Raw genomic sequence first — 57,671 nt, 5'->3', positions numbered from 1 at the left:
ATGCAGGTGTAGTTGCTGGTGAAATTGCAGACCCACGTCCAACATGTGAATTGATTCGTCAGTGGAGTACGTTCCACCCTGAATTTGCATTCTTGCCACGTAAGTTCAAAATTGCTGTTTCTGCACTTGAAGAAAAAGATCGTGCAGCAACTGCATTCCACGATATTGGTGTTTATATTGTGCGTAATGAAGCGGGTGAAATCGGCTATAAAATTATGGCTGGTGGTGGTTTAGGCCGTACCCCAATCATCGGTAGCGTTATTCGTGAGTTTTTACCGCGTGAAGATTTAATTGCTTACTTAGAAGCGGTTCTACGTGTTTATAACTTGCATGGCCGTCGTGATAACAAATATAAAGCGCGTATTAAAATTCTAGTTAAAGCGTTAACTCCTGAAGTGTTTGCACAGAAAGTTGAAGCTGAATTTGAACATACACGTGAAGCATTGAAAATTCAGCCAGAAATCTTGAAAAAACTAGATGAAGAGTTCACTCCATTTGATTATCAAGATTTGGCAGATGAAGACTTTACAGCTTTATTTGCTGAGCATCCAAAATTCAAACAGTGGTTCAATATCAACACGCATGCGCATAAAGTGAAGGGCTATCGTATTGTTACGATTTCTCTAAAACGTGCAGGTATCGCACCAGGCGATATGACCACTGAAGAAATGAACTTTATTGCAGATCTTGCTGATAAATATACTTTCGGTGAACTTCGCACGACTCACGAACAAAACATTGCTTTGGCAGATGTGCCTCAAAAAGATTTGTTCGATGTATGGCAAGCGCTTGAACAGCAAAATATGGCACGTGCACATATTGGTTTTATTACCGATATCATTAGTTGCCCAGGTGGTGATTTCTGTTCACTTGCAAATGCGAAATCAATTCCAATTGCTGAAGCGATTACACGTCGTTTCGATGACTTAGATAAAGTTTATGATCTTGGTCATTTAGATCTAAATATTTCTGGTTGTATGAATGCTTGTGGTCATCACCACGTAGGTAACATCGGTATTTTAGGTGTAGATAAGAAAGGCGCTGAATTCTACCAAATTACATTAGGTGGTAATTCTGACCATGATGCATCAATCGGTGACATCTTAGGGCCATCATTTGCAGCAGATGCTGTGCCTGATGTAATTGAGGAAGTATTAAATACTTATCTTGATTTGCGTACGGAAGGTGAGCGTTTTGTTGATACATATCGCCGTGTAGGAATTCAACCATTTAAGGAGCGTGCATATGCTTAATACAGCTCTACCAGTGCTTTATAAAGATGGCACGATTGCAGATAATACCTATCAAATCATTGCTGAAGATGGTGTAGTTCCTCAAGGTGATGTTGTGGTAACAACGGCTCAACTTGACCAATTAGTTAACGTTCAAGGCAAAAAAGCTTTGTATGTGACGGTAAATGATTCACCTGAAGATCATAGTTTTCCATTAAATGAACTTGATTCAATTTTTATTGAGTTTGCCGGTTTTGGTGATGGTCGAGGCTACTCATTTGCAGCACTGTTACGCCGCCAAGGTTTCCAAGGTGAGTTACGTGCAACGGGTGATGTGTTTAAGGATGTTTTAAATTACTTAAAGCGTTCTGGTTTTGATAGCTTTGTCGTAAAAGAAGGCAAAGACGTACAAGAAGCTGCGGCAGGTTTGCAAGACTTTACCAATCCGTATCAAGCTTCAACCGGTGTGCCAGAAGCGAGTTATCAAACAGGTGCTTAATAAATCCTGAAATAAAAAATCCCGCAATTTGCGGGATTTTTTATATTGAAAATTATGTATCAAGTTGGCAGTTGACCATCCACTTTATACCAAATTGATCGGTAAACGCTCCGTATAATGCTCCCCAGAATGTTTTTTCTAGAGGCATTTCAATTTGACCATTTACAGATAGAGCATCAAACAGCTGTTTAGCTTTTTCTTGCTCGTCCTTTTCAAGATTAATTGCGATGTAGTGATTATTGCCTTGGGTAAAAACACTGTTAGGTGCACAGAACTGATCATTTGTATCTGATGCCATAAGTACAGTGTATTCATTAATGGGTAGAGAAACATGAAGAACTAGATTTTTGTTCGCTTCAGATAATGTCACACCTTCTGACGGTGGCATATCACCATAGCGACTCAACATGGCGAACTCGCCACCAAAAACTGATTTATAAAAATTAAAGGCTTGCTCTGCCTGACCTTGGAAATTGAGGTAGTGATTGAGTTGCATTGTTATTGTCCATTGTTGTTTTCGTTTAAGAGAATAAGTTAAAACTTAAAAGTGATTTTGTGGGTCATTTTTTGTAGCTTTTTCATAAAAAAATCCCACTGAAGTGGGATTTTTAAATACTTAATTTTAATTAAATGAGTTCAATTGCAACAGCTGTTGCTTCACCACCGCCAATACAAAGTGCTGCAATACCTTTTTTACCGCCAGTACGTTTCAATGCATGAATAAGCGTAAGAATAATACGAGAACCCGTAGACCCTACTGGATGACCTAGCGCACAAGCACCGCCATTGATATTAACTTTCTCAGCATCAAGCTTGAAATCATCAATTGGGCACATGGTAACCATGGCAAAAGCTTCGTTAATCTCCCAGAGGTCAACATCTTGAGCATTCCAACCCGCTTTTTTAAGTACTTTTTCAATAGCACCAACTGGAGCGATCGTAAATTCTGAAGGATGCTGAGAGTTTGAAGCTGTTGCGATAATTTTCGCAAGTGGCTGTAAACCACGTTGAGCAGCAACTTCACTTGATGTCAGTACTAATGCAGATGCACCATCCGAAATAGAACTTGCGTTTGCTGCGGTTATCGTTCCGTCTTTTGCAAAAGCTGGTTTAAGTGACGGAATTTTATCGATCTTTGCATTTAGAGGTTGTTCATCTTGATCAACCACAACATCACCTTTGCGACTAGGTACGGTAACCGAGACAATTTCGTCTTTGAAATAACCTTCGGTAATTGCCGTTTGAGCACGTTTCAAAGAGCGGATCGCAAAGTCATCCATTTGCTCGCGTGTATAGCCACGAGTATTTGCCATATCTTGAGCAAAAGAACCCATTAAACGACCAGTTTCAGCATCTTCAAGTCCATCAAGAAACATGTGATCTTTAATTTCACCATGGCCCATACGATAGCCAGCACGTGCTTTTGGTAAAACATAAGGTGCATTTGTCATGGACTCCATGCCGCCGGCAACAACAATTTCAGCACTACCAGCTTTAATCATGTCGGTTGCTTGCATCACGGCTTTCATGCCAGAGCCACAAAGCTTATTAATCGTCACAGCACCTGTAGAGTCAGGTAAGCCAGCTTTGCGCATTGCTTGACGAGCAGGACCTTGTTTTAAGCCAGCAGGAAGAACACAACCCATAATGACTTCTTCGACATCAGTAGGTTGTAAACCTGCTCGTTCGATTGCTTCTTTAATCGTTACAGCACCTAATTCAGGCGCTGTAAGTCCTGATAGTGATCCTTGAAAACCACCCATGGCAGTACGAGCACCATTAACAATTACGATATCAGTCATTGTTGTAATCTCCGATTGTTCTTTATCTCAAATTAAGAAAACATTAAAACTTAAGCAGTATATTGCAAAATGGGGGATGGCTTGGATTCTGTATTAGACTGTAGAGTTCTAACAATTTTGAAGTTCTTCTAAGCGTACATGCCCCATTTTGCTAAGAACTAATTTAAAATTTTTAAGCTGATTATAAGAACAATAAGTAAAACTGCCGTTAGACTCACGTGGAAGTCCGGTATCTCCCTGAAATACGATACTATTTAATTTTTTGCCGAATTTTTGAAATTTCAAAGAACCATAATGATGATTAAGTTCAATATTGGTTAATATTTCTTCGTCGCTTTCTCTTTGTAGATTATGATTTGTGTCTACAAAGCTTATAAGGCTTGTATCCCAATTACTATTACACAGCGTTAAGTCAACACTTGGGCAAAGTACGACATTCTTATGTCGTAGAATTGCGTCGTATTTGGCTTTTTGTATATGAATTGTGAGTAGTCGAGGCGTGTTTTTTAATTCTACCGAAGCCATAAATTGGTGGTATAAAGGAACAGCTATAGCGAACATAATCATAAGAATTGCGAGCGTTATAGTGAGTTCCATTAGTGTGAAACCGGGAGATTTAAACATTAAAATTCCTTAATATATAAAGAAATATTTTGATTTTATGCGTTCTATCAATGATTTATATAGCTTTTTATAATGAGGAAACACAAAATTAAATAAAGGTTATCAGGACGCTAGAATACTGGTAAAATCACCCTAAGCGAAACAAAGAAGTTGTTCATATTTGCTAGTTGAGTAAAAAATTACCGAATTACAACGGAAATTGTAAGTAATTTTGTCAATAATTTACTTGATTAAAATTATCAAGCACTTGGAAAGTCTATCAAGTGTTTGTATGATTCAAATGTGAATAGCTTAAAAATAATACTGGGGTAAAAATATCTCAGGGGCCAATAAATTTAGGCTGAGCTTGAACAACAATTGTTATCTCTGGAGGATATCCATGAAATTGAGTCGTATTGCACTTGCTATGCTTGTCGCTGCACCTTTAGCTGCTGCTAATGCTGGCGTAACTGTTACCCCTTTATTGGTAGGTTATACTTGGCAGGATAGTGACCACAACAACGATAAATTAACAAGTCATGCTGAATTACAAGATGATTTATTCGTTGGTGCTGCACTAGGTGTTGAATTAACTCCTTGGTTAGGTTTCGAAGCTGAATATAACCAAGTTAAAGGTGATCTTGATGGTACTGGCGTAGCTGGTGCTGAATATAAACAAAAAACTGTTGCTGGTAACTTCTACGCAACTTCAGATTTGATTACTAAGAACTACGACAGCAAATTTAAGCCGTACGTATTATTAGGTGCTGGTCAAACTAAAACTGAGTTTGATGGTATCTATGAAGACAAGAAAGATACAATCGGTAATGCTGGTGTAGGTGCTTTCTATCGTTTGAATGATGCATTGTCACTTCGTACTGAAGCTCGTGGTACTTATGACTTTGATGAAAAATACTGGCGTTATACAGCTCTTGCTGGTTTAAACGTAGTTCTTGGTGGTCACTTGAAGCCTGCTGCTCCTGTAGTAGAAGTTGCTCCAGTTGAACCAACTCCAGTTGCTCCACAACCACAAGAGCTAACTGAAGACCTTAACATGGAACTTCGTGTGTTCTTTGATACTAACAAATCAAACATCAAAGACCAATACAAGCCAGAAATCGCTAAAGTTGCTGAGAAGTTAACTGAATACCCTAACGCTACTGCACGTATCGAAGGTCACACAGATAACACTGGTCCGCGTAAGTTAAACGAACGTTTATCTTTAGCTCGTGCTAACTCTGTTAAATCAGCTCTTGTAAACGAATACAATGTTGATGCATCTCGTTTGTCTACTCAAGGTTTCGCTTGGGACCAACCGATTGCTGACAACAAAACTAAAGAAGGTCGTGCTATGAACCGTCGTGTATTCGCGACAATCACTGGTAGCCGTACTGTAGTTGTTCAACCTGGTCAAGAAGCGGCAGCTCCTGCAGCAGCTCAATAATTTGAGTTCTTGAACAGTAAAAAAGCGACTCGTTAGAGTCGCTTTTTTTATTGCGATTTTTAAAGTACTTAGTCATTTCTATCTCCCCTTAATAATAATTACTTTCAATCTTGGTCTAAATTATTTACCAAACACCTTTTCTCAATTGCTGTTTAGCATCTTGTCTATCTCTACGATGTTGAGCACGAGGTTTCTCTGTTTCATGCATTCCACCTTTGTGAAGTAAAGGAGATAGAGCCACTTGATTACGGACTTTGATTTTTGACATTTCTTTAATTTTCATGTTTTAACCTTTAATACATAAAACTTGTTTAAGTGTGTGAACAACTTCAATGAGGTCAGCCTGATTTGCCATGACATCATCAATATCTTTATAAGCACTAGGGATTTCATCGACAACGCCACTGTCTTTACGGCATTCAATACCTTGGGTTTGTGCGATTAAATCTTGCTGGTTAAAAAGAGTTTTTGCCTTGCTTCGACTCATCTTGCGACCTGCTCCATGAGAACAGGAACAAAATGACTCAGGGTTTGCTTTACCTCTGACGATATAAGAGCGCGCTCCCATTGAACCTGGAATAATCCCTAATTCATCTAAGCCTGCTCGAATTGCACCTTTTCGGGTAATCAATAAACTTTCACCGAAATGTGTTTCACGGCTTACATAATTATGATGACAATTAATAGCCTCTTTGGTCATTTGAAAAGAGGGTAGAAGTGGACGAATAGCTTCTAAAATTAAACGCATCATTTCTTTGCGATTTTCAAAAGCATATTCTTGGGCCCACTCTACAGCTTCTACATAATCATCAAAGCTGTTTGAGCCTTCAGCAAAATAACTTAAATCTTTATCAGGCACATGACCAAAGCGATGTTGAGCTTCTTTCTTGGCTAACTCAATAAAATAAGTACCAATAACGTTACCCAGACCTCTGCTACCTGAATGTAGCATCACCCATACGTCTTGATTTTCATCAATACATAATTCTATAAAGTGATTACCACCACCTAAAGTACCAAGTTGTTTTTGCCATGTTGCATCAAATTGTCGAAGCATTCGAACAAGTCCAGAATGCTTTTTGATAATGGGCTCTAAGCGTTTTTCAAGCGGAATAATGTTAGATGCCTTTGCTTTAACTTGTTTATGCAAAGCAAATCCGACTGGCACTTTGCGTTCGATTGCATCACGTAAACGACTTAAGTTATCAGGCAATTGTGAGGCCTTTAGGCTTAAGCGAATTGCATTCATTCCACAGCCAATATCTACACCTACAGCAGAAGGAATAATGGCATGTTTAGTTGGAATAACACTGCCTACAGTCGCGCCTTTTCCTACGTGAACATCTGGCATAACAGCAATATGTGAATAGATAAATTGCAGTTGAGCCATTTTCTTGAGTTGTTCGATACTTTCACTGTCTATATCTTGAGTGAAAATTTTAACGGGAACACCGTAAAGTGCTTCCTCGTTTAATATTTTTTGTATGCCCATAATTTTTCTCTTATTTTTGTCCGTGCAGGCATAAAAAAACCTAGCGAATGCTAGGTCTTAAATTTGAGCATTCGGACAAGTGAAGTGAATTTGTACACTTGTCCGTGAGCTGACATCGTGCCAAATTATTTAATCTGTTTTACCTTGTAGTGTTGGCATGATGTCCTCCTTATTAAAAAGCGCCGTTGAAAATCTGAACGGCATTTTACGCTTTTTAAACCAAAGATCAAGCTTTTGATCTTTGGTTTACTTTTAATTACCGATTTTAATCTTGCTCTGGCTTCACATTCATTTGATCGTAAGCGATCAGTTTAGTTTTATTTTTCCACTTATAGCCTAACCAAATAATTAAGAATAATGGCAAACTAATATAAGTTGAAAGTAGGCCTAACCAGTCAATTTTTCCACCTAAAATGGCTTGATAGTTCTGCCCTAAGATGATGATTGAACAGAGAATAAAGGCAAACCAAGGGGCAAATGGGAAAAATTTGGCACGGTAAGCTAAATCTTCTAATTTATACCCTTGAGCAATATAGCCTTTACGGAAACGATAGTGTGAAATCGCAATGCCCAACCAGACAATGAAACCACACATCCCTGACATATTAAGTAGCCAGTTAAAGACTTGTTTTTCACCAATAAACGTTGTCAAGAAACAAAATGCAGCGATAAATGTTGTGGCGTATAGTGCATTCATCGGAACGCCACGACCATCAAGTTTTGCAAACCACTTTGGTGCACGGCCTTCTTGAGCCATTTTAAATAACATACGAGTTGATGAATACATGCCTGAGTTACCTGCTGACAAAATCGCAGTAAGAATGACAGCATTCATTAAACCAGCTGCAAAAGCAAAGCCAACTCTCTCATAGAGCAATGTAAAAGGAGAAAGCGCGATATTTTCAGTGGTGGCAGCTTGTAGTAAGTTTGGGTCATCATAGGCAATCAGAGTGCCGATAATGAAAATACATAAGATATAAAATAATAAGATTCGCCAGAAAATCTGTTTGATTGCAAGTGGAATCGTTTTCTTTGGATCTTTAGATTCACCAGCAGCAACTCCCACCATTTCAGTCCCTTGGAAAGAGAATCCGGCAATCATTGCTACACCGATCATCGCCTGTAAACCACCTACAAAAGGTGCATCTTTATAGGTCCAGTTTCCAAAAGCTGCGACACCTGGAGTTAGCATAATCTTGATGATCATGGCTAAGCCAATGATAATAAAGGCAACAATGGCGATCACTTTTACCATTGAGAACCAGAATTCGCTTTCGCCGAATCCTTTTACGGTCATGGCATTGATTGCAAAAATTACGATGAGGAACAGGGCACTCCAATAGAAACCTGGAATATCAGGGAACCAGAACTTCATAATAAACTGAACTGCAACAAGTTCGAATGCAACCGTAATTGCCCAGTTATACCAGTAGTTCCAGCCTAGAGCGAAACCAAAGCCCTCTTCGACATAACGACTGCCGTATGTAAAAAAAGCACCAGAAGTTGGAGTGTGGGTTGCAAGCTCACCTAAGCTGGTCATTAAGAAATAAATCATAATACCAATGAGAGAGTAGGCGAGCAGCGCTCCACCTGGGCCAGCATTTGCAATGGTTGATCCAGAAGCAAGGAAGAGGCCTGTACCAATGGAACCACCAATGGCGATCATATTCAGATGACGAGCCCCAAGCTTACGCTGGAGTTTTTCAGGAGCATGTGTTTCGCTCATGGAGATTCCTTACATAGATTGTTATGCACAGGCATATAACACCTTAAAGCCTTGAAGATCAGTTTTAATCTGGCACTGACCAAAGTGCTTCTCAATTAAGATCGAATAGTTTAAAAAACGGTTTGCTACAATCCATAGCTCACCTGATGCCTTTAAATGTTTTTTAGCGTTCTGGCAGAGTCCTTCACTTGCATCATAGTTGGTATGAATACCTTGATGGAAAGGGGGATTACTGACAATGGCATCGAGTTCTGTTGGAGCGTCTGCAATACCTATGACAGGCTGCAATCTCAACTGGTCTGAACCTATTCCATTTCGACTAAAAGTCATTTCCGTTGACCGTAAAGCGAAAGCATCAATATCTAGGGCATGAATAATATTACTTGAATTTATTTTTGCCAAATAGCAACTAATAATTCCAGCACCACACCCGAAGTCGGCAATTCTACCTGATTTCACCTGATTAAGATAAGGGAGTAAAACAGCAGTTCCGACATCTAGATGATTTTGGCTAAAAACACCGGGTAGGGCACAAATCGTAAGCTCTTGTTCATTCACCTGAACAGTGTAAGTTTTAAGCCAACTTTCCAGAGGTTTAATTTTTTCGGTCTTTTCTATCTTTAAGTGCCACAATTGACAGTGGCGGGCACTATCAAGTTTTAGTATTTTGCCGAAGCTTTGTAATTGTTTGGCAGCTCTTTCTACGCCACCCTTTTTTTCACCGACTAAAAAAACAGATTGACTGGTTTTAAGATGACTCATTACTACATGCAAAATGTAATTTAAGAGCTCTTTAGATTTTGGAACAAAAATAATTGCTTGATCGTATTCTTGTGAGGGAAACTCAACTGAGAAGTGCGCTTTTGTTCCACTATTTATAAAGCCTTGATAGTCGGCATGGTTCCATGTCCAGACTGATGCATCAGTCCCAGCGGGTAATTGACTAACTAAGGCATCATTGGGCGCATTAATTAACAAGATTCTACCTTTTAAATAATCTTGCTGTCTTAATACCACTTCACTTCTAGGATCCATGTACATCTCTCATGAAGAAGAATGCCCAGTGGGAACTGGGCAGTAATCAAAATTAAAAATTAGTTATTTATGAGTTTCAGGAAGTACAACATTTAGAATTAATGCTGCTATACCACCTGTCGCCACGCCAGAGCTAAAAATATTTTTAAATAATTCTGGCAAGTGCTCTAAAATTTGAGGAACTTGAGCAACACCTAAACCTAATGCAAGTGAGATGGCAATAATTAATAATGCTCGTCGGTCAAGGTGAATAGATGCAAGAATATTAATACCTGATGCAGCTACTGCACCGAACATGACCATAACAGCGCCACCTAATACCGCTTGAGGAACTGCTTGTATAACGCCAGCTACTGCAGGGAATAAACCTAATAAAATGAGTAAAGCAGCAATCCAGATACCTACATAGCGGCTAGCTACCCCAGTGAGTTGAATTACACCATTATTTTGAGCGAAAACAGAACTCGGAAAAGTATTAAATAAGCCAGCTAGTAAAGAGTTTGCACCATTCACTAATACACCACCTTTAATGCGTTCCATCCATACTGGACCATTAACAGGCTGGTTTGAGAGTTTACTGGTTGCTGTCACATCACCAATGGCTTCTAAAGACGTCACCAAATAAATGAATGCCATTGGGATGAATAGTCCCCAAGAGAAGCTCAAACCAAAGTGCATTGGTGTTGGAATTTGTACAAGTGGTGCATCTTTAATACTCGAGAAATCTAGATGTCCCATAAATCCAGCAAGAATGTAACCAATGACTAAGGCGATTAAAATAGCTGAGCTTTTAATCCAAACCACTCGAATACGATTTAGCACAATAATAATAGCAAGTACGCTACATGACATAATAAGGTTGTCTGCACTTGCAAAAGTATGATCTTGCATGGCTTGATAGCCACCACCCATACTAATCAAGCCTTCTTTAATAAGCGTTAAGCCAATTAATAAAACAACAATACCCGTCACCAAAGGCGTAATGAGTCTTTTTACCCATGGAAGAATTTGTGAAACACCCATTTCAATGAAGGAGCCGGCAATGACTACACCAAATATTGCAGCCATAACTTGGTTTACAGGTGTTCCTGCGGCAACCATTGCACTACCAATACCAATAATAGGGCCAATAAAGTTAAAACTTGTGCCTTGAACAATAAGAAGGCCTGCACCAAACGGACCAACTTTTTTACATTGTAGAAATGTAGCAATACCCGAAATAACCAAAGACATCGATAAAATCATGTTAGTTTCGGTGCGTGAAACGCCTAAAGCTAAGCAAATTAAAAGGCCTGGTGTAACAATTGGTACAATAATCGCAAGCAAATGCTGGAAAGCTGCTAAAAAAGCGATCAAAGGTTTTGGTCGATCATTTAAACCATAAACAAGGTCTAAATGGTCTTGAGAGTGTTGATTGGACATGGGTGTAGGTCCGCCGCAATTTTGCAAATTGGCGCTATTCTAATCGAGATAACTATCTTTACAAAACGAAATACAGGCTATTAGAAAATTTTTTTGTCAATGTCAATAAACTGTCACTACTCAAGAGTAGTGTTTTTCTGTATAATTTGCCCTCAAATTTCAGGCGTTTCGAATTTTCATGTCAGATATCAAAAATCTCCGTAATATCGCAATTATTGCGCACGTCGACCACGGGAAAACCACACTTGTCGATAAACTACTTCAGCAATCAGGTGCTCTCGGTGACCGAGCAGGCGAGATTGAGCGTGTCATGGACTCGAACGCGCTTGAAAGTGAACGTGGTATTACTATTCTTGCAAAAAACACTTCTATTACTTGGTTGGATAAACGTACTGATACAACTTACCGTATCAACATCGTTGACACCCCGGGACACGCCGACTTCGGTGGTGAAGTAGAACGTGTTATGTCGATGGTTGACTGCGTATTGCTTTTAGTTGACTCTCAAGAAGGTCCAATGCCACAAACTCGTTTTGTGACACAAAAAGCGTTTGCTCGTGGTTTAAAGCCAATCGTTATTATCAACAAAGTTGACAAGCCAAGCGCACGTCCAGACTGGGTTATCGATCAAGTATTTGATTTATTTGATAACCTTGGCGCAACTGATGAACAGTTGGACTTCCCAGTCGTTTATGCATCAGGTTTACGCGGTGTAGCTGGTCCTTCTCCAGAAGAACTTGCAGAAGATATGACTCCGTTGTTTGAAACGATTGTAGACATCGTTGAACCGCCAGCAGTTGATGCTGAAGGTCCATTCCAAATGCAGATTTCATCACTTGACTATAATAGCTTCGTAGGCGTTATCGGTGTTGGTCGTATTCAACGTGGTTCAGTAAAATTAAATACTCCTGTTACTGTAATTGACAAAGAAGGCAATACACGTAACGGTCGTATCTTAAAAATCATGGGTTACCATGGTTTAGAGCGTATTGATGTTGATTCAGCATCTGCTGGTGATATCGTATGTATTACTGGTATTGATGCGCTTAACATTTCTGACACGATTTGTGATCCGAAAAATGTTGAAGCATTACCAGCTTTATCTGTAGATGAACCTACAGTATCTATGACATTCCAAGTAAACAACTCTCCGTTTGCTGGTAAAGAAGGTAAGTTCGTAACTTCACGTAATATCCGTGAACGTTTAGATCGCGAATTAATTCATAACGTAGCTTTACGTGTTGAAGATACTGACAGTCCAGACCGTTTCAAAGTATCTGGCCGTGGTGAACTTCACCTTTCAGTTTTAATTGAAAATATGCGTCGTGAAGGTTTCGAAATGGGCGTGTCACGTCCACAAGTAATCATGAAAGAAATCGACGGTCAAAAACAAGAGCCTTACGAAAACGTAACTTTTGACGTTGAAGAACAGCATCAAGGTGCTGTTATGGAACAAATGGGCTTCCGTAAAGGTGAAATGACAAATATGGAAGTTGACGGTAAAGGCCGTATCCGTATTGAAGCAACTGTACCTTCACGTGGTTTGATCGGTTTCCGTTCTGAATTCTTGACCATGACTTCTGGTACAGGGATCATGACATCAAGCTTCTCGCATTATGGTCCAGCTAAACAAGGTACTGTTGCGAAACGTCAAAATGGTGTGTTGATTTCAATGGTTCAAGGTACTTGCTTGGGCTATGCATTATTTACACTTCAAGACCGTGGTCGTTTATTTGCTAAGCCACAGTTAGAAGTATATGAAGGCATGATCATCGGTATTAACTCTCGTTCAGATGATATGGTTGTTAACCCAACTAAAGCGAAACAGTTAACTAACGTTCGTGCATCTGGTACTGATGAAGCATTAACTTTAACACCTGCAATGGAATACACGCTTGAACAAGCGCTTGAATTCATTGAAGATGATGAGTTAGTAGAAGTGACTCCAAAGTCAATTCGTATCCGTAAGCGTTACTTAACTGAAAACGAACGTAAACGTAACCGTGATAAATAATTTTTCTTAAATGAAAAAGAAAAAACCGCTAAATTAATTTAGCGGTTTTTTATTAGTTATTATTTAAATTAAAGTAAGCTTAAAAACATATTTTTCTTATCGGAGAATATGTTGTTAAAGTGTGAAATAACTTTCTTTTTTTGATAAAAATATTAAATTATCAATATCATGGCGAGTACTATCTAAATGGATAAGATGCCAATGAAAAAGAAAAATATGACGTGTTTCGACCCCCGACATCTGGAGATGTTTAGATGAGTATTATTCAAGAATTTAAAGAATTTGCCATTAAAGGCAATATGATGGATTTAGCCATTGGTGTGATTATTGGTGGTGCTTTTGGCAAAATCGTGGACTCTTTAGTTAAAGATATCATCATGCCGCTTATCACTGTAATTACTGGTGGTGGTGTTGATTTCTCTCAAAAGTTTATTGTGTTAGGTGCAAACCCTAATAACTTACAATCTTTAGATGCTTTGCAAAAAGCAGGTATTAATGTTTTAACTTATGGTAACTTCCTCACCATTTTAATTAACTTCCTGATTTTAGCTTGGGTTGTATTCTTAATGGTGAAATTATTAAATAGACTTCGCCGTGATAAGAATGAGCCAGAAGCTCCGACTGCAACTCCTGAAGATGTTCAATTATTGCGTGAAATTCGTGATGAGTTGAAAAAACAAGCCTAATAAAGTTTGAAATAAAAAACGGTACCGAGAGTGCCGTTTTTTATTACTTAACATTTCATGCGGGTCTAAAGATATTGATAAAATTGTAAAGCTACTAATAAGTTCAGCTAAGCATATTGAAAACGGGGATAAATAAATGAATCAGCTTTTTGTTTATGGCACTTTATGTCCAAATAAAGCAAATGCTCATATTTTAGAGCAGATTGGCGGTCACTGGAGCAAAGCCAGTGTGCGCGGTGTGATTCATATTTTAGATTGGGGGCCCGACAAAGGCTTAAAAGCAATTGTTTTAGATTCAACAGCCGATTGGGTGGAAGGCTATCTGTTTAGCACAGAAAAACTAGCTGAAAATTGGCAGATGCTTGATGATTTTGAAGGTTTTCAATATCAGCGTGTCATAGCAGATGTAAAACTTGAGTCAGGAGAAATGGCTAAGGCTTGGACTTATCAGATGAATGTACAGGCCCAAGCTTCTGAGAACCATAATTAAAAATAATGGAATTAACGCAAACTGCCCATCCTGAATTTAACTTCTAAAAGATGATAACCGAACTGGCTTTTTATTGGGCCTTGTAGGACACGTTCAGCGGCTGTAAATACCACTTTATCAATCACTGGAACTAGTTGCCCTTTTTTGACTTCGCCAAGTTCTCCGCCACGTTTTGCAGAATTACAAGTTGAATATTGCTTGGCAATTTTGGCAAAGTCAGCGCCATTTTGTAATTTCTTTTTTAGCTGTTCTGCTAAGTCTTTATCTTTGACCAGAATATGTCGAACGATAGCTGTTTGCATTATGATTTCCTCTGAAAGTTAGGGCTTATTGGGCTTTTTGAGGGGTTGGCATTCTGGGCAAAATACGCTGGCACGCTGACCAAGTTTCAAGTTTTCTAATGGGGTTTCACAGTTAACACACATTTCTCCAGCACGACCATAAGCAAGCAATGTTTGCTGAAAATAACCATTTTCTCCTATAGCGTTACTGTAATCACGTAAAGTCGAACCACCTAAATCAATCGCCGATTTTAAAATTCGTTTAATCTCGAGAACCAGTTTCTCAATTTGCTGAAAACTTAAGTCCCCAGCTGGCTGGGCTGGGTGAATTCCGACATTAAACAAACTTTCAGTTGCATAGATATTGCCAACGCCCACCACAACATGATTATCCATAATTGCAATTTTTGTGCCGACCGATTTATTTTTAAGTTTTGAAGCTAAATATTCTGCATTAAATTCAGAACTTAACGGCTCAGGTCCCAAAGTATCAATTAACTTTCCTTGTGTTTCGGAATTTAACCAGAGAATGCAGCCAAAGCGACGTGGGTCATGATAACGTAACTCATGTTCCTCAAACCGAATGATAAAGTGATCATGTTTTCTTAGTTCATCATTTGGTTGGCACAAGCGGAAGCTTCCTGACATTCCCAAATGCCAGAGCATCTGATCTTGTTCAAACTCTGCCAAGATATATTTGGAACGACGATTTAAGTTAATGAGACGTTGCCCAACAAGTTTTTGAACATCAGCAGGTATCGCCCAGCGTAAACTAGGGTTACGTACTTCAACACTTAGAACTTTTTGATTCAATAGAGGAAATAAACTGGTTTTGGTTGTTTCGACTTCGGGTAACTCAGGCATGCCAACTCGCAGAATTAACAGATATACTGGATTAATCAAGTATAACGTGTGGTATGTAATATTTCAGAGATTACTATGTCAGATATTTTACCATTAAGCTGGTTTCAACGTGAAACTTCAGTAGTTGCACATGATTTAATAGGATGTGTATTGTGTAAGCGACAACCTGATGGACAAGTCATCCGGTGTACGATTAGTGAAACAGAAGCTTATTTGGGTGTTCGTGATAAAGCTTGCCATAGCTACAATGATAAACGTACAGCTCGAACAGATGTGATGTATCGACCTGGTGGTACGATTTATGTTTATTTGATTTATGGCATGTATGAAATGCTCAACCTCATTACTCAGACAGAAGGCATCCCTGAAGGGGTAATGATTCGCTCTGCATTTTTAAATGGTGCTTCAACTAAAAAAGAATATAAGCTTTTAGCTGGACCCGGCAAATTAACACGCTATTTAGGTATTGATAGGTCTTTAAAAGGCCAGATTTTAGGTGAAGAATCCGGACTGTGGATTGAAGCAGCTTCAACACAGCCTGAAGTCGTCATGACGCCACGGATTGGAATTGACTATGCCGAAGAGGCAAAAGATTGGCCTGAACGATATTGCTGGAAAGATCATCCATCTTTGAGCCGTTAGTTCAATTGAACGAATCAATTCGTTAAGTTTTAACAAAGACTGTTCCAGATTTACAACAATGCAGATTGAATTCAATATCCAGACAAGTCACTACTTTTTGTTATCATAACTACAATATAAATAAAGGAAATAAGCATGTCCTTATTACGCTTAGACCGACTTCATTACTGTATTTTGATGAGTATGGGCTGCATTTCTAGCCCACTTGTTTGGGCAGAAGACTTAACCCAAGACGTGACTGTATTGCCAACGTTACATGTGGAAGCAACCCGTACCGATACCACCTATTTGCAGACGCCGGCTTCGGTTTTTCGAATAGATGCACCTCAAGTCGATACTTCTTCACAAGTAAATTTAACCGAAGTTGTGAAGGGTATACCGAGTTTACAGCTTCGCAATCGTGAAAATTATGCGCAAGATTTACAGCTATCTATGCGTGGTTTTGGTGCACGTTCTACTTTTGGTGTTCGAGGCATTCGCCTGTATGTGGACGGTATTCCTGCAACAATGCCAGATGGGCAAGGTCAAACATCTAATATCGATTTAAGTAGTCTGGATCATGTTGAAGTTCTAACGGGACCTTTTTCATCGCTATATGGAAACTCATCGGGGGGGACAATTTTAACGTCTACTAAAGAAGGGCAAGGGAAAGATTCAATTGAGCTGAGTTATTCTGGAGGCAGCCACGATAAAAGCCGAGCTGGACTCGTGCTACAAGGTGGGGCAAAGGGTGCGAATGAACCAAGTTATGTTATTAGTTCATCTTACTTCGACACAGATGGTTACCGAGAACATAGCGGTGCAGAAAAAGTACTAAATAATGCAAAACTCAGTTGGAATCTTGATGATGGTAGCAAAATCAACTGGATAACCAACTATGTAAAAATTCATGCAGACGACCCGCAGGGTTTGACCCGTGATCAGTGGAATGCTAATCCAAAGCAACAAGTTCCATTCTTAAAGCAATTTAATGTCCGTAAAGATATTGAACAAACTCAAACGGGTGTGACTTGGTCTAAACCGATTAATGATAAAAATGAACTCTATGCCATGGCATATTTAGGCAATCGTCAGGTCACTCAATATCAATCTATTCCTAAGTCGACACAAGATGCCAGCATCAATCATGCAGGTGGGGTGATCGATTTTGAACGGGATTATTATGGTGCTGATTTCCGTTGGACGGGCAAAGAGTTACTTCCAAATACTACTCTAAGTGTCGGTGTTGCACTTGATGCAATGGATGAAGATCGTAAAGGTTTTGAAAACTTTAACTTAGTAAACGGAAAACCTTCTTATGGCGACAAGGGTAATTTACGCCGTGATGAAGATAATACTTTGTGGAATATCGATCCCTATTTACAAGCGTCATGGCAGTTCTTACCAACTTGGCGTTTAGATACGGGTGTTCGCTATAGCAATGTCCATTACAAATCTAAAGATAACTATTTAAGTAATGGCGACGATAGTGGTAAGACTGATTACAGTAAAGTTTTGCCTTCGGCTGCTTTAAGCTGGCAAATTTTACCTGAACTAATGGCCTATGTGAGTTATGCCAAAGGATTTGAAACGCCAACTTTTACCGAAATGGCATATCGTCCAGATGGTGAAAGTGGTTTTAATTTTGATTTAACCGCATCCACAAGCGATACCTATGAAACAGGCTTAAAATCACAAAACCAATTTGGTGATTTTACTTTGGCAGTTTTTCAAACTAAAACCAAAGATGACATCGTTTCTGCCGGCAACTCAAATGGCCGATCAACGTTTCGTAATGCAGATAAAACCTTACGTGAAGGCGTAGAGGTTGCATGGAATAAAAAGTTGTGGCGAGATTTAACTGCGACTGCTAGCTATACATATTTAGATGCAACTTTTGATGCTGATATTCCAGCTTTAGGAAGTATTGCTCAAATTCCATCGGGTAATGCCATTCCAGGAATTGCTAAAAACCAAGCTTATGCCTCTTTGGCTTGGCAGCCATCACAGGGTTTATATGGTGGTGTAGATGTACAGTATATGGATAAAGTATACGTGAATGATACCAACAATGACGCAGCGCCAAGCTACAGTGTAACCTCAGCTAATGTGGGTTATGCATGGGTAATGGGCGACTGGAAAGTGAATAGCTTTGCCCGTGTTGATAACCTATTTGATAAAAACTATGCAGGTTCAGTGATCGTAAATGATGGTAATGGACGCTACTTTGAACCAGCGGATGGACGTAACTGGAGTGCAGGTTTACGTGTAATTAAGCAATTCTAGGAATTAAAAATGGCAAAATTATTTGAAACGGTTAACTTTGGTTCACTACAACTGGTCAATAGAATTGTAATTGCTCCGATGTGCCAATATTCGGCTACAGATGATGGTGAAATTACTTATTGGCATGAACAGCAATGGGCAAATTATGCATTGTCTGGTGCAGGCCTTTGTATTGTAGAAGCGACTGCTGTACAACCTGAAGGTCGGATTAGCTATGCTGACCTTGGCCTGTGGAATGATCAGCAACGTGACCAAATCAAAGCATTGTTAGCTAAGGTTCATACACTTTCACCGATGCCATTTGGAATTCAGTTAGCACATGCAGGGCGTAAAGCATCTACTGAAAAGCCGTGGTTAGGCAAAGGTCAAATTGCAAAAGATCAACCTCATGGTTGGCAAACGGTTGCTCCAAGTGAAAGTACCTTTTCGGTTCATGACGCCGCACCGCATGCTTTGACCATTGCTGAGATTAAACAGGTTCAACAAGACTTTGCAGCGGCTGCAAAACGTGCGGTTGAAGCTGGGTTTGAGTTGATTGAAGTTCATGCTGCGCATGGTTATTTACTACATCAATTTTTATCGCCAATTGCCAATCAGCGTACTGATGAATATGGTGGTTCTTTAGAAAACCGTATGCGTATGACCCTTGAGGTTCTTCAAGCAATTAAATTGGCTGTACCTGAAGGTTATCCTGTAGGTGTTAGATTATCTGCGACCGATTGGTTAGAAAGTATCGAGCATTGGGATGTTGAATCTACAGTGGGTTTATCAAAAGCTTTAGAGCAATTGGGTGCAGCCTATGTGCATGTGTCTAGTGGTGGTCTACACGAGCATCAATCTATTAAGATTGGGGCAGGCTACCAAGTTCCATTTGCTGAACAAGTCAAAAAGCATGTGTCTATTCCCGTCATTGCTGTAGGGTTAATTACTGAGCCAGAACATGCCGAACAAATTTTGGAAAACCAGCAAGCTGATGCTATTGGTCTTGCTCGTGCAATGTTGTATGACCCAAGATGGCCTTGGCATGCAGCTGCGGCTTTAGGTGCAGAAGTTAAAATTGCGCCTCAGTACTTACGTTGCCAACCTCATGGATTAAAGCAGCTTTTTCACTCTTTTTAATTGTATTGGGCAAAGTTATCTTTGCCCATTTTTCTTTCGCTAAGTGAGGACGGTCAGTGGTTTTTCAGGTTATTTTACCTATCTTGATATTGCTATTGATGGGCTATATTTGTGTCCTCATCAAATTGGTAACGCCTGAACAGATCAGGGCACTTAGCGCATTCGTAATTAAAATTTCTTTACCCGCTTTTTTAATTCATTCATTGGCAAATAAAAATTTACAAGACATTTGGCATCCAGCTTATTTTCTTGCTTATGGCGGTGGGTCTTTAATTTTATTTTTCTTGGCTTTCATTCTTTATCGAAAATATTTTAAAAATAGCTTAACCCATAGCGCCGTTATCTCGATGGGCGCATCTATGTCCAATACTGGATTTATGGGAACTGCTATTTTGACCATGTTGATTGGTAACCATGCAGCAATCTATATTTCTTTAACCCTAATTATTGAAAATTTATTGATTGTGGCACTCATGCTCATTTTGGCTGAAGCGGGATTACATCAACAACAAAATCTTTTACCGCTTTTAAAACAGACTTTTTTAAATTTACTCAAAAATCCTGTCATTATCGCTATTTTGGTTGGCATGGGATGCATCCTTTTCGATGTTAATCTTCCTACAACTCTTGATCAGTCTCTAGAGTTACTCGGGCGCACGGCATCGCCTTTGGCTTTATTTGCTATTGGTGGGAGTTTAGTGGGTATTGGAATCACAACAGTAAATACAGAAAGTATTTTGTTGGCGATATTTAAAGTTATCCTCATGCCATCCTTGATTTTTTCTCTCTTTTTAATAACGCCCGATGTAAGTCGTGAGATGCTTTACGCAGGAACATTAATTGCTGCTTTACCCATGCCGATTGCTTTCGGAATTTTTGGACAAGCCTATGGTTTAAATGAAAAAGCATTAACGCCGCTTATGATTAGTACGATTGTTGGTTTCATTGGCGTTAGCGGACTTATTGCTTTGTGGTGGTAAAAGAAAAGCCCCCATAAGGGGCTAATCATTCACTATTTTTTGGGTGTTGGCTGTACTGGAGCATTAGCAGCCTGTTTACTTTTTTCTGCAATAATCTTATCAACCGAAGCTAAAGATTCTCTAGCGTTGGGAACATTTTGATTGGCAAGTTCAGTAAAGATCTTTTTGGCCTCAGGTAAATTTTGCGGAATGATATTGCCATTCGCCATCATGGTTGCTAAAGCCATCGACGCAGGAGCATAACCTTTCTGCGCAATTGACTGGAGGGCTTCGATGCCTTGGCGTTTCATGAGTGGATTTTTATTCTCCACACCTTGGCTTATATCATAGAGTGCTTTCACCTGAGTAGCAGGATAATTACCCTTTCTAATTAAAGGCGCTAACTTTTGAAGAGCAATTTGATGTGACTGCGGTTTTTTCTGAGCAAATAAAATTGTCGCAATTTTCACAGTTGCATCATCAGAACCTTGAACCGATGCCTTTTGAATATATTGACTGAATTTGTTGCTGTCTTTGGCAACGCCTAATTCACCAGTCTCATAAATTTGTGCAAGCGTGTAACTTGCTTGGGCATAGCCTTTATTAGAGGCATCTTCATAATATTTAATAGCTTTAGAAGAATCTTTTGCTGTACCTTGGCCCATTTGAGTCATATAGCCTAAGTTATAGATGGCTTGGGCATTACCTGTTTGGGCTAGACGTTGCATTTCCTGAAATGCAGCAGAGTAATTTTTTGCTGCGTAGAGTTGTTCAGCCTGTTTGAAAACATCGGCTTTAGCAGCAGTCGCTGTGTTATCAGCTGCAAAAATTGATGCACTTGAAAGGGTGATTAGGCTTGCGATTAGTAATTTCTTCATTTCTTTTTAACCTTTTACTTCGTAGCTACATCATTCCATTGATGCATTAAATAGTTTCAATTTCTCATCATAGATATTGATTGCTGAAAGTAAACAGCCGATTTGTATATAAAGCGCTGCACTTTGGGCAAATTATGGAGAAAAAATACCCACTCATGTCAATAAACCAGAGTGGGTAATATTCTTATTTTGCTGAATTGAGTAATGCTTCAATTTGCTTAGCATCACTTGGTACACCCGAGAGTCTTTGACCATTTTGTAAGAACAAAGTCGGTGTTCCATCAATATTTAACTTATTGCCTAAAGCGATATTTTTCTGAATTGGGCTTGAGCAACTTTTGCTATTAGTCGGTAATTTGCGGTTAAGCATATAGTTCGTCCAAGCTTCTGCCGGATTTTTTGAGCACCAGATTTGATTAGATACTTTTTCGGCGTTTGGATGCAAACTAGTGAGAGGATAAAGGAACACATATACCGTTACGTTATCAACACCAACCATATTTTGTTCTAGGTGCTGGCAATATGGGCAATCTGGGTCACTAAAGATATAGATCGTACGTTCGCCTTTACCTTTTACATATTTAATCGCTTGATTGAGCGGTAAGCTTTTAACATCAATCTTACCCAATTCGGCAATTCGTTCATCTGTCATATTTTTTTGTTGTTTGATGTCGACTAAGTTACCAACAAAAAAGTATTTGGCATCTTGGTTGGTATAGACAATGCGGCCGCTTGTATACACTTCATAAATGCCTTGTACAGGCGATTGATATACACCTTTTACAGGCAAGTCTGGATAATTCGTCTTAAGATTTTGTTCAAGTGTTTTAACATCAGCATGAGCAGAACCGAAAATAGCCAAACTCAACATGAGTGTAGCAAGTTTAGATTTCATCTTTTTTCTCTTTAATTTCAACAGGGATAATGATGGCATATAAAACTTAAAAAATTGACGTTCTAATCTAATGAATTCATTAGTATTTTGTATCTATAAAAAAGCCCACAAACTTAGAAGTGGGCATTTCGAACTAACAAAAATTATTATTGTGGTCTTGCAACATCGCCACTTAAAGCTTCTGGTAACTCAAGAACTTGAAGACCTAGCTCTTGTAAAGCAGCAGGTTTAGCCACCACTAAAGCCAGATAGCCATCATCATTTGCAATACTATTAACGACTTCAACATCATTATGTAATTGAGTTGCTGCGGCAGGTGTTTCACCTGTACCTTGTACGACATGTAACCAATGTTTTGGTTTTGCTTTAAACCAAAGACGCGCCACAATCTCCTGACCTAGGTAACAACCTTTATCGTAATTGACACCTTCACGTTGATGTAAACGCAATTCTTGTGGCTGGAATTCATGTTCAGTTGCCTGTGTGATCCACGCTTGGCCAGTCATAATGGCTTGTTTTTGCCAGTCAGATATATCGGTTTCTTGTGTAGAGAACTCAGTTTGATGACTTGCAATTTTTGGAAATACAGTGCCTTGTTCAGTTAAGGTCATTTTTGAAAATGCACCATATTTTTTAATATGTTTAGCAAATTCTTCTGCTTGATCTTGAGTAACTACAATTTCAAAACTTTCAGCATTAATCTTTTTTAGCCAGAGTCCAAAGTGAATACGACCTTTTAGGTCACAAATGGCTGTATAGCGAGTTTCATTTTCAGTTAAACGTTCAGTATCTACAGTAACTTGGCCTTGTAAAAACTTCTGTGCATCTACACCGTTTAAAGCATATGAGGAGAAAGCGAGTAGACTCATGATTAATCTCAAATTCAATATGTTTCTTTATGATTGCTGACTATTTTGCTCCATTTTTAGTAAAAAATCAGCCATAGTTTTCGTAATTTGATTTTGTCAGAAAAACTATTTTGTTTAAAAAAAACCAAAAATATACGTTTGGATAAATCTGAAGGTTTAAGCTAATAAGTATAATTTCGATAATTTAAAAGAAATTAAAATAAGGAGAATATGATGGCAACAGGAACAGTAAAATTTCATCGCGTGTTTAAGGCGCCAGCCGAGCGAGTTTACCGTGCATTTTTAGATCCAGACGCTTTAGTAAAATGGTTGCCGCCCCACGGTTTTACTGCAAAGGTCCATAGTTTTGATGCAAATGTGGGTGGCTCATATAAAATGAGTTTTACCAATTTTTCAACAGGTTCAACACACGATTTTGGGGGAACATATGTTGAATTAGTTCCAAACGAGTTAATTCGCTATAACGATCAATTCGATGATCCAAATTTACCGGGAACTATGCAAGTCACCATTACTTTAAAAACTGTAATGGTGGGTACGGAAGTACATATTACACAAGAAGGAATACCTGAAGTTATTCCTGTAGAAGCCTGCTATTTGGGATGGCAAGAATCCTTATCTTTACTGACATTGTTAATCGAAGCAGATATTCCTGACCAATAAAGTCACTCTGCTTTTCTTATAAAAAGAGTAGGTCGCTCGACCTACTCTTAACATAGTTCTAATTGGTTTTGTTGTTCCAATATTTTGATTACTGCTGAAAAATCGACTTGTTGTGCATCGGGTTTGGAAACTTGATTAAATTGTTGCTGAATAAGACTAAAAGCTGGAAGTTCCAAATTATTTTGAGTAACGAGATTTAGTGCAATTCCAATATCCTTTTGTAATAAATCTAAAGCAAAAGTTTTTTCAAATTTGCGGTTTAAAACACGTTGCATCATGATGTGTTCTGAAACATTACTTTTGCCACTAGAGTAGTTAATACAGTTCATTGCGGAATGTAAATTTACGCCTTGAGATTTAAGGATGATCAACCCCTCTGCCAGCGCCCAAAGATGTGTTGCCATTAAGGTATTGTTGATGGCTTTCACTGCAAATGCAGCACCACTTCCACCGACATATTCAACTAAATTAGCAAATGCTTGAATGATTGGTTTTGCTCTTTTAAAAGCAGACTCGTCACCTCCGACCATTACTGTGAGAGTTCCTCGTTCAGCTCCAATCGTTTGACCTGAAACTGGTGCATCTAAATAATCAACTCCATTTAATTTGAGCTGTTGGCTGAGTCTTCTTGCAGTCTCTGGAACACCGCTTGTGCAGTCTACCCAAATGCAGCCTTGTTTTAGTTGAGAATCCGCAATTAAATTTTCTACATCTTGGCTAGTAGGTAGGCATGAAAAAATAATATCTGCTTGCAGAGCTTGTGTCAGGTCTACAGCTTGAGTACCAAAGGTTTGTTCATGTTGCTTTGCTTTAGCGAAAGTACGATTCCAAACATAGACTTGACTACATACTTGGGTTAAATGGGAAGCCATATGCCATCCCATTGCACCTAAACCGATAAATGAAACACTTTGAATCAAGGAATTTCTCCAGAATTAGAGATGTGGGACAGAATTAAGCGGTTCTACTGATTTTTCAATAGATTGGCTTTGGAATTTTTCCGTTCTGTTGAGTAATAGGTTAAGAATAATTGCTGCAAGTGTTGCAGTTCCAATACCTCCTAAGTCAAGTGGACCAATATGTAGACTTAAATTACCAGCACCCATAATCAGGCTGACTGCTGCAATAATTAAAGTACTATTTTTAGTGAAATCAACTTTGTTATCGATCCAAATTTTTGCTCCAGCAACAGTAATTAAGCCAAAGACAACAATGGACGCACCGCCTAATAAAGCAACAGGAATGGTACTAATAATTGCTCCAAATTTAGGAGAGAGGCCGAGTAGAATTGCAAATAGTCCCGCAACCACAAAAATAGTCGTTGAATAGACTTTAGTTACCGCCATCACACCAATATTTTCAGCATACGTCGTCATTCCTGTGCCACCAACAGAAGCTGATAAACTTGTACAAATTCCATCGGCAAAAAAAGCACGCCCCATATATGGAGATAAATTACGTTCTGTCATGGCAGAAACAGCTTTAAAATGTCCTAAGTTTTCAGCGATTAAAATAAGCGCAACAGGTGCAATCAATAAAATAGCTTTGGCATTAAAAACAGGTGAGTGAAAAGTTGGTAGGCCAAACCATGCAGCTTGACTGATCACATTAAAATCGATGGGTTTGCCTAACCCTAAAATATTGGTGAGTAGAAAATAAATAAAATAAGCATTGATCAGCCCGATGAGTAATAGAAGGCGGCGAATCATACCTCTTGTAAAAACGGCAACGGCACTAATGCACAAAATGGTAATTACTGCCATCCATGTATCAAAGCTATTTGTCGAAACGCTTTTAATTGTTACAGGTGCAAGGTTTAAACCAATAATCATGACAATTGCACCAGTGACCACGGGTGGCATGAGTTTTTCAATCCATGCAGTTCCAGTTTTCATGACAATTAAACCGATGCATGCATAAATCAAACCGCAAATGATTGTACCGCCAAGCGCCACAGCTAAATTTGGATTTGATCCAACCCCTGCATAGCCTGTGGCTGCGGCGACTGCGCCAATAAAGGCGAAGCTTGATCCGAGATAGCTAGGCATACGCCCACCAGTAATTAAAAAGAACAAGATGGTGCCAATACCAGTAATAAAAATGGTGAGGTTCGGATCAAAGCCCATGAGTAATGGAGCTAAAACAGTCGCTCCGAACATAGCAAAAGCATGTTGTAACCCCAAAACAATACTTTTACCAGGAGGAAGATATTCATCAATTTTTACGGGAGTTTCTAAATTACCTGTGTGCGGCTTAAATTTAGGAAACCAAGATTCTTTTGTTCGCATAACAGATCCTCTTTTTCATTTTTTATCTGCATTAGCATGCTGTTTGTAATTCGCAATAACTGCGGTTGAAGTACATAAGTGCATTAAGTCCACTTTGGTGTTTCATTGCTTTGATTGCACAAAACAAGACATCATGACTACCGATGCTCATGCTTTGCACAATTTCACAATCAAATGACACCAACGCTTCATCTAAAATCGGTGAGCCAGTGATTAGCTTGCTCCATTCCCCATGAGCAAAGCGTTCTGGCATTGGCGTTTTCCCGCCGAATATTGTAGATAGCGTACTTTGATGAGCAGCTAATGTATTGACGCAAAGCACCTCGTTTTGTTTGAAAGTATTAAAAACTGATGCTGAGCGGTTTAGACAAACCAACAGTGTCGGTGGTGTATCGGTTACGCTGCATACAGCGGATGCTGTGAAACCTGCTCGTCCTGCAGGCCCATCCGTCGTGATGACATTCACTGCTGCACCAAGATTTGACATGCCTTGTCTAAAAGTATGCTGATCTACTTCTAAATGTGTTGAACATGTTTGAGCCTGCTGAACAGTAGATGGAATTAAAACCTGTTTCTCTTCTCTTTTTTGCATGATTGCTCTCCAACCTCAATGCATGATCATTACAATGAATCGAGGCTAAAACATCACATCAGTTATGATGCTGAAAGGTTTTTATCAGTGACATCGTTTATCCCACATGGGCAATCGATGCAATCTCAATTAAGGCATCGGGTTTCACCAAGCCGCACTGGATACAAAAGCGAGCAGGTTTGTCACCCGGAAAATATTCTGCATATACCGTATTCACTGCGGTATAGTCCGCCCAATCTTTAATGAAAATGGAATTGAAAGTTACGTCATCCATAGTGCCACCCGCAGTTTCAATCACTTTTTTGATCGTTTCTAAAATATGGCGAGTTTGTCCTGCAGCATCACCAATACAGACCACATTATTATTTTCATCAAAAGCCAATGTGCCTGAGACATACACAATATTGTCTGCTTTGGTTGCAGGAACATAGGGTGCAAGTGGTGCCGATGTTCCTTTAGGGATAACAACTTGTTTAGACATAAGATGCTCCAAATCAAAAAATTTAGATAAAATTAAATGTATCAATTAGGCAGATTGCTGTAGCAATGTTGATGCCGAACTAAAGGTTTCAATAAAACTATTGGTGTCAGATACCCAGCCAAAAAAAGTTTTAATGTTATATAGGGCTGCGTCATGAGCCTCTTGAGGTCCGGCTTGATAGCAAGCATCTTTAAGTGCAACACCGAAATATTCCAAAAAGAAACCATCACGTAAGGTCGACTCGACACATACATTGGTGGCAATACCAACGAAGACTAAATTACGAATGCCACGGGCACGTAAAATGCTGTCGAGCGCCGTGTTAAAGAAACCGCTATAACGTGGCTTTTCAATAATGATGTCTTGTGGAAGAGGTTGTAACTCATCAATTAAAGCAAAGTCCCAACCGCCTTTAGATAAAAGTTGGCCTTGTAATTCGGGACATTTACGCATGGTTTTTAAGGCATTGGATTTATGAAAATTTGGTGAGCCTAAACCACCAGCTTCGACATAGTTTTTATCCCAACCATTTTGGAAATAGATGACCTGAATCCCTGTACTATGTGCAGCATCGATCGCCTTTTTAATATTTTCGACTACAGGTTTAGTCTTTGATACATCAAAACCTGCTAAATCTAAATACCCACCTAAAGAGGTGTAGGCATTTTGCATATCAATGACAATAAGCGCAGTTTGTTCTGCGGCTAATTGAATATGTTCAGGTTCGGCTTTCAACACTTTGCCTGTACCAATCTGTGCCGTGAATTCTGCACATACAATATTAGACATTTCATTCATGCACTTTTCTCCAAAACAGTTAGTTCGGCTTGCTCTGTCAGTTCGGTAACGACACTTTCACGACATTTCATGAGCGGTTGAATGCGTTGACCAAAATCTTCTACGCCTTGTAAAAAGTCATCAAAGGTCAACAAAATTCCCTCTGTCCCTTTAATCTCGGAAATTTGATCAAGCATTTTTGCGACATTTTTAAAAGAGCCAACAATGGTGCCCATATTGATATTGACGGGAGAAACGCTAGAGGCCATGTGGCGAATATTGGTGTCAGTGCCAGACACTTTATCTTTTGCACCTTGGTCTTGTAGCCAACGAATAGCTTCCATGTCTGCACCATCGTTATAGTGTTGCCACTTCTGCATTGCAGCTTCATCTGTTTCGGCAGCAATTACCATAAACAACACATAGGTCTGTACATTGCGTCCAGTTTTGTCGGTTTGAACTTTTAAGCGATCATTAATTTCGGCATAGGCTGTCGGTGTGTTTAAACCTTTTCCGAAAACAAAGTTGTAGTCAGCATATTTTGCGGAAAAAGCTAAACCAGCATCTGATTGTCCTGCACAGATAATTTTCATATCAGCTTGAGGCTGTGGTTTTACCTGACAATCATTCATCTGGAAGAACTCGCCTTTTAGGTCTGATTTTCCGGTTGCCCAAAGTTCACGCAAAACTTCGACATACTCAGATAAGTAGTCATAGCGCTTAGCAAAATATTCATCGCCGGGCCACATACCCATTTGGGAATATTCAGGCATTTGCCATCCAGTCACGACGTTTAATCCAAAGCGACCGTTGGAAATCGAATCTATGGTCGATGCCATACGTGCCACAATTGCAGGAGGCATGACTAGTGTTGCAGCGGTTGCATAAATTTGGATTTTACTGGTGACAGCAGCGAGACCTGCCATGAGGGTAAATGTTTCAAGGTTATAGTCCCAAAACTCAGTTTTTCCGCCAAAACCACGTAACTTAATCATGGAAAGGGCAAAGTCAAAACCGTAGTGTTCAGCACGCTGTACAATTTGTTTGTTTAATTCAAAGGTAGGTTTATATTGCGGCGCATTTTCTGAAAGCAGCCAGCCATTATTTCCAATTGGACAAAAAATGCCGATCTTCATCTTGATTCCCCATCGTGAGTTTAGGAAGTCGAACTGAAAGCTATAAACGATATAATTTTCATTGTTTGTTTGTATATTTAATAATGCATAGTGCGTGCCAACTTTTATATTTATATGTTTATCAATGCATTGTATTTATTGTTTGGTATAGTTTTTATCAAATGGTAAAAAATAATGCAATTATGCACCAAGGAGAAACTAACTTGCTTCATTGTGCTTCATTTGATCAATTTTACTTTTGGAGTGTGTATGACATCCAATGTTTTAAAACAGCAGAACAAAAAAGGCGACATTGAAGTCGCCGTGTAGAACTAAAGTATTTCTCTTTTGAGATTGAAGAGGGTGTTATGGACTTAACTCATTCCACCCGACAAGCCTCTTCAAAATTTAAACGGGGAAGGCGTGTATAAACTTTCTGAGGGTCGCCATAGCCGATGTTAATGATGAGATTAATATGATGATTTGTCCCTGCAAAAAATAGCTCATCAACTTGTTTCGCATCAAAACCAGACATTGGACCCGTATCTAAACCTAAACTACGGCATGCCATAATTAAATATGCAGCTTGCAATGAACTATTACGAAAGGCTGTTTCATGTGCTACGGCTTCACTTGATGTAAACCATGATTTTGCATCAGCATACGGAAATAGTTCTGGTAGTTTGTCATAAAATCTTGCATCGGTTGCAACCAAAACAGTGACAGGAGCTGTGATCGTCTTTTCTACATTGCCAGACGACAATGCTGGCTTGAGTTTTTGTTTAGCTTCAGGTGTTGTTAAAAATACAAAACGAGCAGGACTACAGTTGGCAGAAGTCGGTGCCATTTTGACCAGATCATAAATTTGTTGAATTTGCTCGGGGCTGACGGCTTTATCTAACCACGTGCTGTGGGTTCTAGCTTCTAAAAAGAGTTGATCTACAATGTTTAATGTTTTTGCATTCATGATAAGGCCTTAATGCTATGGAAAAATTGAATGAAAGTTTGATTTAGTTGTTGAGATTCGGTCACTGTGGAAGCATGGGCACCAGAAGGTAAAATGCAGAGTTGACCATGACCGAGTTTGGTAAAAAGATCTTGTGATTTATGTACTGGAACTAAAAAATCATCTTGATTGGCAATGATATGAATTGCAGTGTCTTGTAGTGCCTGTACGTGCTCTGCCTGCAATTGAAAATTCATTAATGCCTTGAGTCGGGCAAAGACATTTGTCTTGGGCGGAAAACCTTGGAGTTGAATATCTTCAGTACTTTTAATGTGGCTATGATTCTGAGAAATCCATGCTTGAGGATACAAAAATAATGCCTGTGCACGCACATAGGCTTCAGCACCTGCCGATGCTAACAATGTGATACGGGCATCAAAACATTTTTGCGTATGGATATCTAGCATATCCCAAGCATTAATCAGTGTCAGGCTGAGCATGGTAATTGAGCTGGATTGTAGTTGCTTTGCGAGTTCCATTCCGATGATGCCGCCCAAAGCATGCCCGATCATATGGAACTCATGAATTTGAAGATGTTCTAATAAGTGTAGTACTTGATTTGCCATATCACACATATGGTAATGTGAAGGTAATAAAGCACTGTCTTGATGACAACCTTCTTGGTCATAAGTCACGACGTTGAAATGTGCACTTAATAATTCGAGTTGTGGACTCCAAAAACTAGCATGACCACCTAACCCAGATGACATAATCAGATATGGGGCATCTTCCTGAGATGAACATGGATAAATATAATATTTCATTTTTTACCATTTGATAAAATAATAACGAATTCAAAAGCAATTTATATGCCTGAATTAATAAATAATGGCAAATTGAGACAATATTTAGCGCAAAAGATTTAGATTGTAGAGGAAGACAAATCAATGTGATGATTAAGCCAATGATATTTAGATTAAGCTGAGTAGGTGTCAGAAATGGATATCCAAATTATAAGAATTTATGAAACTGCTGACCCGAGTGACGGTAAGCGAATTTTGGTTGACCGTTTATGGAGTAGGGAAATTAGTAAGGAAAATGCTCATTTGGATTTGTGGTTAAAAGAAGTGGCGCCTTCAATTAAACTTAGAAAGTGGTTCCATGCAGTAACTCCTGATCATTGGCAAGAATTTAAGCAGCGTTATTTAAAAGAACTTGAAACAAACCCCGCAGTTGAAGAGCTACAACACATCGCAGCAGAACATACAGTTACGCTTTTATATTCAGCAAAAGATGTAGAGAATAACCATGCAATTATTTTGAAAGAATATTTATTAAGTAAAAACTCAAAGTAAATATATAAATTTTTTTTTGGTAAAAGTGTTTTATTTAAAACTTTAAAAAATGAGTCATATCTCGCATAATATACTTTTTGAGATTTTTTTCATGTCTTTGCCAAATTGCCCAAAATGCCAATCAGAATATACTTACCAAGATGGCGACTTATTAATCTGTCCTGAATGCTCAAATGAGTGGAAAGAAGGGGAAGCATCGCTTACCGAAGAACAAGAAATTATTAAAGATGCTAATGGAAATGTATTAGCTGATGGCGATAGCGTCACTGTCATTAAAGACTTAAAAATTAAAGGTTCATCTTCAGTTGTGAAAGTAGGTACAAAAGTAAAAACCATTCGCTTAGTTCCAGATGCGAGCGATGGTCACAATATCGATTGTAAAATTGATGGCATTGGTCAGATGAAATTAAAATCTGAATTTGTAAAAAAAGCTTAAATTGTTAATTTTCATTACATTTCAGTAGAGATATGCACTTATATCTCTACTTTTTAAATTTCTAACATCATTCTAATTTTATTACGAAAAAGTATAAAAAATGGGCTATTCAAAGAATGATAGCCCATTTATATTGTCATAAATAACAAATAACTTTCGTCCAGAATAATAACGAAAGTCATACCCACACCAACAAAAAAATGAGGTTTTTATGGCAGGATGGTACGAAATTTCACTAGCGAGTGATGGACAATACCGCTTTATTTTAAAAGCAGGAAATGGTGAACCTATTTTAAATAGTGAGCTATATAAGGCTAAAGCTTCTGCGGTAAATGGTATTGAATCAATTCAGAAAAATAGTGGTGATGACGCACGATATGAGCGTTTAACTGCAAAGAATGGGAAACCTTATTTCAATTTAAAAGCTGCAAATCATCAAATTATTGGCACGAGTCAGTTCTATGCAAGTGAAGCTTCACGAGATAAAGGAATTGAGTCTGTTAAAACAAATGGTTCATCAACCAATATCAAGGACTTAACGGTTCAGGCATAAATTTTATATGGCGATGAAAAAACTGTTTCTTTTGAGAGGCAGTTTTTTTATTTAAGTACAATAATATGAAATTTACTATTGTGATGGCGGCATGGATGCCGCTTGTATGGCTGCGGTAGCATGGACGTACCGTCAGTCATACAAATGGTTTTGTTACTTTTGCCAAAACAAAAGTAAGGTATTGCTTATATAAATAACATTTGCATGTCACTACCATTTGAGGCAGTGACATGGATGTAATTAACGCGCTAACTTAGCTAAAAGTTCTTCTTTCGTTAAATTGCTCGCTTCAGCATCGCGACGGCCTTTATATTCAAAAGTACCAGCATCAAGACCTTTTTCACCAATCACAATACGGTGTGGAATACCCATCAATTCAAGGTCAGAGAACTTAACACCTGGACGTTCGTTACGATCATCAAGCAACACATCAAAACCTTGAGCTTGAAGTTCTGCATAAAGTGCTTCTGCTGCTTCAAGAGTGCGTGGTGATTTGTGTGCATTCATTGGAACAATGGCAATTTCAAAAGGTGCAATGGCTTGTGGCCAGATAATACCTTTGTCATCGTAGTTTTGTTCAATTGCAGCTGCAACAACACGTGTTACACCAATACCGTAGCATCCCATAGTTACTGTAAATGGTTTGCCATCTTCGCCTAGAACTTTACAGCCTAAAGCTTCAGAATATTTAGTACCAAGCTGGAAAATATGACCTACTTCAATACCACGTTTAATTTGTAGTGTGCCTTTGCCATCTGGAGATGGGTCGCCTTCAACCACATTACGTAAGTCAAAAACTTCGCTAATTTGTGCATCACGTTCCCAGTTTACGCCAACCGCATGTTTGTCAGCTTCATTTGCACCAGCAATGAAGTCAGAAAGAACAGATGCAGCACGGTCAATAATTACGGTTAAGCCTTTTTCGACTAAACCTTGTGGACCAGTAAACCCAGCCGTTAAACCAAATGCTTGAAGTTGCTCTTCAGTTGCAAAAGTAAGAGGTGCAGCAACTAAAGGATGTTTCTCAGCTTTAATCTCATTTAGTTCGTGGTCGCCACGTACAAATAGAGCAACGACAGGAACATGACCTTTTTCGTCTGCAACACCTTGGACCAATAATGCTTTAACCGATTGCTTTGGATCAGCATTTAAGAATTGGCATACATCATCAATTGTTTTTTGGTTTGGTGTTTCAACCAATTTTAGTTCTTGTGTAGGTGCTGCGCGTTCACCCACTAAAACAGCCTCAGCCATTTCAACGTTTGCTGCATAATCAGATTCAGTTGAAAATGCGATGTCATCTTCACCACTCGCAGCCAATACATGGAATTCGTGTGAAGCTGAACCACCAATAGAACCTGTGTCGGCTTGTACTGGGCGGAAGTCTAGACCTAAGCGAGTGAAAATGCGGCTATAGGTGTCGTACATCACGTCATAAGTTTCTTGTAATGACTCTTGAGTTGCATGGAAAGAATAAGCATCTTTCATGATGAACTCACGTGAACGCATTACACCAAAACGTGGACGAATTTCATCACGGAATTTGGTTTGAATTTGATAGAAATTTACAGGAAGCTGCTTATAACTTTTAAGTTCGTTACGCGCCATGTCTGTAATAACTTCTTCATGCGTTGGCCCAAGTACAAATGGGTTCGTATGACGATCTTTAAAGCGTAATAATTCAGGACCATATTGTTCATATCGACCCGATTCTTCCCAAAGACTTGCGGGTTGAGTCACGGGCATGAATACTTCCATTGCACCTGAGCAGTTCATTTCTTCACGAACAATCGCATCTACTTTTTTAAGCACACGTGTTCCCATCGGCAGCCATGTATATAAACCAGATGCCAATTTACGAATCATCCCCGCACGTAACATGAGCTGGTGTGAAATCACTTCAGCATCATTTGGGGTTTCTCTCAACGTTGCAAATAAAAAGCGGCTTGCGCGCATGGAAAAAGTCCTAAAAGTTAAGCGTTATAAAAACGCAGATTATACGATAATCGCTGCATTATGACATGAATCGTCGAGTTTGACGCAGCATAAAGTTTTTCAAGTCATCTAGATAAGTGAAAATGACGGGTACAACCACAAGAGTCAATAGGGTAGAGGTAATTACTCCCCCAATCACAGCGTGAGCCATTGGTGCGCTTTGCTCACCGCCTTCGCCAAGACCTAAAGCTAAAGGAACCATACCCATGACCATGGCACTTGTCGTCATTAAAATTGGACGTAAACGTGTTTTGCCTGCTTGTAAAATAGCATCGTAACGGCTTGTCCCCTGATCCATTGCTTTCTTAATAAAATCGATCAGCAAAATCGCATTTTTGGTGACTAGCCCCATCAACATGATAATGCCAATAATTGAAAATAGGTTCAGGGTGCTGTTGAATAAGAATAGGGCAAGAAAAACGCCAATGAGTGACAATGGTAAAGAGGTCATAATGGCAGCTGGATGAATAAAGCTATTAAACTGAGAACCTAAAACAATATAGATAAATACAATCGATAGGGTGATGGCTGTTAATGCATATCCAGCAGATTCAGCCATGTCAGCATTTGCCCCTTGAGTATCAAATGTATATCCAGCAGGTAGTTTAAATGCCTTTTGCATTTTATCGATGTCTTGACCAATGTCGCCACTAGGTCGTCCTGAGGTATTTGCCTCAATTAATACTTCACGCTCAAGATCACGTCGGTTAATTTGTGAAGCGCCGAGTTTTTCTTCGGTTGTTGCAACTGCGCTAAGTGGAACTAATATCTTTTGCCCAGTCGCATTGGTCTTATTGGAATTGAGATATAGGTTCTGCACATCTTGCGGAAGCATACGTTTATTTTCATTTAAACGTACATTCACATCATAATTTTCCCCATCGCGATCTTCCCAAGTCGTTACGTTATCGCCAGCAATTAATGGGCGAATCGCGTTGGCAATCTGAGAAACAGATAAACCCAAATCACTTGCCAGTACACGATTAATATGAACACCCAGAGTCGGTTTCGGTTCTTTCAATGAACTTTCTAAATCAACTACACCTTTAATTTTTTCCATTTCAGCAATAAAACGATCTGAAATTTTTTGTAGTTCATTTAGGTCAGATCCTTTAATAGAGATCATGATTGGCTTTTGTCCGCCAGAGACAGAATCTTGTGCTGCTGCAACAGAAGTCACTCGAATACCCGCTACACTTTGCAAACGATCGCGGAACTCATTATTGAGTGTATTCAGATCTGAGCTACGTTCTTGTTTTGGCTTTAAGGTCACACCTAACCCTGCATGGTTTTTACCAGAGTCTACTTCACTGTTGACCACGCCATAAGTGGAAACCACATCAGGAAATTGTCTAATAATTTTATCTACTTGATGTAATTTCGCTTGGGTATATTCCAAAGATGCATCTACAGGGGTTTCAAATTGAATGCGGACTTCACCTTTGTCTGGGGTAGGTACAAATTCGGTCCCGATGAGTTTAGACAGTCCTAGTGCCGCAAATAATGAAGCAATTGCAATAATGACTGTGATCAAACGGAAACGTAAAGCCAGCTTTAAGAGATTTTCATAAACATGAGTAAGCCGATCTAACAAATTAGAAATATGGTTAAAAAAGCGTTGTAGCAAATTATCTTTTTTCTTAACCGGATCTTTCCAATGAGCAGACAACATTGGATCAAGCGTAAAACTAATAAACATTGAAATTAAAACAGCTGTACTGACCGTTACGCCAAACTGATAAAAGAAACGTCCAATCAGTCCGCCCATAAAGGCAACAGGTAAAAATACCGCTACGATGGTCAGCGTGGTTGCGAGTACGGCTAAACCAATTTCTTTCGTGCCATCAAGGGCTGCAGTCACATGATCTTTGCCAAGTTCAGTATGTCTTACGATGTTTTCCCGAACTACAATCGCATCATCAATTAAAAGACCAATACTGAGCGATAGGGCTAATAGCGTCATCATATTAATGCTAAAACCAAAAGCCCAAATGAACGTTAGGGTTCCTAGCAGAGTAATTGGTAAGGTTAAGCCTGTAATGACGGTAGAGCGGAAAGAGCCTAAAAATAATAGAACAATTAAAACGGCTAAGGCGGCACCTTCAATAATGGTGCGGGTTACATCTTTAATTGAAGCACGAATTCCTTTCGAGCTATCGGCTACGACTTTGTAGTTTAAACCCGCAGGCATTTGTGTTTTTAATTTCTCTAAAGTTTGGTAGGTTTTATCGACAACCTGAATCACATTGGCATCGGAACTTTTTAAGATATCGACAGAGACCGCAGTTCTTCCATTATAAAAGGCACTCGATTGTAGTTCAGCTTGTGTGTCCTCAACAGTTGCTACTTGCTTTAAAAAAATGGGTGAACCATTTTTATTGGCAATCACCAAATCGCCAAATGCAAGCGGATGAATGACCCTTGATTGAATCTGTACAACCAGTTCAGAATTCTTTTGTTGTAGGGTGCCCGCGGGAACTTCAATATTTTCATTTTTTAGCGTATTGATGACTTGATCAATCCCAATGCCGTAACTTTGTAGTTGCTCAGGAAGAATTTTTATTCGTATTTGCCGTTTGGCATCCCCCAATAAATTCACATTACCGACACCAGACACGGTTTTAAGCTGGGGCACGATACGTTTATCTACATATGAACTTAATTGAGCCAAACTCATGCTATTTGATTCAAATACAACTGACATGATTGGGCTAGAAGAGGGATCGTAGCGTTGTACAATCGGTGTATCAATTTCATCACGAAATTGGGCGGTGACAGGTGCAATTTTGTCACGAACATCTTGTGCTGCAAGGGCTGATGAGGTATCGAGATTAAACTCAGCCACAATCATCGAAAAGCCTTCACTTGAGCGTGAAGTGATTTGTTTAATCCCTGAAATTGTATTGATCTGATCTTCGAGTTTTTTTGTAATATCTGACTCAACTGCTTCGGGTGAAGCACCAGCATATTGCGTAGTCACTACTACGAATGGGAAATCGACGTTTGGAAACTCTTCAACCGTCATACGTTTCCAAGAAGCTAACCCGAGTACCATTAAGCTGATCATCATCATAATGGTAAAAACGGGATATTTCACACTGATTCGAGTAAACCACATACGCTATTTGCTACCTTATTTATTTTTGTCGGTTGTAACCGTCACTTTTTTATTAATGTCGGAATCTTCAAATTGAATACGGCTCACTAGATCTGTGCGTTGTAAACCATCAACTAGAGCAATATTGTCGTTATAGCGCTGTTCAATCACACGAATTTTAACTTTTTGAATGGTGTGATTACGTACCACCCATACAAAAGGATCATGTTGTATATTTTGAATGCTATCTAAAGGAATCGTTTGGCCTTGCTGAGTGTCATTACGGAGAATATTTCCATTAATGAAAGCCCCAATACTTAACGAATCAATTTTTTCTTTAGGAACTGCAAAAAACTCGATTTGACGGCTATCTTGATCTGCAACAGGTGAAATACGTGTAAGCGTCGCATTTAACTGTTTAGAATTTCCCTGAATCTGATATTGAATACTGCTACCTACTTTAAGAGCAGACTGTTGTTCAATTGGTAACTTGGCCTGTATTTCAAGTTGGTCTGGATTTACGATTTCAAATAATGTTTGGCCAACTGATACAGTCTGACCAGGTTCGACTTGTCGTTTAGTAATGACACCTGAAATTGGGCTAGTAATAATGCCATCTTGATCAGCCTTACGAGCAATATCAACATTTGCTTGCTGGGCTTTTACACTTTCAAGTTGGCCTTTATAGTCAACCTGACTCTGTTCAAACTCGACACGAGCAATGAATCCTTGGTTAAACAATCTTTGCTTTCGGTTCATTAAATTACGTGCAAGTTCCGCTTGAGATTGAGCTGAAGCAAGGTTAGCGCGTGCTTGTGCTAATCGTGCAACATTGTCCTGATTATTTAATCTGACTAAAACTTGGCCTTTTTGTACCTGCTGGCCAACATTTGCAGTTACAGTGGTCGCTGTGGCGCTCACTTGAGCCTGAATTGAACTTTGCTGAACTGCTCGAATTGTTCCTGTAAATGCGGTTTGAGAGTCAAGTGCTCCCTCTTTAACTGCAATCAGGTCTTGAGGAATGAGTTCAATTTTTGAGGGAGCTGATGCTGTAGTTTTGGGAGTTTCTTGCTGATTACATGCAGCTAAAATCAAACATAAACTAATAATACTCAATTTAAAAACAGTAGAAGGGGTGAGATGCATTTTATGCATACAGCATCATCCTATAATTCAAATTTTATTTTGCCCCTATTCTTGATAAACCTTTACAGTTATTCAAGCTTTTTTAAACGTTCGATAATATTTTCATACTCGCTATTGGTACGGCGGTAGGTCTTGGAAAGAGTTTCAAGTGTTTGTTTAACCCGATTAATATTATTTAGATTGTTTTCAATCAAAGTCTTATGACGTTCAGGAACTGTTTCTCCTTTTCTGAAATACTCCATTTCTTGACGTTTAAATAAAATTTTATCTTGTTGTAACTGGTTGAGTTGTTCTTGTTGATAGTTAATTTGCTTTTTTATTGCAAGTAATGCTTGATCTCTTTTAATCAAAGCGGTCTTACTATTGCTATACGCTTTTTTTAATTTGATATCTTGTTCTCTATGCCGTGCCGATAATGCTCGTTGACTTGATTGATTTAAATCAGCCTCTGCATTATATGAATGATTTCTTTTAATCACTTGCATATTTCGATCTAGCACTTCATAACCGTAACGTATATGAGCAGGAGTGACTGAAGTACTGATATTGGCCGTACCGTGTTGATCATAATAACGATACCAGACCACTTTAGATGTATCTGCTATAGCAGAGGTTGTTGAGAAACAGAGCGAACCGAAGGAAATAATGCCTATAGATACAGACAAGCAGTTCCTATAAAAGGCATATTTCATCCGATCATTCATTGAAAATCCCCAAAAAAGATAGCTAAATCGCTTATTTTTAAATAATTAATCTTTATTATATTAGTTATTATTTAGCTGAATAAAAATATAGTCATTATAAAAAAAATGATAATTTTAATTAAAGTGTGATGAGGTTAAAAGTTATTGTTTATAAATGAGAAAGTAGACAAAAATGTCTCATTGAAAATAGACCTTGAGATATGTTAAAAATGCTTATAAATGTGTAAAAACAAATTTAAGTTAAATTGCATTTATATTTTATATTTATGGGGATGGAAGATTAAATGGAAGATGCATTCCAAAATCTGAAAGTAATGGTGATTGATGACTCAAAAACCATTCGCCGTACAGCAGAAACCTTATTACAGCGAGAAGGCTGTGAAGTGATTACCGCTGTGGATGGATTTGAAGCTTTGTCCAAAATTGCAGAAGCAAATCCGGATATTGTTTTTGTCGATATCATGATGCCTCGTTTAGATGGTTATCAAACTTGTGCTTTGATTAAAAACTCTCAAAATTATCAGAACATTCCCGTTATCATGCTCTCTAGTAAAGATGGTTTATTTGATCAGGCAAAAGGGCGTGTGGTAGGTTCAGATGAATACTTGACGAAACCCTTTAGCAAAGATGAATTGTTAAACGCGATTCGTAATCATGTAAGTTCATAGCAAGTAATTTGAGGGCAAAAAAATGGCACGTATTCTCATTGTAGATGATTCACCAACAGAAACTTTTCGTTTTAAAGAAATCCTAACCAAACATGGTTACGACGTGCTTGAAGCATCAAACGGTGCGGATGGTGTAACTCTTGCAAAAGCAGAGCAACCAGACCTTGTATTAATGGATGTGGTCATGCCTGGTGTAAACGGTTTTCAGGCAACACGCCAGATTAGTCGTGGGGAAGACACTAAGCATATTCCGGTGGTAATTGTGAGTACTAAAGATCAGGCAACTGACCGAGTATGGGGTAAACGTCAAGGTGCAATCGATTATCTGATTAAACCTATTGAAGAAAAGCAATTGATTGATGTAATTAAACAATTTCTAAATTAACTCATCCATCCATAAAAACATAAATAACGGGATTATGTGCCCGTTTTATAGGATCGAGTATGGCAGCGAACGGATTTATCGAGTTACTTCGTTTGTCTAAACGGGGTAATAAGAATTACGCTTCAGTTCAAAATGAAGCACAGCGATGGTCAGGGATTGCTTTTGAAATGAGAGGGCAATACTTCGTCGCACCACTTGGGGAAGTGTCAGAAGTTATCTATCCACCAAAATATACGCCTGTTCCAAATACCCAAAGTTGGGTAAAAGGATTGGCTAATATTCGGGGAAGATTAATTTCTGTGTCTGATCTGGCACATTTTATTTTAGGGCAACGAAGTTCATTTTCGTCAACTCAAAAAGTATTATGCATTAGCCATCGCGACCAGTATGTGGGGTTGGTCGTAGATCAGGTTTTGGGGATTCAGCACTTTAATAAAAAAAGCTTTTTTTCTCAAAGCTTAGACTTAGAGGAAAACTTAAAAGAGTATTGCCAAGGTTATTTTCACCAACATAACCAGCACTGGCATGTCTTTTTATTTAGTCGGTTATTGCAAAACCCACATTACATGAATGCATCGACAAAATTTATAAACTAATTTTTACGCTGTGAAAAACAGCGTATTTTTCTGGGGAAAAGCTATGGGCTTTAAGCTTAAAAAGAAAGGCGGCAATCGTGTTGCGTCCGAAAAATCGGGTGTCAATTTTATTGCAACAATCCAGTCAAGAATTGAGCAATTTGCCAGTTTATTTGGGGAAAGTGAAAAGTCCAAGCCTATCCTGTATGCAGCACTTGTATGTTTTGCTCTTGCGCTAGTTTCTCTCGCCTACCTGTTTTATAACGTTCCACGTCATAACCAGTTAATCCGAAGCCTCGGTGAATTACGTTTGTTATCTCAAACGATTTCTAAACAAGCAACAGAGGCAACAGAGTCGGGTTCTCAAGAAGCGATCACAAAGTTACAGCAGTCTCAAAAAGACTTTGATGAAAACTTACTTGAGATTGAAAATATTCATGGTAAGTCGACTGATGAATATCAAAAAGTTGAAGTCATGTGGACTGGTGTTTCAAAAAATATTGATTTGATTTCATCTCACCAGAAAGTTCTTAACCAGTTATATGACACTAACATCTCAATTAGTGAAACGGTTCCTGAAATTCAGGCCGAATATAACTTGATGGTTGACCAAATGGCTCGTCAAGGTTTGCCAAGTAGTCAGGTAATTATTGCTAAAAACCAGGTTTTTATTGCTGAACGTATTTTACGTTCTATTAACTCGGTATTAAGTGGTACAGATGGAAACATATCGACTAGTGATTTTAGTGTAGATATTGAAACATTTGGTACATATTTAAATGCTGAACTTAATGGTAATGCTGAATTGGGGGTAGATCGTATTGCAGATCCGGCTTTACGTGAATCATTAGAAAGTATTAAAAATGAATATGACAAAGTATTAAAATCTGCTGCTGCCACGGTATTAAAAAATGGTAACCAGATTGTCAATGTTCGTCAGGCATCTTCTCAGATTTTTTCTAAATCTGATGTCCTGTTAGATAACTTGGGGCATTTATCTGACGTAGCAAGAAAGAACTGGCTTACTTTATTGTTAGGTGCAGTGCTGATCAGTTCTTTAGCAGGCTTAATCTTCTCTGTATTTAAATTAATTACATTACGTAGTGTGATGGATAAGCAACGTGTTACTCGATTACAAGACGAGTATGACCGTAACCAAAACGCGATTTTACGTTTACTCGATGAAATCGCCGATCTTGCAGATGGTGACTTACGTTCATATGCAACTGTATCTGAGGATTTTACGGGAGCAATTGCCGACTCGATTAACTTCGCGATTGACCAATTACGTGACCTTGTATCCCGAATTCATGAAACTTCTCAGGAAGTTGCCCGCTATACGCAAGATACTCAAAATATTACTAACCAGTTGGCAGAAGCATCAGAGCATCAGGCACAAGAAATCGCTGGTGCATCAACCGCAATGAATGAAATGGCGCAATCAATTGACCAAGTATCTTCAAATGCATCTGAATCTGCCGAAGTAGCGGAACGTTCGGTACAAATTGCTTCTAATGGAGCACAAGTGGTAAATCGTTCAATTGAAGGTATGGACACAATTCGTGAACAGATTCAGGAAACTTCCAAACGTATTAAACGTTTGGGCGAGTCTTCACAAGAAATTGGTAACATCGTATCGTTAATTAACGACATTGCTGACCAAACAAACATTCTTGCATTAAACGCAGCAATTCAAGCATCTATGGCAGGTGAAGCAGGACGTGGTTTTGCCGTGGTTGCAGATGAAGTACAACGTCTTGCGGAACGCTCTGCATCAGCAACTAAACAGATCGAAACGCTAGTTAAAACAATTCAGACCGATACTAACGAAGCTGTTATTTCAATGGAACAAACAACAACTGAAGTTGTGCGTGGAGCGAATTTGGCAAAAGACGCAGGTATTGCCTTGGATGAAATTCAAAAAGTATCTGGTGATTTGGCAAGCTTGATGGCTAGCATCTCTGACGCAGCAAAACTTCAGTCTGCATCTGCGAGTCACATTGCTACCACCATGACCGTAGTACAAGAAATTACTTCGCAAACCACAACTGCAACATTCGATACAGCGCGTTCTGTTTCTGAATTGGCCAATATGGCAGAGTCATTACGTGAATCGGTAACGGACTTTAAATTACCTGATTAAATTGGGGATGAAGATAGCTGTTTCTATAATAGCTATTCTTCTAAAAAGTATTAACAACACCAGATAAATATTGGGGGTACAGCTATTTATCTGGTGTTGACTCTGTCGTTTTTCTCCATCTAGGAGACAAGCAAAAGAAGCCTTTGCTATGAAAGAAATATTAAAAACTTTAACTGAAGCAATGATGCTACCGGAAGATAGCTATTCTCAACAAGATGCAGAATTCCTTGATATCTTTGTTGAAGAAATTGAAGAGATTTTTGTTGAATTACAATCTTTGATTCATGAGTGGATGCAATCTAAAAATGTTGCTACGCTGACTGAAATCCGTCGCCATTTTCATACCTTAAAAGGTTCTGGACGAATGATTGGAGCGAAATCTTCTGCAGAGCTTGCTTGGACTGTAGAAGATACACTAAATCGGATAATCAATGAGAGCCTCAGATTAACTCCTAACATCCAACAATATGTTCAGTTGGTATTTAAGTTCTATTTCTTTAAATTAGTAGACGATTTTAAATCTAAAAAGCAACATACCTTAGATTTTAGACCTCTTATTTTATTGGGACAACAATTACAACAACAGCAAAGTTTAGAGCCTGCTTTAGACGAACTTTTATTATTGTCGGATACGCTTACTGCTGAAACTAAGACTGGTTTAGAGGTGAATGATTTAGAACACGAATCAGATAATTTAACTCTAGAAACCACCATAGAAAGTGAACATAACCTTGCTGAAACCTTAATTTTATTTATGGAAGAAGCGGAAGAGCACTTAGCGACCATCGATCAGTTTTTAGAACAAGAAATACATCAGCACGAGAGTTACAATGCGCTAATCCGTGCATTACATACGTTGCGCGGTAGCTCAGCAATGGCTCACATAGAAGCAATTTTTGATGCCAGTACCAAGGTTGAGCATTTATTCAAAATCTTATTACAAGAAGAGCTTTCTTCTCATTCAGAAGAAATTTTGCTACTCCGTGATTACCGTCATTTTATTCGAAATTGTTTAGATTTATTGGCAGGGCATAGCTCTGATGAGCAATTAGGCTCTAATCTGAAACAATTCAATGAGATTTGGGATGCTTATATGGAGCAGCATGGTGAGCATTCAAGCCCGCTCATGCCTCCGCATGGTCTAGTTTCTCAGTTATTACAGCTAGATGTTTCCGAATTACTTGATGCAGAGTTAGATTTTGAGAAAGGGGTTCGTACCGAGTTTCCTCATTATCTTGAACGTTTAAGTGAACAAGCTGATTTGTTATTGCAACACACTCAGTCACAAGCAATGATTGGTTTATATGAATATACGAATCAGCTTAAATATAGCTATGATGTATTGCTTTTTCGACCTGATTTATTGCAATCAGATTATATTTTTGAAATTTATCAAAAAGCACATCAACAATTAATTCAGTTATTTGATGCGTTAGCTGCTGGACAACGAGTAAGTATTATTGAGCAACACCAAAATGTTTTGGAAGAGCTAAAACTATATACCCAACATATTCCAAGCCTTAATAATGAACCATTAGAAAATTCTCAGGAAATTGTTGATTTACTATTTAGTATTGATCTAGAACACGTAGAAAAAGAGCCTCTGGCATCTACCGAAAATGTATTAACTGATCATGTTGCAATGAGTCAGAGTGTACATTTAGATCGCCAGTTTATGTCTACTGAGCACGTAAACCGTTACTTTGATCCAGAGCTGTTAGATATTTTCCTTGAAGAAGCCGATGAGTTGCTTGAGGGAATGGATACAGATCTTAATATTTGGGTTAATGATCAACATAACTTTGCTGCTCTTAATAATCTGATGCGCTATTTGCATACCTTAAAAGGTGGGGCAAATATGATTCAGGCAAATTATATTGGTTTAATTGCACATGAATTAGAAAGTATTTATGAGCGCCTAATACAAAGACAGTTAATTACTTCATCTGCGCTCATTGATTTTATTCGTCTGGTCCAAGATGATTTAGCTGATCGTCTACAAATCGTGCGTGAGCAGCACCTAGATTATGCGGCTGCTCATACTGTTCAAGCACTTAAGAATGCAGGTAAGGTATATGATTCACTTGAGCCTGCTGTTAAAGAGATACAAGCAGAGTCTGAAATAGATGTTATATCAGAATTAAATTTTGAAGTATTACAACAAGAAGCTATACACAATACTGCGCTAAATCCTGATGAGTTAACTTCTAATTTTGAGCAAATTGTTGAGCCTAATATTAGACGTGTTGAACACACAGAATTACAGGCTTTTGATGCAGAAGGTTGTACAGACAGTATCGAAGATCAGGATATTGATTCTGTTGTCGAGCAGACATTTATGGAGGAAGCGGCCGAGCTGTTAGAGATGGCCGATCACTTATTAAAGCAGTGGTTTGAGCAGCGTACTAATCGTAGTATCTTGCTTCAGTTACAAAGAGCAGTGCACAGCTTGAAAGGTGGTTCCCGTATGGTGGGACTTGAAACCGTACAAGCGATAGCTTATCAACTCGAAAACGCATTTGAAAAATTTGCGCTTCATCATTTTAGCTCAAATATTTATGACAATTTATTAGAGAGTGCGATTGTTTGGTTAAAAGAGGCAATTTTCAAGCAAAATTATCAACATTTCGATGGATTACAACAAAGTTTAGAAAATATCCAGTTTATTGAAACTGCAATACAAATTCCTAGTAAGTTGACTAGAACTGATCTATTTAGTACCGAACCTGTCATGAGCTTCGTGCAAGGTGATGGGGCAGAACCACCACCAATGATGGGAGCGTGGGAACAAACGCAGCATCTTGAACAAAACAATGAGATGATCCGAGTTTCGGCAGATTTAATTGAGAAAATGATTGATTTGTCTGGCGAAAATTCGATTAATCGTTCACGAATTGAAATGGATCTAAGTCAATTTGGTCATACGCTAGTGGAAATGGAATTAGCCATTCAACGACTTGCAGACCAGTTGCGTCGAATGGAAGGTGAATTAGAAACTCAGATTATTGCAAAACATGGTATTGAGCACTCTCGTTATACAGAATTTGATCCTCTAGAAATGGACCAATATTCTTCATTGAATCAATTATCGAAATCACTTGCTGAATCTGCATCGGATTTGGTGGATTTCAAAAATACATTATCCGAAAAAATCAGAGATACCGAAAGTTTATTGGTACAGCAATCGCGTATTCAGGCCGAAATTCAAGAAGGGCTAATGCGGACACGTCTAGTGCCATTCTCTCGATTGCTACCTCGTTTACAAAGAATTGTGAGGCAGACTTCTAGTGCGTTAGATCGACCAGCAGAGCTTTTTGTTAATAATACTGAAGGTGAGCTAGATCGGACAATGTTAGAGCGTTTGGTTACACCACTTGAGCACATGCTTCGAAATGCAATTGACCATGGTCTAGAAGATCGTGTGCAACGTGAACAAGCGCAAAAACCAGAAACTGGACGTATTGAACTGAATATTCACCGTCAAGGTACGGATGTGGTTGTTACGTTTAAAGATGATGGTCGAGGTATTGATATTGAGAAGGTCCGTCAAAAGGCCCTCTTATCTGGTTTGATTAATTCTGAACAAGTATTAGAACATCAAGATATTTTACAGTTGATTTTCCATCCAGGGTTAAGTACAGCCGATCAAGTCACTCAGATCTCAGGTCGTGGTGTAGGGCTTGATGTTGTACAAAGTGATATTAAAGCTTTGGGCGGGCATGTGAGTGTCGACTCTGTTTATGGACAAGGTACAATCTTTACAATACGTGTTCCAACCACAGTAGCTGTTAGTGATGCATTAATGGTTAAAGTTGCCGATCAACAATTTGCAATTCCGTTGGCTCAAATTGATCGAATTGTTCGAGTTTCACCAACATCATTAGAACAGTATTTTGGAAGTACACAAGAGTTCTTTGAATTTGAAAATAAACGCTATCCATTACGCTATTTATCTGAGTTTGTTGGTAATCAACCGATTCCACGTTTAAGTGGGATGATGTATTCACTACCAGTATTAATGATTAAGGCCAATAATGGACAAACCATTGCATTATTGGTTGATCAGCTTATTGGTTCACGTGCACAGATTGTAGTTAAGCCAATCGGGCAGCAGTTCTCTACTATTGGTGCGATTGCCGGCGCAACTATTTTAGGCGATGGTCAAGTTTGTCTAATTTTAGATGGACAAAATATTGCTCGCCAAATTCAGTCTACTCGCCGACATAAGCCGCTTAATGAAGCTGTTTATAGACAACGTGAGGCTGACGAACGCCGTCTTATTATGATTGTGGATGACTCTGTCACCGTCCGTAAGGTAACGACTCGTTTACTTGAACGTCAGGGCTATGATGTAGTCACTGCGAAAGATGGTATTGATGCAATTGAGCAGTTAGAAAATATTAAACCAGATCTGATGCTGCTTGATATCGAAATGCCGCGAATGGATGGCTTTGAAGTACTTAATCTGGTGCGACATCATGATCTACATCAAGATATGCCAGTCATTATGATTACATCAAGAACTGGAGAAAAACATCGTGAACGAGCATTTGCTTTAGGGGTTAATCAATACATGGGTAAACCTTTCCAAGAAGAAGATTTACTTCACAATATTGATGCCTTTTTCATGACATCTGAAGGGGAACTCGCCTAATGAAAACCCATATAAGTACATCTTTAATTAATGAAATGGATCAGCAAGAACTTCAACATTTAATTACTGTTTCAACTGGTTTTATAGATGCATATGTTATTGAATGTGATCAGCAAGTGCCGATGCTATTGCCACAAAACATCGTGTTATCGGCTATGGATGTTAAAAATGGCATTAAGTATATTGAATGGCATGACGTAAAACTTCCTGTCTATTCAGTGCACAATGAGGTTGATTCGCGAGCGGTGGCATTAGTTATTGAAAGTGAAGATATTAGCCAACGTTTTGCACTCATCTGTAAATCGATGCCAGTTTCGGTTCGTTTACGTATTTCTGAAGTCGTAGATGAAAATGAAGATATACAAGACGCTTTGCAGCACCCAACTATATTTAAATATGTGCGAATGGAGGATCAACGCTACCACGTTCCTAATTTGCAATATATCGAAAATTCGCTTCATGTATAAAAAAAGGAACTCATTTTGAGTTCTTTTTTTATACAAACTAAATAAAGAATTAAGAAATTAAAAGATATATTGCGACTTTGAAAAATAGCTAAATATTATTGTATAAATCCAATTTCTTACTCGTAACTTCATAAATCAAAAATATTAAAAAATTTAGGAAAAAAGGGGAAGAAAAACATTGAATAATATATTTTATTTACATAATATGTGTTTTTATAATTTAATGTAAATATAGTTATTATGGATATTGCTTCAATTAAAAATTTCATCCAAAAAAATAAAGTAAGACATTTATCAAATAAAGTTCTACATACCCATCCTTCACCTAAAATGTGGAAAACAGATTTAAAAGAAGAAGAAAATAATTACTTTTTATTAAATACAGATGCTCAATATAAGTCTATAAATTTATATTTAGGTATTCCATATTGTATTCCTACTGATCCACCTCATTGTGGATTTTGCCTTTTCCCTACACAAGATTATAAAGGTAAGCGGGAAATGGACTATTATCTGGATTTTTTAAATAGGGAAGCCCAGTTATATAAAGAATTTTATCAAGGAGCTAAACTTGAAAGTTTGTATGTAGGAGGAGGTACGCCTAATTTACTTCAACCTAATGACTATATGAAACTGACTAACATTGTATCTTCTCTTTTTCCCGATACTGGTATATCTAAACCTATAGAAATGACATTAGAAGGTATCCCTCAACTTTTTAATGAAGATAAAATAAGAGCAATTAAAGATGCAGGTTTTAACCGTGTCAGTATGGGAGTACAACAGGTTAATGATGAGTTAATCGCGACAAGTGGTAGAAAACAAACGAGAAAGCAGGTTTTTGATGCAATTGAGTTGTTTCATAAGTACTCTTTATCTTGTAACGTCGATTTGATCTATGGCTGGCCAAATCAAACGGTTGAGGCAATGCTAGTAGACTTGGAAAGTATTGTTCAATCAGGAATAAAACATATTACTCATTATGAGCTTAATATCGCTGGTCGTTCTGACTTTGCGACAAAACAAAAGCAAAATACGCCTTCTATTGAGAAAAAAATTGAGATGTATAACATTGCTAAACAATTCTTAATAAGTAAAGGTTATAAACAAAAAACAGTATATGATTGGGAAAAAGAAGATAATAACCAATTAATTTCAGAGAAATATTTATATGAAGATAACCTTAGAGACTGCTTAGATGCCAATGGGCAAAGTAAAATGACCACAATGAGTGGATTGGGTTATGCAGCCGTTAATATGCGATTGCAACCTAACTTATCAGAAACGAAGTCTGTTTCAGCAATGAATCATCGAAACCTAACTGAATACTACAATGCAATATCTTTAAATAAACTTCCTATTGAACGTATGTTTGTTCATGATACTGAAGACGTAAAGTTGATTTGGATCTTTCAAGCATTACAAGAAATGAAAATTAATACCAAAAAATATGAGAAAATTTTTAATAGTGATATTAAAGTCGATTATAAGCCTATTTGGGATGCATTAGCCGAAGAGGGTTGGGTAGAGCATAGCGATGAATATATTAAGCTTATTAATGAAGGCGAGTTTTATACACCACTCATTCAGGCATTATTAAGTCAACCTAGAATAAAATTTTTGCAACAGTAGAAAATAAATGTCAATTTATAAAGAGCTGCATATTTTAAAAACAGATGACCATGGTGAGTTTGCTTTATGGGAAATTGCTAAAAGCGAGAACACTCTGATAAAAAAAGAAGCAATTTTCTTATCTCATGGTGCATTTTCAGACAAAACTGTTTGTATGGGTATTGCAGATTATTTGGCAAATCAGGGTTACATCTGTTTTATTTTAGAATGGCGTGGGCACGGCACAAGCCCAAAAACAGATATTCCATTTAACTTTGAAACTGTTGCGCTATATGAATATAAGGCCGCATTTCACTATATTTATCATCATTTTAATATAGCCTCTTTACACTGTGTGACTCATAGTGGGGGAGGTTTATGCCTAACTATGTTCTTAATTAATTATCCAGAATATTTAAAGAATATCCAAAGTATTACTTTTATAGCTTGCCAAGCATTTGGAGCCATAAACAACACATTTGATTTTATTAAACTCTTTTCTGCAAAACTCGTTGTTAAAGGTCTAGGCCAGATACCCGCTAATAAATTTAAGTTAGGTCGAGTAAATGAAAGTTACTACACTATGCGACCATGGTTTAACTGGAATTTAAAGCAAAATTTTATTAGTGAATTTAAAAATATTGATTATAAAAAACATATGAGCTCTATTCGAGTTCCAATATATTCTATCAGCGGAACTGGTGATAAATTTATAGCACCAGTTAAAGGGTGCCATAAATATTTAGAGGCCTTTGAAAATGAAAGTAATATATTCCGTGAGTTTGGACTTTCTAATAATAATCTAGAAAATTATTCTCATAGTAGAATCGCACTTAGTCAAAATGCTGCTAAGGAAATCTGGCCCACTATATTGCAGTGGATAGATAAGCATTCAGAAAATGCTCTTTAAGTACTTTGTATAAAGCTAACTATCTGGATTAGGGAATACGAATCACTTTCTAAGACTCTCAAAGAATGGATTAACTTTAAGATAAGAAAAAGCACCCTAAAGTGGATGCTTTTTTATTCATTGAGCTTTAATATTTTAAGCTAATAAATTTTCTAAAATTTGTTCATAAATATCAGTCAGGGGATCGAGATCATGCACGTCAACATGTTCATTAATTTGATGAATTGTTGCGTTAAGAACCCCTAATTCCAATACCTGTGCGCCTGTTGGAGCAATAAAACGTCCGTCAGAAGTACCGCCACTTGTTGAAAGCTCAGTTTCATTGCTAGTTACATTTAAAATAGCAGTTTGAGCAGCATTAACGAGTTCACCGACTGGGGTCAGGAAAGGTAAACCAGACAAATTCCAAACGATTTCATATTTTAAACCGTGTTTATCTAAAATCTCATGAACACGTTGTTTAAGCTGTTCAGCTGTCACTTCTGTTGAATAACGGAAGTTAAAAGTAACATCTAAAGTACCCGGAATGACATTGGTTGCACCAGTTCCAGCATGAATATTTGAAATTTGAAATGATGTTGCTGGAAAATATTCATTTCCATTATCCCAAACGGTTTGGCATAGCTCTGTTAAAGCAGGTGATGCTTCATGAATTGGGTTTAGTGCTAAATGTGGATAAGCCACATGGCCTTGTTTACCTTGGACCTTTAATACTGCATTGAGTGAACCACGACGCCCATTTTTAACAATATCACCTAATTTATGAGTACTTGAAGGTTCACCTACCAAACACCATTTAATTTTTTCATTACGTTCTTCAAGAGTCTCAATAACCTTGACCGTACCGTTAACAGCAGGACCTTCTTCATCAGAAGTAATTAGAAATGCGATAGATCCTTTATGGTTGGGATGTTTTGCTACAAAACGCTCAGATGCGACAACCATAGCTGCCAAAGCTGTTTTCATATCTGCCGAACCGCGACCATATAATTTTCCATCGCGAATTTCGGGTGCAAATGGGTCTGAATTCCACGCTTCTAATTTACCTGTCGGGACGACATCCGTATGACCTGCAAAACAAAATACAGGCTCTTCAGTTCCGCGACGCGCCCAAAGATTATCTACATCACCAAAACGCATTGGTTCAATATGAAAACCAACTTTGCTTAAACGGTCCGCCATGATGGTTTGGCAGGTGTGATCAATGGGAGTAACAGAAGGTTGTTGTAAAAGTTCTAGGCTAAGCGAGAGAGTATCTGAATGGTTCATACCGGAAATTGCGTGCTGATCAGGTGAAATATAGTCCGATATAATAGGCGAATCTCTACGTGATGGGTACGTAAAAATAAAAAAACCCTATCGGAACGATAAGGTTTTTTTAGTGACAACTCTAACTTACATTTTATCTTGTGTTTTTTCAGCAGTATTTGTTACAGCATCACCTGCTTTAGAAACGTCTTTACCAAAACCCTTAAACGTATTACAGCCTGTTAAAACAACAGCAATCATGACAGAAGCAGCTAAAACTTTTTTCATCATTTTCTCCGTTTAAATTTAATAATGAAGTAAATTTAGATTAAAAAACAAACGGAAAAAGAAACATGACTGTTTAATAGTAAAAACGTTATAAAATGTTTCTAGAATCTTAAATTTATTGTTAATTATTTAAATTTCTGCATGTTGGACTTAAATTTTAAGTGTGAAGGATGTCTAAACATATAAAACAGTATCTCTTCACTATTTTTGCAATATAAACCTTCTGTCCACCAATGTGCTGAATCCGAACTAGGTTGCTTATTTGGACACAGCCATTCTTGCCTTTCTAATCGATAAAAAGAAGATTGAGGAATTGTAGTGCCCCAATATCCCAAACGACGCTTTAAATTTATCCAGTCAGGTAGGGACTGCTGAAAATTTAAATCTAAAGAAAGATAAAGTTGTCCCTTTAAAACTGCAAAACGGTTTTGAATTTCGAAGTTCAATGCTTCAGAAAACTGAAATTGTTTGTTCGTAAAGTGATAAAGCTTTTTGCTTAAAGTATCTTGACGGTTCAGGCCGATCCATTGTTCTAAATTTAAATCTGCCTCACCCAAATAATATTTTAAGGCTACTTCCCAATGTTCAATTTTTTGAGATGCTTTATTTAAAATTAAAAAATCCAGCTCGCCTAAAGTTTTTGCTCCCTCAATCTTTTGAATACTATGTCCTAATAATTGATAGGGATGATACTGATCTTCTTGTAACCAAAACCAGAGGAGATGTTCAAAACGTAAACCTAAGCGTGTACTTTTAAGCCGAGATAAAAACTGAATTAAAGGTTCTGGTGACTGATCAAGCTCTTCCAAGCGTGGTAAATAATTTTGAAAATGAACTTCCCAAAATTCACTTGAATGTAGCTTAAAGGGATGTTGTATAGATAGATTTTTCGGTAGTTGGCAAAGTAAATTTGGACTAGCAATACAAAACGCGAGCTGTCGAACTATAGGATGTTGAAATTGAAGCCATGGCTCGAAATAGGAGATTTTAATTGAGGCAATATTCATATATTTAATACTCGAAGAATTCATCCTAATTTCATAACGGATCAACAAAAAATAGTAGAAAAACACTTTATACTAACGCTAACAGCAGGTTAAGGTTTATATATGCGAACATTGTTCTGGCGCTCTTTAGTTGTGATTTTTATCACGCTAGGCATTATTGGAGCAATTTTACCAGGTATGCCGACAACAGTGTTTTTGATTCTGGCTGCTTGGGCTGCGTCAAAAGGCTGGCCACAAATGGATAATTGGTTGTTAAATCATCCTAAATATGGTCCAACACTACGTGATTGGCGAGCCAATGGCACAGTGCCTCGTAAAGCGAAGTGGATTGCAAGCATCATGATGGCGATTAGCGGAATTATCATGCTATTTACTTCAGCGCCACTTTTGGTTAAGGCTTTTACTGATATTACTATGTTCATCGTTGCAGTTTGGTTATGGCTACGGCCTGAGCCAAAAATAGAAGATTGATAATCTTTTATTTTTGGCGCAAGACAAGCAGTGAAACTGCGCGTAGGTATAAAAAGATTGATAATCTTTTATTTCAGTGCAAGAGAAGTCCTTACAATAATTTTTTAGTTAAACTCAAAATATTTGAGTTGATATATAAGAGAATAAGTCCAATGTCTCAATTTAAACTCGAAGATGCTGATGTTCTTATCGATTTAGAAAACCAAACATTAACTTTGCCTAAACATAATAAGTTTTATGTCATTTCTACAGGAAAAAATGGAATTGGTGAGCAGGAAAACACGGGGAGAACACCCCGTGGATGGCATAGAGTGGCAAAGAAAATTGGTGCCGATTCTCCTCAAAATGCAGTTTTTATTGCACGTAAGCCAACTGGGGAAGTCTATAGCACTGAGTTAGCTGCCCAATACCCTGAACGAGACTGGATACTTTCTCGTATTCTTTGGTTAGATGGGTTAGAAGAAGGTTTTAACAAAGGCGAAGACCACGACACCATGCAGCGTTACATTTACATTCATGGAACTCCAGACACGCAACCAATGGGGGTGCCAATGTCGCATGGGTGCGTCCGAATGCGTAATGAAGAAATCATTGAGCTATTTGATTTAGTGGCTGAAGATGCATTAGTTTATTTATCTGAACAATCTTTAACCTGAGAGCGAGTTTTATCTAATCTTGATGAGCTGTGTAAAGGTGGTAAATATTGAAATAAGTGTTTAAATAAAATACAAAAAATTGTTTTTTACTTAATAATGACTTATTTTTAATCATTCATTCGCATTTTTTTAAAAAGAAGTCGAAAAGCGTTTGACACCTGTTAAAGATTCTCTATAATGCACCTCACAAACGATGAAGACGTTAAGGGCGCTTAGCTCAGTTGGTAGAGCGTCTGCCTTACAAGCAGAATGTCGGCGGTTCGATCCCGTCAGCGCCCACCAAGCCTTTACGTTAAGCTCTCAAGTGCAGCGGTAGTTCAGTTGGTTAGAATACCGGCCTGTCACGCCGGGGGTCGCGGGTTCGAGCCCCGTCCGCTGCGCCACTTAAGACTTAACATCGTTTACCCCACAATTTCGATATTGTGAAAGTGCAGCGGTAGTTCAGTTGGTTAGAATACCGGCCTGTCACGCCGGGGGTCGCGGGTTCGAGCCCCGTCCGCTGCGCCACTTTTCAGTTTGGGTTGTGTTTGGAAGATGATTTAAGATGTGACAATCTTATATCGAAAAATTAATAAATTATTAATTTTTTCTTCTTGGGGCGCTTAGCTCAGTTGGTAGAGCGTCTGCCTTACAAGCAGAATGTCGGCGGTTCGATCCCGTCAGCGCCCACCATATATGTGACCATACTTTATTTTAAAGTATTGTAGTGCAGCGGTAGTTCAGTTGGTTAGAATACCGGCCTGTCACGCCGGGGGTCGCGGGTTCGAGCCCCGTCCGCTGCGCCATTCTCTTGATTCCCTTGTCTTGAGAATGTAGAGTATAAAGATACATTCGTTATCTTTTCTCATTAAGGGCGCTTAGCTCAGTTGGTAGAGCGTCTGCCTTACAAGCAGAATGTCGGCGGTTCGATCCCGTCAGCGCCCACCATAATTTCTCTCAGAAATTTAAGTTCTTCAAATTCTCAAATCGCTTATTTATCTTATATTTTACTTTTCATATAAATTATTTGTTATGTGAATAATTTTCCTATTGTGAAATTAAAGTGTCTATATATTCAAATTATTATTTTTATTAGTCATTGTCTTGTCTTTATATGCTTGAACGACTTGAATTATCTAATAGCGTAATGAGTTATTTTGACTAATTTATTAAGCGTTATAGTGTGGGTGTTAAATTAAAAATATTTTTCAAAAAATTTACTAAGAAATTTATTCATTCTAGAGACAATAGGCGCTTTATTCTCATTAGGCTTATCTTCTTAGAGTCTGTATATAAGCCTTTATATTTATCTCATTGCTTGTAATCATCAAATTTATTTGTAGCAAGAGCTAATATTTTCGCAAATAAAAAAACTGCTATTTTTTTGAATAGCAGTTTTTCGATTAAAGTACTTTTAATATTCTTTTAGAATCCATCCACTCGCATATGCAAAATATTCACGTAACCATGCATTGTAGCGAGTAGCTAATGGGGTTTCGGCCGCTACCCCATAAACTTGAGTATAGCCCTGTTTTTTTGCAATTGCTTCTGCTCTAGGGATATGAAAATCACTTGTCACAATAGCAATTGGTTGGTTTAAGTTAATGTGCTGCTGTGCTAAGAGTGGTTTACTATTTTTTAAATTAAGTTCAGTACTGGTACTTTTATCTTCAAGAGTCATTCGTTCTTTTGCAATATGATACTTTTGCTCAAGATAACGAGACATAACTAAGGCTTCACTTTCTTTTTCTGAAAAATCAAGACCGCCTGTTAAAACAATCTGTGTTTGCGGTTGTTTAAGTGCTAAAGGGGCGGCTGTATCTAAACGTTTTGCAAGAATTGTGGATGGTTGACCATTTTCGACACCGCTTCCTAAGACGATAATTGCTTTTACTGGAGGAGTATTATCTGAAGTATCTTTATTTTCTTTAATAAAGCTAAAAAAATAGCCTAAGCCTATTAGCCATATCCAGAAGCATAACCACCCAAAACGCCAAAGCGTGTGTAAGCGATAGTGATAGAAGAAAAAGCGCTCTAAGTGATAATAAAATAAAGAATAGAGGCAGAAGAAAGCCCCCAAAATGAAAGGAATAATTGTGCCTACATTAATTTTATTGAGACAAATTAAAACTAATCCATCTAGAAATAAAATTGAACCAATGATTGCTAGGAAAATACGGATCCACTTACTGACTTGCATTGTGCTTAGAGTTGCAATTTAAATTGCTGACAGTGTATGCAAAATCATTCTGAATGCAATAAAAAACCGAGTAAAGCATTTGTGCTATTACTCGGTTTTTTAAATTTATTGACCTTTAATAAACATCACGGCGGTAACGACCTTGTTGTCTTAACTCATCTAGCTGTTCATCACCTAGAATTTCGATAAGTGCTTGGTCGACTCCGCTGGCCATCCCATCAATACTACCGCATACATAAAGAACAGCGCCACGTTCTATCCAGCTTACTAATTCTGCTGCATTCTGACGGATGATATCCTGAACATACACATGTTTTTCTTGATCTCTGGAAAATGCTAAATCAAGGCGTTTTAACATTCCAGTTGTTTGCCATGCCTCAATAGTTGATGCATAGAAGAAATCACATGCTCTTTGACGCTCACCAAAAATTAACCAGTTTTCAGTGTAGTTGTGACGAGTGCGTGTATGTAATAGGCTCATTAAGCCTGCGATACCAGTTCCGTTACCAATACAAATAATAGGACGGTTATCATCAATAAGATGGAATGATTCATTGGTACGAATACGCAAAGCAACTTCATCATTCACTTGCGTGTGTTGAGTCAGCCATCCAGAACCTAAACCTAAGTTACCAGACGTATCATATTGTTGACGGACTACCAAACGAAGGATTTGCTGAGAAGGTATGCTAGCAATCGAATATTCACGTGTTGGCAGAGTCGGGAGTTGTTCTAATAGATGATCTACATTAGCAAATGGTTCAATTTCACCGGTTAAATCTTTATTCCAAAGTGCTTTCTCAATCGAAATCTGTAATGAATCAACTTTTGCATTTTTAAGAATATGATGCTTCTGCAAAAAATCATGAATGCGTTCTGGGCTATTCCCAGGCTGTATTTCAGCAATATCACCCGCTTGCCATATCGCTTCGTGCTTTGCATTAAGCTCAATATTATAAGCAGGTTGACCTAAGCTATTTGGATTGAGTAAGTCACGTTGTTGCAGTACCCACGTATCAAAGACTTTTTCTAGATTTACAGCAT

The 57,671-nt window shown here is 38.3% G+C and carries 54 protein-coding genes, 6 tRNA genes and 1 pseudogene (2 of these 61 running past the window's edge); 30 read left to right on the top strand and 31 right to left on the bottom strand.

Annotation, left to right across the window (positions count from 1 at the left end):
• Together ACINWC141_RS06980 and ACINWC141_RS06975 are read left to right on the top strand one after the other, a co-directional pair.
• A protein-coding gene (locus ACINWC141_RS06980) for a nitrite/sulfite reductase (protein WP_004789205.1) crosses the window boundary here: on the top strand, window positions 1-1,253 show its 3' portion. Its footprint begins 391 nt before the window's first position; 1,253 of the gene's 1,644 nt are visible here — the last part of the coding sequence; its start codon lies beyond the left edge, outside the window; the stop codon is at window positions 1,251-1,253.
• The gene (locus ACINWC141_RS06975) at window positions 1,246-1,731 is read left to right on the top strand and encodes a DUF934 domain-containing protein (RefSeq protein WP_009389607.1); all 486 of its coding nucleotides are present in this window, start codon (window positions 1,246-1,248) and stop codon (window positions 1,729-1,731) included. Before ACINWC141_RS06980 ends, ACINWC141_RS06975 begins: the two co-directional genes overlap by 8 nt.
• A 52-nt stretch (window positions 1,732-1,783) precedes the next feature.
• Here the strand turns inward: ACINWC141_RS06975 and ACINWC141_RS06970 are convergent, their stop codons facing one another.
• From ACINWC141_RS06970 to ACINWC141_RS06960, 3 genes are all read right to left on the bottom strand, one after another.
• A complete protein-coding gene (locus ACINWC141_RS06970) occupies window positions 1,784-2,227 on the bottom strand; it encodes a VOC family protein (protein ID WP_009389331.1) in 444 nt (147 codons plus the stop codon).
• Between the two features lie 130 nt (window positions 2,228-2,357).
• Window positions 2,358-3,533, bottom strand: coding sequence for a thiolase family protein (locus tag ACINWC141_RS06965; RefSeq protein WP_009389703.1), 1,176 nt, complete (start codon window positions 3,531-3,533; stop codon window positions 2,358-2,360).
• Window positions 3,534-3,641: 108 nt separating this feature from the next.
• Entirely contained in the window at window positions 3,642-4,157 is a 516-nt protein-coding gene (locus ACINWC141_RS06960) for a GspH/FimT family pseudopilin (RefSeq protein ID WP_009389457.1), read from the bottom strand.
• 379 nt (window positions 4,158-4,536) lie between these two features.
• Between ACINWC141_RS06960 and omp38 the strand changes: the two genes are divergently transcribed.
• Window positions 4,537-5,580, top strand: coding sequence for an outer membrane protein Omp38 (omp38, locus tag ACINWC141_RS06955; protein WP_009389439.1), 1,044 nt, complete (start codon window positions 4,537-4,539; stop codon window positions 5,578-5,580).
• A gap of 124 nt (window positions 5,581-5,704) precedes the next feature.
• Here omp38 and ACINWC141_RS20290 read toward each other — a convergent pair whose 3' ends face one another.
• The 5 genes from ACINWC141_RS20290 to ACINWC141_RS06935 all read right to left on the bottom strand — a co-directional run bounded on the left by ACINWC141_RS20290 (window position 5,705) and on the right by ACINWC141_RS06935 (window position 11,255).
• Window positions 5,705-5,863: a hypothetical protein gene (locus ACINWC141_RS20290; RefSeq protein ID WP_009389611.1), complete on the bottom strand. Its 159-nt coding sequence runs from the start codon at window positions 5,861-5,863 to the stop codon at window positions 5,705-5,707.
• Window positions 5,864-5,866: 3 nt separating this feature from the next.
• A complete protein-coding gene (locus tag ACINWC141_RS06950; RefSeq protein ID WP_009389414.1) occupies window positions 5,867-7,072 on the bottom strand; it encodes an RtcB family protein in 1,206 nt (401 codons plus the stop codon).
• 265 nt (window positions 7,073-7,337) lie between these two features.
• Window positions 7,338-8,798, bottom strand: coding sequence for an amino acid permease (locus tag ACINWC141_RS06945; protein WP_009389671.1), 1,461 nt, complete (start codon window positions 8,796-8,798; stop codon window positions 7,338-7,340).
• Between the two features lie 21 nt (window positions 8,799-8,819).
• Complete coding sequence (locus tag ACINWC141_RS06940; protein ID WP_009389606.1) at window positions 8,820-9,833, bottom strand: methyltransferase; 1,014 nt, start codon at window positions 9,831-9,833, stop codon at window positions 8,820-8,822.
• 63 nt (window positions 9,834-9,896) lie between these two features.
• Window positions 9,897-11,255 carry a uracil-xanthine permease family protein gene (locus ACINWC141_RS06935; protein ID WP_009389690.1) on the bottom strand — a complete coding sequence of 453 codons (1,359 nt, stop codon included), beginning with the start codon at window positions 11,253-11,255 and terminating at the stop codon, window positions 9,897-9,899.
• 178 nt (window positions 11,256-11,433) lie between these two features.
• On the opposite strand from ACINWC141_RS06935, the gene typA reads away from it, so the two are divergent.
• The 3 genes from typA to ACINWC141_RS06920 all read left to right on the top strand — a co-directional run bounded on the left by typA (window position 11,434) and on the right by ACINWC141_RS06920 (window position 14,445).
• Window positions 11,434-13,269, top strand: a complete 1,836-nt coding sequence (typA, locus tag ACINWC141_RS06930; protein WP_009389420.1) for a translational GTPase TypA — start codon at window positions 11,434-11,436, stop codon at window positions 13,267-13,269.
• A 254-nt stretch (window positions 13,270-13,523) separates the two neighbouring features.
• Window positions 13,524-13,955, top strand: coding sequence for a large conductance mechanosensitive channel protein MscL (gene mscL / locus ACINWC141_RS06925; protein ID WP_009389723.1), 432 nt, complete (start codon window positions 13,524-13,526; stop codon window positions 13,953-13,955).
• A 136-nt stretch (window positions 13,956-14,091) separates the two neighbouring features.
• On the top strand, window positions 14,092-14,445 hold the full coding sequence (locus tag ACINWC141_RS06920) for a gamma-glutamylcyclotransferase family protein (protein ID WP_009389707.1): 354 nt from the start codon (window positions 14,092-14,094) through the stop codon (window positions 14,443-14,445).
• A gap of 11 nt (window positions 14,446-14,456) precedes the next feature.
• Here ACINWC141_RS06920 and ACINWC141_RS06915 read toward each other — a convergent pair whose 3' ends face one another.
• Both ACINWC141_RS06915 and mutM read right to left on the bottom strand, forming a co-directional pair.
• Window positions 14,457-14,747: a peptidylprolyl isomerase gene (locus tag ACINWC141_RS06915; RefSeq protein WP_005309756.1), complete on the bottom strand. Its 291-nt coding sequence runs from the start codon at window positions 14,745-14,747 to the stop codon at window positions 14,457-14,459.
• Between the two features lie 18 nt (window positions 14,748-14,765).
• Complete coding sequence (mutM, locus tag ACINWC141_RS06910) at window positions 14,766-15,590, bottom strand: bifunctional DNA-formamidopyrimidine glycosylase/DNA-(apurinic or apyrimidinic site) lyase (RefSeq protein ID WP_009389649.1); 825 nt, start codon at window positions 15,588-15,590, stop codon at window positions 14,766-14,768.
• 75 nt (window positions 15,591-15,665) lie between these two features.
• Between mutM and ACINWC141_RS06905 the strand changes: the two genes are divergently transcribed.
• The 4 genes from ACINWC141_RS06905 (at window position 15,666) to ACINWC141_RS06890 (ending at window position 20,596) form a co-directional block, all read left to right on the top strand.
• Window positions 15,666-16,232, top strand: a complete 567-nt coding sequence (locus ACINWC141_RS06905) for a DNA-3-methyladenine glycosylase (RefSeq protein ID WP_009389584.1) — start codon at window positions 15,666-15,668, stop codon at window positions 16,230-16,232.
• A 135-nt stretch (window positions 16,233-16,367) separates the two neighbouring features.
• Window positions 16,368-18,497 carry a TonB-dependent receptor family protein gene (locus tag ACINWC141_RS06900; protein ID WP_009389692.1) on the top strand — a complete coding sequence of 710 codons (2,130 nt, stop codon included), beginning with the start codon at window positions 16,368-16,370 and terminating at the stop codon, window positions 18,495-18,497.
• A gap of 9 nt (window positions 18,498-18,506) precedes the next feature.
• Window positions 18,507-19,616, top strand: coding sequence for an NADH:flavin oxidoreductase/NADH oxidase (locus ACINWC141_RS06895; protein WP_009389651.1), 1,110 nt, complete (start codon window positions 18,507-18,509; stop codon window positions 19,614-19,616).
• A 56-nt stretch (window positions 19,617-19,672) separates the two neighbouring features.
• Entirely contained in the window at window positions 19,673-20,596 is a 924-nt protein-coding gene (locus ACINWC141_RS06890; RefSeq protein WP_009389356.1) for an AEC family transporter, read from the top strand.
• Between the two features lie 32 nt (window positions 20,597-20,628).
• Here ACINWC141_RS06890 and ACINWC141_RS06885 read toward each other — a convergent pair whose 3' ends face one another.
• The 4 genes and pseudogenes from ACINWC141_RS06885 to ACINWC141_RS20050 all read right to left on the bottom strand — a co-directional run bounded on the left by ACINWC141_RS06885 (window position 20,629) and on the right by ACINWC141_RS20050 (window position 23,389).
• The gene (locus tag ACINWC141_RS06885; protein WP_009389488.1) at window positions 20,629-21,453 is read right to left on the bottom strand and encodes a tetratricopeptide repeat protein; all 825 of its coding nucleotides are present in this window, start codon (window positions 21,451-21,453) and stop codon (window positions 20,629-20,631) included.
• Between the two features lie 184 nt (window positions 21,454-21,637).
• Window positions 21,638-22,348, bottom strand: a complete 711-nt coding sequence (locus tag ACINWC141_RS06880) for a DsbC family protein (RefSeq protein WP_009389633.1) — start codon at window positions 22,346-22,348, stop codon at window positions 21,638-21,640.
• 146 nt (window positions 22,349-22,494) lie between these two features.
• The gene (gene ygfZ, locus ACINWC141_RS06875) at window positions 22,495-23,217 is read right to left on the bottom strand and encodes a CAF17-like 4Fe-4S cluster assembly/insertion protein YgfZ (protein ID WP_009389383.1); all 723 of its coding nucleotides are present in this window, start codon (window positions 23,215-23,217) and stop codon (window positions 22,495-22,497) included.
• 56 nt (window positions 23,218-23,273) lie between these two features.
• Window positions 23,274-23,389: pseudogene (locus ACINWC141_RS20050) on the bottom strand (hypothetical protein).
• A 38-nt stretch (window positions 23,390-23,427) separates the two neighbouring features.
• Between ACINWC141_RS20050 and ACINWC141_RS06870 the strand changes: the two are divergent.
• Window positions 23,428-23,880 carry an SRPBCC family protein gene (locus tag ACINWC141_RS06870; protein ID WP_081400044.1) on the top strand — a complete coding sequence of 151 codons (453 nt, stop codon included), beginning with the start codon at window positions 23,428-23,430 and terminating at the stop codon, window positions 23,878-23,880.
• Window positions 23,881-23,927: 47 nt separating this feature from the next.
• On the opposite strand, the gene ACINWC141_RS06865 is transcribed toward ACINWC141_RS06870, so the two are convergent.
• The 8 genes from ACINWC141_RS06865 to rutD form a co-directional block, all read right to left on the bottom strand.
• The gene (locus ACINWC141_RS06865; RefSeq protein ID WP_009389700.1) at window positions 23,928-24,800 is read right to left on the bottom strand and encodes an NAD(P)-dependent oxidoreductase; all 873 of its coding nucleotides are present in this window, start codon (window positions 24,798-24,800) and stop codon (window positions 23,928-23,930) included.
• Window positions 24,801-24,815: 15 nt separating this feature from the next.
• Window positions 24,816-26,168, bottom strand: coding sequence for a pyrimidine utilization transport protein G (gene rutG, locus ACINWC141_RS06860; protein WP_009389480.1), 1,353 nt, complete (start codon window positions 26,166-26,168; stop codon window positions 24,816-24,818).
• 31 nt (window positions 26,169-26,199) lie between these two features.
• A complete protein-coding gene (gene rutF / locus ACINWC141_RS06855; RefSeq protein WP_009389491.1) occupies window positions 26,200-26,760 on the bottom strand; it encodes an NADH-dependent FMN reductase RutF in 561 nt (186 codons plus the stop codon).
• A 97-nt stretch (window positions 26,761-26,857) separates the two neighbouring features.
• Window positions 26,858-27,241: a pyrimidine utilization protein C gene (gene rutC / locus ACINWC141_RS06850; protein WP_009389486.1), complete on the bottom strand. Its 384-nt coding sequence runs from the start codon at window positions 27,239-27,241 to the stop codon at window positions 26,858-26,860.
• Window positions 27,242-27,286: 45 nt separating this feature from the next.
• The gene (gene rutB, locus ACINWC141_RS06845) at window positions 27,287-28,039 is read right to left on the bottom strand and encodes a pyrimidine utilization protein B (protein WP_009389718.1); all 753 of its coding nucleotides are present in this window, start codon (window positions 28,037-28,039) and stop codon (window positions 27,287-27,289) included.
• Window positions 28,036-29,154 carry a pyrimidine utilization protein A gene (rutA, locus tag ACINWC141_RS06840; protein ID WP_009389665.1) on the bottom strand — a complete coding sequence of 373 codons (1,119 nt, stop codon included), beginning with the start codon at window positions 29,152-29,154 and terminating at the stop codon, window positions 28,036-28,038. Before rutA ends, rutB begins: the two co-directional genes overlap by 4 nt.
• 358 nt (window positions 29,155-29,512) lie before the next feature.
• Window positions 29,513-30,100 (bottom strand): malonic semialdehyde reductase, encoded by a 588-nt coding sequence (locus ACINWC141_RS06835; RefSeq protein ID WP_009389423.1) that lies wholly within the window; start codon window positions 30,098-30,100, stop codon window positions 29,513-29,515.
• Complete coding sequence (gene rutD, locus ACINWC141_RS06830) at window positions 30,097-30,903, bottom strand: pyrimidine utilization protein D (protein ID WP_009389626.1); 807 nt, start codon at window positions 30,901-30,903, stop codon at window positions 30,097-30,099. The genes ACINWC141_RS06835 and rutD overlap by 4 nt, the downstream gene beginning before the upstream one ends.
• A 174-nt stretch (window positions 30,904-31,077) precedes the next feature.
• On the opposite strand from rutD, the gene ACINWC141_RS06825 reads away from it, so the two are divergent.
• The 3 genes from ACINWC141_RS06825 (at window position 31,078) to ACINWC141_RS06815 (ending at window position 32,423) form a co-directional block, all read left to right on the top strand.
• Window positions 31,078-31,434, top strand: a complete 357-nt coding sequence (locus ACINWC141_RS06825; protein WP_009389701.1) for a DUF488 domain-containing protein — start codon at window positions 31,078-31,080, stop codon at window positions 31,432-31,434.
• A 91-nt stretch (window positions 31,435-31,525) separates the two neighbouring features.
• Window positions 31,526-31,870 carry a zinc ribbon domain-containing protein YjdM gene (locus tag ACINWC141_RS06820; protein WP_009389494.1) on the top strand — a complete coding sequence of 115 codons (345 nt, stop codon included), beginning with the start codon at window positions 31,526-31,528 and terminating at the stop codon, window positions 31,868-31,870.
• A 211-nt stretch (window positions 31,871-32,081) separates the two neighbouring features.
• Window positions 32,082-32,423, top strand: coding sequence for a YegP family protein (locus tag ACINWC141_RS06815; protein WP_009389333.1), 342 nt, complete (start codon window positions 32,082-32,084; stop codon window positions 32,421-32,423).
• 240 nt (window positions 32,424-32,663) lie between these two features.
• On the opposite strand, the gene ACINWC141_RS06810 is transcribed toward ACINWC141_RS06815, so the two are convergent.
• The 4 genes from ACINWC141_RS06810 to ACINWC141_RS06795 form a co-directional block, all read right to left on the bottom strand.
• Entirely contained in the window at window positions 32,664-34,379 is a 1,716-nt protein-coding gene (locus ACINWC141_RS06810; RefSeq protein WP_009389591.1) for a proline--tRNA ligase, read from the bottom strand.
• A gap of 58 nt (window positions 34,380-34,437) precedes the next feature.
• Window positions 34,438-37,536, bottom strand: coding sequence for an efflux RND transporter permease subunit (locus ACINWC141_RS06805; RefSeq protein ID WP_009389472.1), 3,099 nt, complete (start codon window positions 37,534-37,536; stop codon window positions 34,438-34,440).
• Window positions 37,537-37,551: 15 nt separating this feature from the next.
• On the bottom strand, window positions 37,552-38,661 hold the full coding sequence (locus ACINWC141_RS06800; RefSeq protein ID WP_081400054.1) for an efflux RND transporter periplasmic adaptor subunit: 1,110 nt from the start codon (window positions 38,659-38,661) through the stop codon (window positions 37,552-37,554).
• A gap of 68 nt (window positions 38,662-38,729) precedes the next feature.
• Window positions 38,730-39,365, bottom strand: a complete 636-nt coding sequence (locus ACINWC141_RS06795; RefSeq protein WP_034677903.1) for a hypothetical protein — start codon at window positions 39,363-39,365, stop codon at window positions 38,730-38,732.
• Window positions 39,366-39,649: 284 nt separating this feature from the next.
• On the opposite strand from ACINWC141_RS06795, the gene pilG reads away from it, so the two are divergent.
• The 8 genes from pilG to ACINWC141_RS06755 all read left to right on the top strand — a co-directional run bounded on the left by pilG (window position 39,650) and on the right by ACINWC141_RS06755 (window position 50,778).
• Complete coding sequence (gene pilG, locus ACINWC141_RS06790; RefSeq protein WP_000389061.1) at window positions 39,650-40,033, top strand: twitching motility response regulator PilG; 384 nt, start codon at window positions 39,650-39,652, stop codon at window positions 40,031-40,033.
• A gap of 22 nt (window positions 40,034-40,055) precedes the next feature.
• Window positions 40,056-40,418 (top strand): response regulator, encoded by a 363-nt coding sequence (locus ACINWC141_RS06785; protein ID WP_009389403.1) that lies wholly within the window; start codon window positions 40,056-40,058, stop codon window positions 40,416-40,418.
• A 59-nt stretch (window positions 40,419-40,477) separates the two neighbouring features.
• Complete coding sequence (locus ACINWC141_RS06780) at window positions 40,478-41,014, top strand: chemotaxis protein CheW (protein WP_009389381.1); 537 nt, start codon at window positions 40,478-40,480, stop codon at window positions 41,012-41,014.
• Between the two features lie 43 nt (window positions 41,015-41,057).
• Window positions 41,058-43,136, top strand: coding sequence for a methyl-accepting chemotaxis protein (locus ACINWC141_RS06775; protein WP_009389400.1), 2,079 nt, complete (start codon window positions 41,058-41,060; stop codon window positions 43,134-43,136).
• Window positions 43,137-43,284: 148 nt separating this feature from the next.
• Entirely contained in the window at window positions 43,285-47,790 is a 4,506-nt protein-coding gene (locus ACINWC141_RS06770; RefSeq protein ID WP_009389610.1) for a hybrid sensor histidine kinase/response regulator, read from the top strand.
• The gene (locus ACINWC141_RS06765; RefSeq protein WP_009389300.1) at window positions 47,790-48,257 is read left to right on the top strand and encodes a hypothetical protein; all 468 of its coding nucleotides are present in this window, start codon (window positions 47,790-47,792) and stop codon (window positions 48,255-48,257) included. The genes ACINWC141_RS06770 and ACINWC141_RS06765 overlap by 1 nt, the downstream gene beginning before the upstream one ends.
• A 240-nt stretch (window positions 48,258-48,497) precedes the next feature.
• The gene (locus tag ACINWC141_RS06760; protein ID WP_009389603.1) at window positions 48,498-49,889 is read left to right on the top strand and encodes a coproporphyrinogen-III oxidase family protein; all 1,392 of its coding nucleotides are present in this window, start codon (window positions 48,498-48,500) and stop codon (window positions 49,887-49,889) included.
• A gap of 7 nt (window positions 49,890-49,896) precedes the next feature.
• Window positions 49,897-50,778, top strand: a complete 882-nt coding sequence (locus ACINWC141_RS06755; RefSeq protein WP_009389322.1) for an alpha/beta fold hydrolase — start codon at window positions 49,897-49,899, stop codon at window positions 50,776-50,778.
• A 135-nt stretch (window positions 50,779-50,913) separates the two neighbouring features.
• Here the strand turns inward: ACINWC141_RS06755 and dapE are convergent, their stop codons facing one another.
• From dapE to ACINWC141_RS06740, 3 genes are all read right to left on the bottom strand, one after another.
• A complete protein-coding gene (gene dapE / locus ACINWC141_RS06750; RefSeq protein WP_009389570.1) occupies window positions 50,914-52,047 on the bottom strand; it encodes a succinyl-diaminopimelate desuccinylase in 1,134 nt (377 codons plus the stop codon).
• Between the two features lie 126 nt (window positions 52,048-52,173).
• Window positions 52,174-52,317: an entericidin A/B family lipoprotein gene (locus ACINWC141_RS06745; RefSeq protein ID WP_003655297.1), complete on the bottom strand. Its 144-nt coding sequence runs from the start codon at window positions 52,315-52,317 to the stop codon at window positions 52,174-52,176.
• A 122-nt stretch (window positions 52,318-52,439) separates the two neighbouring features.
• Complete coding sequence (locus ACINWC141_RS06740; protein ID WP_034677935.1) at window positions 52,440-53,321, bottom strand: DUF1853 family protein; 882 nt, start codon at window positions 53,319-53,321, stop codon at window positions 52,440-52,442.
• 102 nt (window positions 53,322-53,423) lie between these two features.
• On the opposite strand from ACINWC141_RS06740, the gene ACINWC141_RS06735 reads away from it, so the two are divergent.
• The 8 genes from ACINWC141_RS06735 (at window position 53,424) to ACINWC141_RS06700 (ending at window position 55,375) form a co-directional block, all read left to right on the top strand.
• Entirely contained in the window at window positions 53,424-53,792 is a 369-nt protein-coding gene (locus ACINWC141_RS06735; RefSeq protein WP_009389725.1) for a YbaN family protein, read from the top strand.
• A 152-nt stretch (window positions 53,793-53,944) separates the two neighbouring features.
• Entirely contained in the window at window positions 53,945-54,448 is a 504-nt protein-coding gene (gene elsL / locus ACINWC141_RS06730) for a cell wall-recycling L,D-carboxypeptidase ElsL (protein WP_009389609.1), read from the top strand.
• A 206-nt stretch (window positions 54,449-54,654) separates the two neighbouring features.
• Window positions 54,655-54,730 (top strand) — tRNA-Val (locus tag ACINWC141_RS06725).
• Between the two features lie 24 nt (window positions 54,731-54,754).
• Window positions 54,755-54,831: transfer RNA gene (locus tag ACINWC141_RS06720), tRNA-Asp, on the top strand.
• A 47-nt stretch (window positions 54,832-54,878) separates the two neighbouring features.
• Window positions 54,879-54,955, top strand: a tRNA-Asp gene (locus ACINWC141_RS06715).
• Between the two features lie 89 nt (window positions 54,956-55,044).
• Window positions 55,045-55,120: transfer RNA gene (locus ACINWC141_RS06710), tRNA-Val, on the top strand.
• Between the two features lie 36 nt (window positions 55,121-55,156).
• Window positions 55,157-55,233 (top strand) — tRNA-Asp (locus tag ACINWC141_RS06705).
• Between the two features lie 66 nt (window positions 55,234-55,299).
• Window positions 55,300-55,375, top strand: a tRNA-Val gene (locus ACINWC141_RS06700).
• Window positions 55,376-55,841: 466 nt separating this feature from the next.
• On the opposite strand, the gene ACINWC141_RS06695 is transcribed toward ACINWC141_RS06700, so the two are convergent.
• Both ACINWC141_RS06695 and ACINWC141_RS06690 read right to left on the bottom strand, forming a co-directional pair.
• Window positions 55,842-56,627 (bottom strand): YdcF family protein, encoded by a 786-nt coding sequence (locus ACINWC141_RS06695; protein WP_009389366.1) that lies wholly within the window; start codon window positions 56,625-56,627, stop codon window positions 55,842-55,844.
• Window positions 56,628-56,742: 115 nt separating this feature from the next.
• Window positions 56,743-57,671, bottom strand: the 3' portion of a protein-coding gene (locus ACINWC141_RS06690) for a PepSY domain-containing protein (protein WP_009389600.1). 1,654 nt of this gene lie beyond the right edge of the window; the window shows 929 of its 2,583 coding nt (coding positions 1,655-2,583); its start codon lies off the right edge, out of view — the gene reads right to left on this strand; the stop codon is at window positions 56,743-56,745.

The sequence above is a fragment of the Acinetobacter sp. WC-141 genome, from assembly GCF_000313935.1.
Taxonomy (GTDB): Bacteria; Pseudomonadota; Gammaproteobacteria; order Pseudomonadales; family Moraxellaceae; genus Acinetobacter.
This window is presented reverse-complemented; position numbering and strand designations above follow the sequence as displayed.

What these genes read in the sequence shown, in the direction of transcription:
- ACINWC141_RS06975 (WP_009389607.1), top strand. Translation starts at nt 1,246, where the DNA reads ATGCTTAATACAGCTCTACCAGTGCTTTATAAAGATGGCACGATTGCA.
- ACINWC141_RS06970 (WP_009389331.1), bottom strand. Translation starts at nt 2,227, where the DNA reads ATGCAACTCAATCACTACCTCAATTTCCAAGGTCAGGCAGAGCAAGCC.
- ACINWC141_RS06965 (WP_009389703.1), bottom strand. Translation starts at nt 3,533, where the DNA reads ATGACTGATATCGTAATTGTTAATGGTGCTCGTACTGCCATGGGTGGT.
- ACINWC141_RS06960 (WP_009389457.1), bottom strand. Translation starts at nt 4,157, where the DNA reads ATGTTTAAATCTCCCGGTTTCACACTAATGGAACTCACTATAACGCTC.
- omp38 (WP_009389439.1), top strand. Translation starts at nt 4,537, where the DNA reads ATGAAATTGAGTCGTATTGCACTTGCTATGCTTGTCGCTGCACCTTTA.
- ACINWC141_RS20290 (WP_009389611.1), bottom strand. Translation starts at nt 5,863, where the DNA reads ATGAAAATTAAAGAAATGTCAAAAATCAAAGTCCGTAATCAAGTGGCT.
- ACINWC141_RS06950 (WP_009389414.1), bottom strand. Translation starts at nt 7,072, where the DNA reads ATGGGCATACAAAAAATATTAAACGAGGAAGCACTTTACGGTGTTCCC.
- ACINWC141_RS06945 (WP_009389671.1), bottom strand. Translation starts at nt 8,798, where the DNA reads ATGAGCGAAACACATGCTCCTGAAAAACTCCAGCGTAAGCTTGGGGCT.
- ACINWC141_RS06940 (WP_009389606.1), bottom strand. Translation starts at nt 9,833, where the DNA reads ATGGATCCTAGAAGTGAAGTGGTATTAAGACAGCAAGATTATTTAAAA.
- ACINWC141_RS06935 (WP_009389690.1), bottom strand. Translation starts at nt 11,255, where the DNA reads ATGTCCAATCAACACTCTCAAGACCATTTAGACCTTGTTTATGGTTTA.
- typA (WP_009389420.1), top strand. Translation starts at nt 11,434, where the DNA reads ATGTCAGATATCAAAAATCTCCGTAATATCGCAATTATTGCGCACGTC.
- mscL (WP_009389723.1), top strand. Translation starts at nt 13,524, where the DNA reads ATGAGTATTATTCAAGAATTTAAAGAATTTGCCATTAAAGGCAATATG.
- ACINWC141_RS06920 (WP_009389707.1), top strand. Translation starts at nt 14,092, where the DNA reads ATGAATCAGCTTTTTGTTTATGGCACTTTATGTCCAAATAAAGCAAAT.
- ACINWC141_RS06915 (WP_005309756.1), bottom strand. Translation starts at nt 14,747, where the DNA reads ATGCAAACAGCTATCGTTCGACATATTCTGGTCAAAGATAAAGACTTA.
- mutM (WP_009389649.1), bottom strand. Translation starts at nt 15,590, where the DNA reads ATGCCTGAGTTACCCGAAGTCGAAACAACCAAAACCAGTTTATTTCCT.
- ACINWC141_RS06905 (WP_009389584.1), top strand. Translation starts at nt 15,666, where the DNA reads ATGTCAGATATTTTACCATTAAGCTGGTTTCAACGTGAAACTTCAGTA.
- ACINWC141_RS06900 (WP_009389692.1), top strand. Translation starts at nt 16,368, where the DNA reads ATGTCCTTATTACGCTTAGACCGACTTCATTACTGTATTTTGATGAGT.
- ACINWC141_RS06895 (WP_009389651.1), top strand. Translation starts at nt 18,507, where the DNA reads ATGGCAAAATTATTTGAAACGGTTAACTTTGGTTCACTACAACTGGTC.
- ACINWC141_RS06885 (WP_009389488.1), bottom strand. Translation starts at nt 21,453, where the DNA reads ATGAAGAAATTACTAATCGCAAGCCTAATCACCCTTTCAAGTGCATCA.
- ACINWC141_RS06880 (WP_009389633.1), bottom strand. Translation starts at nt 22,348, where the DNA reads ATGAAATCTAAACTTGCTACACTCATGTTGAGTTTGGCTATTTTCGGT.
- ygfZ (WP_009389383.1), bottom strand. Translation starts at nt 23,217, where the DNA reads ATGAGTCTACTCGCTTTCTCCTCATATGCTTTAAACGGTGTAGATGCA.
- ACINWC141_RS06870 (WP_081400044.1), top strand. Translation starts at nt 23,428, where the DNA reads ATGATGGCAACAGGAACAGTAAAATTTCATCGCGTGTTTAAGGCGCCA.
- rutG (WP_009389480.1), bottom strand. Translation starts at nt 26,168, where the DNA reads ATGCGAACAAAAGAATCTTGGTTTCCTAAATTTAAGCCGCACACAGGT.
- rutF (WP_009389491.1), bottom strand. Translation starts at nt 26,760, where the DNA reads ATGCAAAAAAGAGAAGAGAAACAGGTTTTAATTCCATCTACTGTTCAG.
- rutC (WP_009389486.1), bottom strand. Translation starts at nt 27,241, where the DNA reads ATGTCTAAACAAGTTGTTATCCCTAAAGGAACATCGGCACCACTTGCA.
- rutB (WP_009389718.1), bottom strand. Translation starts at nt 28,039, where the DNA reads ATGAATGAAATGTCTAATATTGTATGTGCAGAATTCACGGCACAGATT.
- rutA (WP_009389665.1), bottom strand. Translation starts at nt 29,154, where the DNA reads ATGAAGATCGGCATTTTTTGTCCAATTGGAAATAATGGCTGGCTGCTT.
- ACINWC141_RS06835 (WP_009389423.1), bottom strand. Translation starts at nt 30,100, where the DNA reads ATGAATGCAAAAACATTAAACATTGTAGATCAACTCTTTTTAGAAGCT.
- rutD (WP_009389626.1), bottom strand. Translation starts at nt 30,903, where the DNA reads ATGAAATATTATATTTATCCATGTTCATCTCAGGAAGATGCCCCATAT.
- ACINWC141_RS06825 (WP_009389701.1), top strand. Translation starts at nt 31,078, where the DNA reads ATGGATATCCAAATTATAAGAATTTATGAAACTGCTGACCCGAGTGAC.
- ACINWC141_RS06820 (WP_009389494.1), top strand. Translation starts at nt 31,526, where the DNA reads ATGTCTTTGCCAAATTGCCCAAAATGCCAATCAGAATATACTTACCAA.
- ACINWC141_RS06815 (WP_009389333.1), top strand. Translation starts at nt 32,082, where the DNA reads ATGGCAGGATGGTACGAAATTTCACTAGCGAGTGATGGACAATACCGC.
- ACINWC141_RS06810 (WP_009389591.1), bottom strand. Translation starts at nt 34,379, where the DNA reads ATGCGCGCAAGCCGCTTTTTATTTGCAACGTTGAGAGAAACCCCAAAT.
- ACINWC141_RS06805 (WP_009389472.1), bottom strand. Translation starts at nt 37,536, where the DNA reads ATGTGGTTTACTCGAATCAGTGTGAAATATCCCGTTTTTACCATTATG.
- ACINWC141_RS06800 (WP_081400054.1), bottom strand. Translation starts at nt 38,661, where the DNA reads ATGCATCTCACCCCTTCTACTGTTTTTAAATTGAGTATTATTAGTTTA.
- ACINWC141_RS06795 (WP_034677903.1), bottom strand. Translation starts at nt 39,365, where the DNA reads ATGAATGATCGGATGAAATATGCCTTTTATAGGAACTGCTTGTCTGTA.
- pilG (WP_000389061.1), top strand. Translation starts at nt 39,650, where the DNA reads ATGGAAGATGCATTCCAAAATCTGAAAGTAATGGTGATTGATGACTCA.
- ACINWC141_RS06785 (WP_009389403.1), top strand. Translation starts at nt 40,056, where the DNA reads ATGGCACGTATTCTCATTGTAGATGATTCACCAACAGAAACTTTTCGT.
- ACINWC141_RS06780 (WP_009389381.1), top strand. Translation starts at nt 40,478, where the DNA reads ATGGCAGCGAACGGATTTATCGAGTTACTTCGTTTGTCTAAACGGGGT.
- ACINWC141_RS06775 (WP_009389400.1), top strand. Translation starts at nt 41,058, where the DNA reads ATGGGCTTTAAGCTTAAAAAGAAAGGCGGCAATCGTGTTGCGTCCGAA.
- ACINWC141_RS06770 (WP_009389610.1), top strand. Translation starts at nt 43,285, where the DNA reads ATGAAAGAAATATTAAAAACTTTAACTGAAGCAATGATGCTACCGGAA.
- ACINWC141_RS06765 (WP_009389300.1), top strand. Translation starts at nt 47,790, where the DNA reads ATGAAAACCCATATAAGTACATCTTTAATTAATGAAATGGATCAGCAA.
- ACINWC141_RS06760 (WP_009389603.1), top strand. Translation starts at nt 48,498, where the DNA reads ATGGATATTGCTTCAATTAAAAATTTCATCCAAAAAAATAAAGTAAGA.
- ACINWC141_RS06755 (WP_009389322.1), top strand. Translation starts at nt 49,897, where the DNA reads ATGTCAATTTATAAAGAGCTGCATATTTTAAAAACAGATGACCATGGT.
- dapE (WP_009389570.1), bottom strand. Translation starts at nt 52,047, where the DNA reads ATGAACCATTCAGATACTCTCTCGCTTAGCCTAGAACTTTTACAACAA.
- ACINWC141_RS06745 (WP_003655297.1), bottom strand. Translation starts at nt 52,317, where the DNA reads ATGATGAAAAAAGTTTTAGCTGCTTCTGTCATGATTGCTGTTGTTTTA.
- ACINWC141_RS06740 (WP_034677935.1), bottom strand. Translation starts at nt 53,321, where the DNA reads ATGAATATTGCCTCAATTAAAATCTCCTATTTCGAGCCATGGCTTCAA.
- ACINWC141_RS06735 (WP_009389725.1), top strand. Translation starts at nt 53,424, where the DNA reads ATGCGAACATTGTTCTGGCGCTCTTTAGTTGTGATTTTTATCACGCTA.
- elsL (WP_009389609.1), top strand. Translation starts at nt 53,945, where the DNA reads ATGTCTCAATTTAAACTCGAAGATGCTGATGTTCTTATCGATTTAGAA.
- ACINWC141_RS06695 (WP_009389366.1), bottom strand. Translation starts at nt 56,627, where the DNA reads ATGCAAGTCAGTAAGTGGATCCGTATTTTCCTAGCAATCATTGGTTCA.